This is a genomic window from Campylobacter concisus (genome assembly GCF_002912425.1).
GTDB classification, from domain to species: Bacteria; Campylobacterota; Campylobacteria; order Campylobacterales; family Campylobacteraceae; genus Campylobacter_A; species Campylobacter_A concisus_AH.
In genome coordinates, this window is sequence record NZ_POYR01000101.1 from 1 (window position 1) to 40,379 (window position 40,379).

General features: G+C 38.7%; 37 protein-coding genes and 3 tRNA genes. 18 read left to right on the forward strand and 22 right to left on the reverse strand.

Features of this window, described 5'->3' with window-relative positions; genetic code table 11:
- The first annotated feature begins 77 nt into the window (after window positions 1-77).
- On the forward strand, window positions 78-1,934 hold the full coding sequence (htpG, locus tag CYP84_RS05095; RefSeq protein ID WP_103567479.1) for a molecular chaperone HtpG: 1,857 nt from the start codon (window positions 78-80) through the stop codon (window positions 1,932-1,934).
- A 108-nt stretch (window positions 1,935-2,042) separates the two neighbouring features.
- On the opposite strand, the gene CYP84_RS05100 is transcribed toward htpG, so the two are convergent.
- From CYP84_RS05100 to rpmB, 3 genes are all read right to left on the reverse strand, one after another.
- Window positions 2,043-2,249, reverse strand: coding sequence for a DUF465 domain-containing protein (locus CYP84_RS05100; protein WP_103567480.1), 207 nt, complete (start codon window positions 2,247-2,249; stop codon window positions 2,043-2,045).
- 122 nt (window positions 2,250-2,371) lie between these two features.
- Window positions 2,372-3,502 (reverse strand): potassium channel family protein, encoded by a 1,131-nt coding sequence (locus tag CYP84_RS05105; RefSeq protein WP_103567481.1) that lies wholly within the window; start codon window positions 3,500-3,502, stop codon window positions 2,372-2,374.
- Between the two features lie 22 nt (window positions 3,503-3,524).
- Window positions 3,525-3,716, reverse strand: a complete 192-nt coding sequence (gene rpmB, locus CYP84_RS05110) for a 50S ribosomal protein L28 (protein ID WP_002942221.1) — start codon at window positions 3,714-3,716, stop codon at window positions 3,525-3,527.
- Window positions 3,717-3,867: 151 nt separating this feature from the next.
- On the opposite strand from rpmB, the gene CYP84_RS05115 reads away from it, so the two are divergent.
- Genes CYP84_RS05115 through CYP84_RS05130 form a run of 4 tightly spaced genes read left to right on the forward strand, consistent with a single transcriptional unit; the run spans window position 3,868 to window position 7,441 of the window.
- Entirely contained in the window at window positions 3,868-4,614 is a 747-nt protein-coding gene (locus CYP84_RS05115; protein WP_103567482.1) for a hypothetical protein, read from the forward strand.
- Window positions 4,611-5,984: a prephenate dehydrogenase gene (locus CYP84_RS05120; RefSeq protein WP_103567483.1), complete on the forward strand. Its 1,374-nt coding sequence runs from the start codon at window positions 4,611-4,613 to the stop codon at window positions 5,982-5,984. The genes CYP84_RS05115 and CYP84_RS05120 overlap by 4 nt, the downstream gene beginning before the upstream one ends.
- Window positions 5,985-5,993: 9 nt before the next feature.
- Window positions 5,994-6,641 carry a ribulose-phosphate 3-epimerase gene (gene rpe / locus CYP84_RS05125; protein ID WP_103567484.1) on the forward strand — a complete coding sequence of 216 codons (648 nt, stop codon included), beginning with the start codon at window positions 5,994-5,996 and terminating at the stop codon, window positions 6,639-6,641.
- Window positions 6,638-7,441, forward strand: coding sequence for a 3'-5' exonuclease (locus CYP84_RS05130; RefSeq protein ID WP_103636878.1), 804 nt, complete (start codon window positions 6,638-6,640; stop codon window positions 7,439-7,441). The genes rpe and CYP84_RS05130 overlap by 4 nt, the downstream gene beginning before the upstream one ends.
- A 434-nt stretch (window positions 7,442-7,875) precedes the next feature.
- Here the strand turns inward: CYP84_RS05130 and CYP84_RS05135 are convergent, their stop codons facing one another.
- From CYP84_RS05135 to CYP84_RS05150, 4 genes are all read right to left on the reverse strand, one after another.
- Window positions 7,876-9,993, reverse strand: a complete 2,118-nt coding sequence (locus CYP84_RS05135; protein ID WP_258032664.1) for an RNA degradosome polyphosphate kinase — start codon at window positions 9,991-9,993, stop codon at window positions 7,876-7,878.
- Window positions 9,994-10,156: 163 nt separating this feature from the next.
- Entirely contained in the window at window positions 10,157-10,741 is a 585-nt protein-coding gene (locus CYP84_RS05140; RefSeq protein WP_103636879.1) for an NUDIX domain-containing protein, read from the reverse strand.
- Window positions 10,726-12,093, reverse strand: a complete 1,368-nt coding sequence (mgtE, locus tag CYP84_RS05145) for a magnesium transporter (protein WP_103606976.1) — start codon at window positions 12,091-12,093, stop codon at window positions 10,726-10,728. Before mgtE ends, CYP84_RS05140 begins: the two co-directional genes overlap by 16 nt.
- Window positions 12,094-12,102: 9 nt before the next feature.
- Window positions 12,103-13,272: a peptidoglycan DD-metalloendopeptidase family protein gene (locus tag CYP84_RS05150; protein ID WP_087581705.1), complete on the reverse strand. Its 1,170-nt coding sequence runs from the start codon at window positions 13,270-13,272 to the stop codon at window positions 12,103-12,105.
- Between the two features lie 114 nt (window positions 13,273-13,386).
- Between CYP84_RS05150 and CYP84_RS05155 the strand changes: the two genes are divergently transcribed.
- Together CYP84_RS05155 and CYP84_RS05160 are read left to right on the forward strand one after the other, a co-directional pair.
- Entirely contained in the window at window positions 13,387-14,109 is a 723-nt protein-coding gene (locus tag CYP84_RS05155; protein WP_002942758.1) for a plasminogen-binding N-terminal domain-containing protein, read from the forward strand.
- Window positions 14,110-14,112: 3 nt separating this feature from the next.
- A complete protein-coding gene (locus CYP84_RS05160) occupies window positions 14,113-14,934 on the forward strand; it encodes a YihY family inner membrane protein (protein ID WP_103636880.1) in 822 nt (273 codons plus the stop codon).
- A gap of 74 nt (window positions 14,935-15,008) precedes the next feature.
- On the opposite strand, the gene CYP84_RS05165 is transcribed toward CYP84_RS05160, so the two are convergent.
- From CYP84_RS05165 to CYP84_RS05215, 11 genes are all read right to left on the reverse strand, one after another.
- Window positions 15,009-16,034: a hypothetical protein gene (locus CYP84_RS05165; protein ID WP_103636881.1), complete on the reverse strand. Its 1,026-nt coding sequence runs from the start codon at window positions 16,032-16,034 to the stop codon at window positions 15,009-15,011.
- Window positions 16,021-16,737 (reverse strand): metallophosphoesterase, encoded by a 717-nt coding sequence (locus CYP84_RS05170; RefSeq protein ID WP_103636882.1) that lies wholly within the window; start codon window positions 16,735-16,737, stop codon window positions 16,021-16,023. Before CYP84_RS05170 ends, CYP84_RS05165 begins: the two co-directional genes overlap by 14 nt.
- A gap of 127 nt (window positions 16,738-16,864) precedes the next feature.
- Window positions 16,865-18,340, reverse strand: coding sequence for an aldehyde dehydrogenase family protein (locus tag CYP84_RS05175; protein ID WP_103636883.1), 1,476 nt, complete (start codon window positions 18,338-18,340; stop codon window positions 16,865-16,867).
- A 126-nt stretch (window positions 18,341-18,466) separates the two neighbouring features.
- Window positions 18,467-19,636, reverse strand: coding sequence for a sensor histidine kinase (locus CYP84_RS05180; RefSeq protein WP_103636884.1), 1,170 nt, complete (start codon window positions 19,634-19,636; stop codon window positions 18,467-18,469).
- The gene (locus tag CYP84_RS05185) at window positions 19,629-20,291 is read right to left on the reverse strand and encodes a response regulator transcription factor (RefSeq protein ID WP_103636885.1); all 663 of its coding nucleotides are present in this window, start codon (window positions 20,289-20,291) and stop codon (window positions 19,629-19,631) included. Before CYP84_RS05185 ends, CYP84_RS05180 begins: the two co-directional genes overlap by 8 nt.
- Before the next feature lie 9 nt (window positions 20,292-20,300).
- Complete coding sequence (locus CYP84_RS05190; RefSeq protein ID WP_021085558.1) at window positions 20,301-20,627, reverse strand: hypothetical protein; 327 nt, start codon at window positions 20,625-20,627, stop codon at window positions 20,301-20,303.
- 63 nt (window positions 20,628-20,690) lie between these two features.
- Window positions 20,691-21,596 (reverse strand): AEC family transporter, encoded by a 906-nt coding sequence (locus CYP84_RS05195; RefSeq protein WP_103636886.1) that lies wholly within the window; start codon window positions 21,594-21,596, stop codon window positions 20,691-20,693.
- 94 nt (window positions 21,597-21,690) lie between these two features.
- Window positions 21,691-23,451: a response regulator gene (locus tag CYP84_RS05200; RefSeq protein ID WP_103636887.1), complete on the reverse strand. Its 1,761-nt coding sequence runs from the start codon at window positions 23,449-23,451 to the stop codon at window positions 21,691-21,693.
- A gap of 65 nt (window positions 23,452-23,516) precedes the next feature.
- A tRNA-Leu gene (locus tag CYP84_RS05205) sits at window positions 23,517-23,603 on the reverse strand.
- A gap of 71 nt (window positions 23,604-23,674) precedes the next feature.
- Window positions 23,675-23,977 (reverse strand): HU family DNA-binding protein, encoded by a 303-nt coding sequence (locus CYP84_RS05210; protein ID WP_012001719.1) that lies wholly within the window; start codon window positions 23,975-23,977, stop codon window positions 23,675-23,677.
- A gap of 124 nt (window positions 23,978-24,101) precedes the next feature.
- The gene (locus tag CYP84_RS05215) at window positions 24,102-24,848 is read right to left on the reverse strand and encodes a YaaA family protein (protein ID WP_103636888.1); all 747 of its coding nucleotides are present in this window, start codon (window positions 24,846-24,848) and stop codon (window positions 24,102-24,104) included.
- Between the two features lie 141 nt (window positions 24,849-24,989).
- Between CYP84_RS05215 and CYP84_RS05220 the strand changes: the two genes are divergently transcribed.
- From CYP84_RS05220 to CYP84_RS05230, 3 genes are all read left to right on the forward strand, one after another.
- Window positions 24,990-27,305: a flagellin gene (locus CYP84_RS05220; protein WP_103636889.1), complete on the forward strand. Its 2,316-nt coding sequence runs from the start codon at window positions 24,990-24,992 to the stop codon at window positions 27,303-27,305.
- Between the two features lie 143 nt (window positions 27,306-27,448).
- Window positions 27,449-29,542 carry a DNA translocase FtsK 4TM domain-containing protein gene (locus CYP84_RS05225; protein ID WP_430393509.1) on the forward strand — a complete coding sequence of 698 codons (2,094 nt, stop codon included), beginning with the start codon at window positions 27,449-27,451 and terminating at the stop codon, window positions 29,540-29,542.
- 254 nt (window positions 29,543-29,796) lie between these two features.
- Window positions 29,797-30,279, forward strand: a complete 483-nt coding sequence (locus CYP84_RS05230; RefSeq protein WP_223228648.1) for a tyrosine-type recombinase/integrase — start codon at window positions 29,797-29,799, stop codon at window positions 30,277-30,279.
- A 47-nt stretch (window positions 30,280-30,326) separates the two neighbouring features.
- On the opposite strand, the gene CYP84_RS05235 is transcribed toward CYP84_RS05230, so the two are convergent.
- The 4 genes from CYP84_RS05235 to CYP84_RS05250 all read right to left on the reverse strand — a co-directional run bounded on the left by CYP84_RS05235 (window position 30,327) and on the right by CYP84_RS05250 (window position 32,062).
- Window positions 30,327-30,401: transfer RNA gene (locus CYP84_RS05235), tRNA-Met, on the reverse strand.
- 27 nt (window positions 30,402-30,428) lie between these two features.
- Window positions 30,429-30,503 (reverse strand) — tRNA-Gln (locus tag CYP84_RS05240).
- Between the two features lie 194 nt (window positions 30,504-30,697).
- Complete coding sequence (locus tag CYP84_RS05245; protein WP_009293851.1) at window positions 30,698-31,129, reverse strand: GatB/YqeY domain-containing protein; 432 nt, start codon at window positions 31,127-31,129, stop codon at window positions 30,698-30,700.
- 30 nt (window positions 31,130-31,159) lie between these two features.
- Window positions 31,160-32,062, reverse strand: coding sequence for a disulfide bond formation protein DsbA (locus CYP84_RS05250; protein WP_103636891.1), 903 nt, complete (start codon window positions 32,060-32,062; stop codon window positions 31,160-31,162).
- A gap of 130 nt (window positions 32,063-32,192) precedes the next feature.
- Here CYP84_RS05250 and CYP84_RS05255 point away from each other — a divergent pair, with 130 nt between their 5' ends.
- The 8 genes from CYP84_RS05255 to CYP84_RS05290 all read left to right on the forward strand — a co-directional run.
- On the forward strand, window positions 32,193-33,731 hold the full coding sequence (locus CYP84_RS05255) for an inorganic phosphate transporter (RefSeq protein WP_103636892.1): 1,539 nt from the start codon (window positions 32,193-32,195) through the stop codon (window positions 33,729-33,731).
- 181 nt (window positions 33,732-33,912) lie between these two features.
- Window positions 33,913-35,136 carry an argininosuccinate synthase gene (locus CYP84_RS05260; protein WP_103636893.1) on the forward strand — a complete coding sequence of 408 codons (1,224 nt, stop codon included), beginning with the start codon at window positions 33,913-33,915 and terminating at the stop codon, window positions 35,134-35,136.
- 23 nt (window positions 35,137-35,159) lie between these two features.
- Window positions 35,160-35,606 (forward strand): 50S ribosomal protein L9, encoded by a 447-nt coding sequence (gene rplI, locus CYP84_RS05265; RefSeq protein WP_021086217.1) that lies wholly within the window; start codon window positions 35,160-35,162, stop codon window positions 35,604-35,606.
- Window positions 35,607-36,140: an ATP-dependent protease subunit HslV gene (gene hslV / locus CYP84_RS05270; RefSeq protein ID WP_002940451.1), complete on the forward strand. Its 534-nt coding sequence runs from the start codon at window positions 35,607-35,609 to the stop codon at window positions 36,138-36,140.
- Between the two features lie 8 nt (window positions 36,141-36,148).
- Window positions 36,149-37,471, forward strand: a complete 1,323-nt coding sequence (gene hslU / locus CYP84_RS05275) for an HslU--HslV peptidase ATPase subunit (RefSeq protein ID WP_103616611.1) — start codon at window positions 36,149-36,151, stop codon at window positions 37,469-37,471.
- On the forward strand, window positions 37,468-38,337 hold the full coding sequence (gene era, locus CYP84_RS05280; RefSeq protein WP_103636894.1) for a GTPase Era: 870 nt from the start codon (window positions 37,468-37,470) through the stop codon (window positions 38,335-38,337). The genes hslU and era overlap by 4 nt, the downstream gene beginning before the upstream one ends.
- A gap of 60 nt (window positions 38,338-38,397) precedes the next feature.
- Window positions 38,398-39,918 (forward strand): C4-dicarboxylate ABC transporter, encoded by a 1,521-nt coding sequence (locus CYP84_RS05285; RefSeq protein WP_103636895.1) that lies wholly within the window; start codon window positions 38,398-38,400, stop codon window positions 39,916-39,918.
- A partial coding sequence (locus CYP84_RS05290; RefSeq protein ID WP_103636896.1) for a pilus assembly protein PilO occupies window positions 39,915-40,379 on the forward strand: 465 nt, incomplete at its 3' end. The genes CYP84_RS05285 and CYP84_RS05290, both read left to right, overlap by 4 nt.

Genomic DNA, 40,379 nt, shown 5'->3' on the forward strand with positions numbered 1-40,379 from the left:
GCATTACTATCAATGTTAAGAGTATTTTTATCACTTTGTGTTATAATCTGCCAAAAATTTTAAAAAAGGAAAAGAAAATGGCAGATAAATTTGAATTTCAAACTGAGGTCAATGACCTTTTAAATTTGATGATCCACTCTCTTTACTCAAACAAAGAGATATTTTTAAGAGAGCTCATATCAAACTCGAACGACGCACTTGACAAGCTAAACTACCTATGCTTGACTGATGAAAAGTATAAAAGCTTAAGCTACACTCCAAGGATCGACATAAAGGTCGATGAAAAAGCCAAAATTTTAACCATCAGCGACAACGGTATCGGCATGGATAAAGACGAGCTCATCGCAAATTTAGGCACCATTGCAAGAAGTGGCACAAAGGGCTTTATGCAAAGCTTAAGCGGCGATGCAAAGAAAGATAGCTCGCTCATTGGCCAGTTTGGCGTGGGCTTTTACTCAGCATTTATGGTGGCAAGCAAGATCGAAGTCATAAGCAAACGAGCACTAAGTGACAAAGCCTATAAATGGATATCTGACGCAAAAAGCTACGAGATCGAAGAGGCTAGCAAAGATGGCTTTGGCACGGATATAATCCTGCATTTAAATGACGATGAGTTTGCAAATTCTTGGCGCATAGAAGAGATAGTCAAAAAGTACTCAAACCACATCCCTTATCCTATATTTATGGATAAAGAGAGCTATGTCGCACCAAAAGAAGGCGAAAAAGAAGGCACATACGAGAGCAAAAACGAGCAGATAAACAAGGCAAATGCGCTTTGGAGACTAAGCAAATCAAGCCTCAAAGAGCAAGACTACAACGACTTTTATAAGCAAATTTCACACGACAGCAGCGACCCGCTACTTTATATCCACACAAAGGCCGAGGGCAAGATCGAGTACTCGACGCTATTTTATGTGCCAAGCACTGAGCCGTTTGATCTCTTTAGGGTTGATTATCAAAGTGGCGTGAAGCTTTATGTAAAGAGGGTTTTTATAACTGACGATGCAAAAGAGCTTTTGCCGCCGTATTTAAGATTTATCAAAGGTGTGATCGACGTTGAGGATCTGCCGCTAAACGTTAGCCGCGAAATTTTACAAGAAAATGCGATCATGAGAAACGTCAAAGAGCAAAGCGTGAAGAAAATTTTAAGCGAACTTGCAAAAGTAAAAGATAATGACCGCGAAAAATACATAAAATTTTACAAACTATTTGGCAAGGTTTTAAAAGAGGGACTTTACGGTTTTAACGCTGAAAAAGAGCAAATTTTGGATCTTTGCCTATTTAAAAGTTCAAAAAGAGACGGACTTATCAGCCTAAAAGAGTACAAAGAGGCGATGAAGGAGGATCAAAAATCGATCTACTATATCAGCGGCAACAACGAAAATATGCTAAGAAATTCGCCGCTTCTTGAGAGCTTTAAGAAAAACGACATCGAAGTGTTAATAATGGATGAAGAGATCGATACGATCGTCATGCCAATGGTCAATGAATTTGATAAAACACCTCTAAAATCAGTCTCACACGCTGATATAAACGACGAGATCAAAAGTGATGAAAAGGTTGATGAGAGCAAGGTTGCAAACACACTTGTTAAGATGAAAGAGATCTTAAAAGACGAGGTAAAAGATGTTAGGCTAAGCTCAAGGCTCTCAAGCTCGGCTGCAGTGCTAATATATGATAAAAACGACCCTGATTACGCTATGCAAGAGATGCTAAAACAGATGGGACAAGGCGCAAATGCTCCAAAAGTTAAGCCGATCTTGGAGATAAATGCTGATCATGAAATTTTTGCAAAACTTGAGAAAAATGAGGCGATGATTTATGACATAGCGCCTTTGCTTCTTGATATGGCAAGGCTAAATGAGGGCATGAGCCTAGAAAATCCAGCTAAATTTTCAGAACTTCTAACAAAAGTGATGATAAAAGCTATATAAAATTTGTAAGCCCAAAGAAATTTGGGCTTTTTAAATTTGTAGTCTAGTAAAAGCTCAAAATAATGCAAGCTAAGCGAAATTTGGCTCCACTATTAGTTTGAATTTTACTTATTTTTGCTCTTTGTATTTTAAAACTTGAGCGTAAATTTCATCTTTTAGTTTTAATTTTTCTTTTTTCAAGGCATCAAGCTCAGAGGCTTGTGCAGCTTTGCTGTCTATTTTTTCATTTAGCTCGTCATGCTTTTTGCAAAGTGCGGCAAAATGAACATCTATTTTTTTCAACTCATTTATGAGATCAGTGTATTCGTGTAACATACGTAGCTCCTGTAAAAAATTTATAAATTCTAACAAGGCTTTGTAAATGTTTGGCTATCTAAATTTAGATCTATAACATATAGTGGTTGAGTCAAATTTATGCCACAAATCAAATGCAAGAACTAAACGTATTTTAGTTCTTCTGGCTTGTGTTTGCTCTTTACTAGGCGTTTGGTTAGGCGTATGCCATCAACTGTGCCGATGACCAAAAGCTTTGTGCCAGTGCCGATTAGAGTATCGCCATTTGGCATAGGGATAAATTTGTTATTTATGTCTCTAATGCCTACCACGTCAGCATTTGTGATATTTCTTAGGTGCGTCTCTTTTAGTCTTTTAAACCTGATCCAAGAGTAATCAGGCACAAGAATTTCTTCTATGTCGATAGGCGAGCTTTTTGTGTATAGAAATTGCTCGAGTAAATTTTCCATATCAGGTCTTACGCTCATGGCGCTTAGACGCTGTGCGACTAGGCGAGATGGGCTTACTACGCTATCAGCACCAAGTTTTTTTAGTCTTTGCGTATCATCTTCGCTATCTGAGTTTGTGATGATGTGGTAAGGTTTTTTGCGTCCTATCTCTTTTTCATAAAGTCTAACAGAAGCGATAAGTGCGATATTATCAGCGATATTTGGGCTAAGAGTGATTAGTCCTTTTGCGCTTGAAAGATGCGTTTTTAAAAAGGCGATTTGAGTATGAGGCTGAGCTTTTATGAAGTATGGATACTTGTAAATTTGAGCTAATTCTGCGATATCTTCTCTGTCATCAACCACTACAAATGGTATGTGATTTTCACGAAACTGAGCGCTAAGCTCGATCGTGTAGAGGTTGTGATAACAAATAACGAAGTGATTTTTTAGTCTTGCGATCTTGTAAAGCATACGCCTTTCCTTTAAAATGCTAATTAATGTGCCTCTTTTTAGAACTTCTACAACGATACCGATTGATAGCGTGAAAATGATGAAGCCAACAAGGATAAATGTTATAGTAAAAATTCGCCCCTTTGGAGTAATGGGCGCAACTTCGGTAAAACCGACCGTCGTGAAGGTCATACCTGCTTGGTAAAAGGCATCTATGAGAGAGAAGTTATCTATAAAGATATAACCAAGTGTTCCAAAAAGTAACAGTAGTACCACTGAAATTAGTGGAAATCTAAAAGGTTTTAGTTGTTCGTAAAGCTCAGTATCTAGGCTTATTTCTGGTTTTGCGGAGTTTGACCAGTTGAGGAATTTTAAAAGTCTTGAGAGAAAAGACATAAATTCCTCTTCATTTTATCTCTTAGTTTGACTGCTTTTTCATAGTTCTTAGAGTAGAAGCAGCAACTTTTATTCTTCTTGTTGTGCCATCTTCTAGAGTAACACGGATAGTTCTAAGATTTGGTAAAAATCTTCTTTTAGTTTTATTGTTGGCGTGGCTCACGTTGTTGCCTACCATTGGTCCTTTGCCAGTTATCGCACATCTTTTTGACATTTTTTTTCCTTATAAACAAAAATTTCTGCTGATTTTATCTAAACAAAACCAAAGTATTGCTTAAAATGAACATTTATATTTATAAGTTTTGTTGATTTTTTATTTAATTAAGGCTAAAATAGCCCCAAAATAAAAAATCGGTAAAACAAAAATGCTAACTAAAAATCAAATAGATGACATTTCAAATTTTATCTATACAATGCCCGATATTTTTTATGAGTGCCAAAAGCACTTAGATGAGGGCGACATCACTACTGCTATGGAGCTTTTTAGGGGGAGTGAGACTTTTAAAGCGTACTTTGCAACGATAGTAAATTTAGGCGATTTTGGCGTTCAAAACCACACTAGAGATATCTATGCGATGGCTTATCCGCTAGGCATAGACAACTTAAAAATGATAATTTGCTCTTATTTTGTTTTTATCAAATCTCCAAAAAGATATAAAAATTTTGGTGTAAATTTATACTCGATGATGGAGTTTAATGCCAAATTTCTATCTGACTGGAGCAAACTTCTAAACTACCTTGGACTAAAAAATCAAAAAAATTTATTTCTAGCTGCCTACGCGCTCATTCTTCTTATATTTTGCGAGCTGATCTTTTTAAAGTATCCGCACTCGCTTAAACATATCGTTGGTTTTTCTGATATGAGCTTTGATAGGATCTTGCAGCGAAGGTTTGACATTTCGCTATTTGGAGTGCTTTTAAAGCTTGCAGGATGGGAGAGTGATAGGCTCACTAGAGAAGAGGTTATAGTTTTAAAATACTTTAAAATTTTGCTCTCTTATGAGGCTAGCACTGCTAAATTTTTTGACTTTGGCATTGATAGGATCACCGATGTCAGCGTCCATGCTTCGGCTGATATGGTTATAAATTTAAAAAAGGCTCTTAGAAAATGAAAGTAACTTTTGAGGGCTCTTTGGCCATTGTTAGGCCATTTGGATTTTTGGAGGTTAATATCACTCCTTCAAGTATCAAAAAGGCCGATGTAGAGCAAATTTGCGCAAGGCAGATAAGTGCTATTTTGCTTTCATTAAAAAATGTCACCTTTTTTAGCCCGCTTTGGCTAAATAGCACGTGCGAGCATCTCTCAGGCATAGCTAAGCAGATAGGCGCTGAGTTTGCAGTTTGCGACTATGACGATACTTTTTACGAGCTTGTGGCAAAGACTTCAAAAAATATTTTGAGATTTTCACTCTTTGAAAATGAAAAAGTTGCGACGCTATTTTTAAACGATACGCTAGCAGATAGTAGCGAAGCCATCGTGATTTATAACAAAAATGAGCAGTATAAAGACTACATCAACTCGCTTTTGGAGCAAAAGTGCTACAAGTGTAAATTTGTAAAAAGCGTGGAAGAATTTAATGCCGCCAAGCAAGCTTACAAATACACCATCAGCACCCTAAATCACATCGTTTTAGGCAAAAAAGAGTTTAGCACTTTTGTAAGAGGCGACGTCGTTATTTACAAGACAGTAGGGCTCATGGATAGCTCTTTTGTGCAGAATTTTGACTATAAATTTCACGAAAGATTACAAAAGATAGGCTTTAAATTCTTTGTTTTTTGGTCTGATTCGGTTGGTGCTTTAAATACCATAGGTGCTAGTTTTTTGATAAAGCTATCTGAGCTGAGCCAAAAAAGTGGCGGTATATTGGCGATTAGCGGCTTAAATGAGGGCAACATCTCAGAGACACTTGCCTCAAATTTAAAAGCGGCAAAGATACTTTTATATAAAAAGATGGATGATTTTTTCAAAGATGACTCGACGCTCTATTTTAAAAAGCGCCTTATCGACATTGAGCCTACAAAGATGAATAAAAGCTTAGTTGAGTTTTTGCCACTTGTGATCTCAAGTGTCACAGACGTACTCTCACCTTTGATAGAGAGTGAAATTTTATGCCTTGATAAAAAGATTAGCAACTTTAACGTAGAGGGTGAAAATGACTATCTGCGGGCTTGCGTGCTCTTTTATGGCGACGTACAGATGAGAATTTTGCTTGGTGTTAAAAAGGACAAGCTTAGCAAAATTTGCTCCATTTTTTCAGATAATGGTGATCTGGAGTGCGGCTGTTTAAGCGGATTTTCTCAAATTTTTAGTATCATTGCAAGCAAAATTTTAGACATTTTCATCGAGAGAAATTTAAAGGTAAAACTTAGCAACTTTAAATTTTACGAAAATGAGATGTTTTTTGACAGAGCAAGCAGTGGAATTTTTGCCACGTTAAATGCAAAAGAGAGCCAAACTGGCGTGATTTTTATAAGTAAATAAGGATTTAAAATGTACGTTGCACCTAGTATTTTGTCGGCTGATTTCGGAAATTTGGCAGCTGAGATAAGAGCCATTTGCGAGGCTGGGTGCGATCTGGTGCATGTTGATGTTATGGATGGGCATTTTGTACCAAATTTAACCATCGGACCAGTCGTGGTAAGTGCCGTTGCGAAGGCTGCTACAAAGCCGCTCGATATTCATTTGATGGTTGAAAATAACTCATTTTTTGCTGATCTTTTTTTGCCACTAAAACCAAAATTTCTAACCTTTCACATCGAAGAAGAGAAGCATCCGATGAGACTAATAGACCACATCAGAAAAAACGGCGTTGGCCCTGGTATCGTGCTAAATCCACACACGCCAGTTAGCGCGATCGAGCATATCATCGATGAAGTTGATATGGTGCTATTAATGAGCGTAAATCCTGGCTTTGGTGGTCAGAAATTTATGCCAGTCGTGCTTGAGAAAACAAGGGCATTAAGGGAGCTAATAGAGCGCAAAAACGCAAAGTGTCTCATCGAAGTAGATGGCGGCGTAAATGGACTAAATGCGCCTGATCTTGAAGAGGCTGGAGCTGATGTCTTGGTGGCTGGCAGCTACATCTTCTCATCAAATTCATACGAACAAGCCATTCGCGCCATAAAGCTTGAGTTTTGAAGCCAAAAAAACAGCGTTTAGAAAATAGCATTGAAATTTTAGCTAGGCAAAATTTAGGCTATCACGAGTTTATTTTAAAATTTAGCGATATTGAGGAAATTTCATCGCTCATTGACGTGCGTGACCTTGATATGTGGCGAACTCTCGGACTTGACATCACTAGAAATGAAAGCAACGAGATCGAGCTTGGCACGAGATTTAGAGATATTAGCGAGCAGGAATTTTGCGTCGTGGATATCGAAACGACTGGTGGCACGACAAATGGCCAGATCATCGAAATAGGCGCTATAAAAATGAAAAATGGCACCGAAATAGGGCGCTTTGAAAGCTTCGTGGCAGCTAGTGCGGTGCCTGAAAATATCACAGAGCTAACTGGCATAAGAGCAAGTGATCTAGTTGGTGCGCCAAATTTACTAAATGTGCTGGAGCAGTTTAAAATTTTTCTTGGAACTAGCGTTTTTATCGCGCACAACGTAAATTTTGACTACGGATTTATCTCGCATAGTCTAAACGAGATCGGTCTTGGCATACTGCTAAACAGAAAGCTTTGCACCATCGATCTTAGCCGCCGCACCATCGCCTCGCAAAAATACGGCCTTGGCTCGCTAAAAGAGCTCCTTGGCATAAACAACACCCACCACAGAGCCCTAAATGACGCGATAGCAGCGGCTGAAATTTTCAAAGTCTGCTTAACTCGTCTGCCATTTAGCATACAAACGACAGAGGATCTCATAAGTTTTAGCAAAAATGCTCCAAGCGTGAAGCTAAAACCAGAGCCAGTTTTAAAAGCTTTGGAGTAGGGCTGGTTTAAATTTAAGCCACTTGGCTGGGAATTTAGAAATTTGATTTAGTTGAGGGCTTTTAAACTAGACTTTATGTCCTTGTGTAGTTTGTGGTCATTATGCTTTCAAACGGCGCGTTCAATCGCCCTGCAAGCGCCGATCTTTACAAAATCCCTAAAACAGCATTGCCATTGTGATAAATTTCTCGTGAAAGCCAGTTTCGTATGTATAAAATAGCTAAGCCGTCGCTACTGATGACGCAGTTTGTAGGCGGGTTGCTTTTGTGGCTAAATTTAGAGCTTGCATTAAATTGAATAAATTTCTTTTTGTTAAAGCTGCGTGGCAAATTTGGAGTTAAATTTAGCTAGAAACTAAAATTAGTCTTTGGATTTAAGATTTAGGATTTATAGTAAAAATGGCTTCTAAACTTAAATTTAAAAGCCATTTATCTTTTAGCTCTCTTTTAAAAGCTTGCTTGCAAGCATATCTGCTTTTGCTTTGTCGGTGTCTTTTTTGACTGATTTATAAATTTTAGAGATGTAGTTTTCTAAAACTTCGTGGCAAGAGATCACTTTTTCGCCCTCGCGTCTAGCTACTTTTGTGTATTCGCCGTTATTTTGTAGCTCAAATGCTAGGTCATTATCACTTAGCTGAAGCTCTAAAATTTCAAGCAGTCTCTCTTGTAGTCTTGGCTCAAAGATAGGCGTCATGAGCTCCAATCGGCGCTCTAAATTTCGTGGCATCCAGTCAGCGCTTGAGATGTAAATTTTTGGATTAGCGTGCTTGAAATATAAAATTCTAGCATGCTCCAAGTATTTACCGATGATCGAGCGAACTCTTATGTTTTCGCTTTTGCCTTTTACGCCAGGTCTTAGTCCGCACACACCACGAACGATTAAGTCGATTTTTACGCCTGCATTTGAGGCGCGGCTAAGCTCATTTATCACGTCTTCGTCTATTAGCGCGTTCATCTTGGCGATGATCCTGCCCTCGCTGCCTTTGCTGGCCTCCACTCTTATTTTTTCGATGATGCGCTCTTTTATCTGAAAGGGCGACATGCTAAGGGCGTTTAGACGGCGGTTTTTGTTATATCCTGAGAGGATGTGAAAAAACGAGGTCGTATCTTGGCTAAATTCCTCTTTGCTCGTAAATAGACTCACGTCGGTGTAGATTTTTGCCGAGCTGCCGTTGTAGTTGCCAGTGCCAAAGTGCATGTAAAATTTGAGTTTATCGCCGATCTGGCGGATCACTTGGCTAACTTTTGCATGCACCTTAAAGCCTGTGATGCCATATATCACATGTGCGCCAGCATCTTCAAGCGCCTTTGCCCAGTGGAGGTTGTTCTCTTCATCAAATCTCGCTTTTAGCTCTACCATCACGGTCACTTGCTTGCCGTCGCTTGCGGCGTCTATCAGGCTTTGGATGATCGGCGAGTTTTTATCGACCCTGTAAAGCGTCATGCGTATCGAGATCACCTTTGGATCTTTGCTAGCTTCTCTTATAAAGCTAACGACTGGATCAAAGCTCTCAAATGGATGAACTAGCAGCACATCCTCTTTATCTATGGCGTCAAAAATCGAGACGCCGTTGCCAAATGGAGGCAGTGTTTTTGGGGCGTAGGGCGGGTTTGCTAGGTGGCTGAAGTTCTTACTCCCAGCTATCTCCCAAAGAGAGCTAAGTGTGAGCGGGATGCTTGAAAAATAGATATCTTTGTGAAAAATTTTCATGTGAAAATTTAAAAACTCTAAGATATCAGCGTCTGCGTCTTTATCTATCTGCATACGCACAAAAGCCCCTTTTCTACGAAGCTTTAGCCCTTGCTCAAGTATCATCATAAAGTCATCCGCCTCTTCTTCTTCGATGACGATATCAGCGTTTCTTGTCACTCTAAAGGCAGCCGAGCTAATAAGCTTATATCCTGGGAAAATTTCTTCTGCGTGGCGGTGCACGATCGTCTCTATTGGCACAAAGACGTTGCTACTTGGCTGGGTAAATCTTGGCAAAACTCTTGAAATTCTTATCATGCCGTATTTTAAAATTTCAGGATGCTCGATGTCAGCAAGCTTAACGGCAAGGGAGAAGCTAAGGTTGTTTAGGTGCGGAAATGGATGTGTCGCATCAACAGCGATAGGCACGATGACTGGCAGGATGTTTGAGAAAAAGTATTCGTCGCATTTTTGCTTTAAACTATCATCAAGCTCGTCATAGTTTTTGATAAAAAGACCCTCTTTGCTAAGCGCATCGACGGTGTTTTTGTAGTGAGCCTCGACTAAATTTTGCTCATCTTGCAGGTACTTTCTGATCTCTCTTAGCTGATCAAGCGGACTCATGCCGTCGCTGCTACTTGTCGTCACGCCAGCTGCAAAAAGCTGCTTTAGACCAGCAACTCTGATCATATAAAATTCATCAAGATTTGTCATATAAATGGCTATAAATTTTAGCTTTTCAAGTAAAGGTATATCCTTTTCACACTGAGCGAGCACCCTTGAGTTGAAGCGTAGCCAGCTTAATTCGCGGTTGATAAAAAGAGTTTCATTTTCGCTCATCATTTTCTCCTTATAATTTTTGATTATTTTACGATATGTGCGGTTATAAAGTTCTTATTTTGTTAAAAATTTAGTTACAATAGTGCAAATTTTAAACGTAAAGGTTTCTTATGTCGGATTATATTATATTAGTTGGCATTTTTGTTGTGGCGGTTGTTGTCTTTGCGCTTATCAAAAAGGTCTCTTTTTAGCCTTTAAATTTCTCCCACCACAAGTAGGCAAAGATGAGCCCAAAGCCCTTGACCTTGCTCTCGTCAAAGGCAAATTTCATCATATCTTCTCGTTTTATAAAAACTAGCTCGATATCCTCGCCATCGATGCCACCGCCTGCATTTACTTTCATGCTCTCATCGATCTTTGCGTAAAACATCGTTTGCATGTTGCCGCCAAAGCCAAAAGCGCCGTACGTCATCGTGATGCGCTCCATCTCTTTTAGCTCGTATCCGACCTCTTCGACTGCCTCTTCTCTAGCTGTTTGCTCTTCGCTTAGCCCCTTATCCATAAGTCCTGCGCAAAGCTCATAAGTAAAGCCTTGCTCGCTTGTTTTGATGTCTTCTTTTTCTTGCGAGTACCAAACGGCTGGGCGAAACTGCTTTACAAACAAAAATGCATCTTTTTGCTCGTGATACAAAAATATACTAACGCTATTCATCACCTTGACGCAGTCCCAGTCCCTTTGCAGGCCATTTTGTTTAAATTTCATCTTAAATGGCTTTAGGTATTTTGACTCACCAAGAGGTAAAATTTCTAAATTTGTTATAGTAGTATCCATTTTGCAAGTCCTAAAAAGCTAAAAAATCCTATCGCATCAGTAAATGTAGTAAGAATGACCGCCGAGCCAACTGCAGGATCGATGTTAAAGCGCCTTAGCGTCAAAGGTATGATCGTGCCAAAAAAGCCAGCAAAGAATAAATTTGTAACCATGCTAAGGCCAATAACCACGCCAAGCATGCCTTTATCAAACCAAACAGCGGCGATGACGCCCATGATAGCGCCAAAGATGAGGCCATTTACGAGTGAGATAGTCACCTCACGCTTTAAAACGCTCTTTGCATCTTTAAATTCTATCTCGCCAAGTGCCAAACGGCGAACAGTAACAGCAAGTGCTTGCGTGCCGGTGTTACCACCCATTGAGGCGACTATTGGCATAAGCACGGCAAGTGCGACGTAAGCTGCGATCGTCTCGTCAAAAAGTCCGATGATAGATGAGCTAAAAAGGGCTGTTAGTAAATTTATGCCAAGCCAAACCGCACGGCCACGACCCGCTTTAAATAGTGTATCGTCCTCTTCTGACTCGTCATCAACGCCAGCTAGGTTATAAATTTGCTCTGTTGCGCTCTCTTGGATGTAGTCGTGGATATCATCATATGTGATACGACCAAGCAGTATGCCAGTACTACTTGTAACTGCGATAACGTTTAGATCGTACTCTTGAAACATATCAGCGACATCTTGCATGAGATCCATATCGTTTGCCATGTGAGGCTTGTAGTGGTCGATCTGAGTTGATTCGATATTTTGTTTTAGCGTCTTTGTGAAGTCAAAGAGGATGAGATCTTCAAGCGGGATGGCGTATTGCAAGACGCTATTTTTATCGATGATGAAAAGCTGTGAGACGTTTTCTAGTTTGCCTTCTTGCTTCTCTTGTCTTAGTCTTGCGACTGCGCTGCCAAGCTTCTCTTCAAGATGAGCTGAAAATAGCTCTGTTTGCATGTGCGCACCAGCTCTATCTTCGTCGTAGCTTCTAAGTCTTAAAATTTCGTTTTGATTTTCTTTATCTAACTCGTTAAAAAGTTCTCTAGCCTTGTCCTCATCGATATCTTCGATGTATTGAAGTAGGTCTGTCGCATCGTCACTTTCTAGCTCTTCAAGCGCTTCTACGATCTTTTCAGCTGGGAGCGTGTCGATCACGTCTTTTAGCATGTGATCAGGTAACTCTATCGCCACATCACCCAAAATTTCAGGATCTAGCTTTTCAAGGTACTGAGCAAAAAGCTCTTCATCGTGCTTTTTAAGTGTTTTTAGGTGCTGGGCTAGCTCGTAAGCAGAGAGCTCGCCGTCTTCTAAATTTTCATCTAAGTGCTGATCTATCAGCTCTTTTGCTTCTTCTAGTTCTTGGCTCAAGTTTTACCTTTAAAAATCTATTACGTTAGGGAAAAATTCCACCTTGTGATACTCTTTGTCGTTGCTTAGAGCTTGTCTTATCAGCTCATCATTTCTATTTATGACTGCTTTAAATTTAGCCGATTCTTTCTTGTCTTCTATATTTTTTACGACCTTGATAGCGCTTTCTGGATTGATCGGCTTGCCGCCTAGATAGAGGCCAAAGTGCAAGTGTGGGCCAGTGCTCATGCCGCTTGTGCCAACGTATGCTATTAGCGTGCCTTGTTTTACTTTAAGACCGCTTCTTATGCCCTTTGCAAAGCCATTTAGGTGGGCATAAAGTGTCTCGTAGCCGCCAGCGTGAGAGATGATGACGGTTCTGCCATAACCGCTCTTTTGACCGACAAATTTGACTGTGCCATCGCCTGCAGCCTTGATTGGTGTGCCTTTTGGAGCACCGTAATCAACTCCAAGGTGCGCTCTATATCTTTGAAGGATTGGATGCCATCTTTTTAGAGTGAAATTTGATGTGATCCTAGCGTTTGCAAGAGGGCGAACGAGCAAAAATTTGTCATTTTTCTTGCCGTTTTTATCATAAAATTTATCTTCAAATTTATACATCACGTAGCGTTTGTTTTTAGTCTCTATCATTGCTGCGTAAATTTCAGGCGTGCCAAAAGAGCGTCCCATGCGTAGTTTTTGGTTATATACAATAGCGATCGTATCGCCTTTGTTTATCTTTTTAAAATCGATCCCGCTGCCGCTAAAAACCTCTTTAAAACCAAGCGCTAGCGTGCCAGAGCCAGTGTAGTCAAAGATATCTTCAGAGACTGATTTATCGACTTTTAGTGCTAAAACTTTATCTTCGCTTTGGTATAAGATCGGGATAAACTCAAGCTGAAATTTACCCTTGTCATCTCTATAAATATGTATCTGAAGCTCGTCACTAACGGGGATGAGAGCTTGTTTAACCTCGCCGTTATCGTCTTTGTAAATTTGATATTTTGTGCCAGCGATGATCTCTTCTGTTAGCTCTTGATCTTCGCTTGCTAGGTTATAGTAAAGTGAAAGTGGGATTTTATTTGTTTCAAGAAAATTTAAAAAGCTGCTGCCATTTGGCCAACTAAGCTCATCAACAGTTGGTTTTATGGCATATAAATTTATACATAATATTGCAAAAATCACAAATATACGAGGCATCGATATCCTTTTAAAAAGCTGGAGGGGATTTTAACTAAAACTTGCTTTAATTTTGCAAAAGATAAAGCATTTTAGGCTATAATCGCTCTAAAAATTTAAACTTAGGAGATATTTTTGAAACGTATAATCGTGATTTTATCGCTGTTTTTTGGCTTTGCTTTTGGGGCTGATTTTTCTTTAAATGAGTATAGAACTCCTCTTATTAGCGTCGAGAGTGACGGCACAGCAACGATAGTTGATAGTCCTGAAATTTTGATCGGATCAAGCGGCGTCGTGCTTCACAAATTTGACACTGATAGCTCTATCATCGCAAGAGTGAGCGTTGTCTCTAAAAATGCCGGCTTTGCGAAGGTTAGATTTGAGGTGTTTGACCTGCTCGAGCAAAAGGCTCTCCCACTCCCTGGCATCGCACCTGCAAGTGGCGATATAGTCGTGCTAAACTACCTTTATAACCGCTCGCTAATCGTCGTGCCAAATAAAGAAATTTATGAAGAGGTTTTGGGCGCATTTCCTAATATGATTTTTATCCATCCAGACCTTGTCGGAGCATACTTAAGCTACGAATACAAGCCAAATCCAAGTAGAGATGACTTTAGAAAGATGTGCGCTCAAAGTGCAGCTGGTCTTATCTTTGTCGCAATGGATGGCAGGAGCGTTTTTGCTGATTGCCAAAGCTTTAAAGTACTAAAAGAGTTTAAAACTGGCGAAGTTGAGTATTATCAACTACCATTTTATACAAGAGTTAGCGATATAGATACTGTGTTTTGGAAGCTTAATAGCGAGCACATCAACAACTACGACGCTCACTACGAAAAACTTTTTGAAGAAGATAACTGATAAATGAGCCGTTTGTCCTTAAGCAAGAGCGATTTAAAGAGTGGTTTAAATTTGCTAGCTGCTCTTAAGGACAAAGAGCTCTTTCACTACGCAGCAAGCCTTAGTTTTCATACGATTTTATCGATCATACCTATACTTCTTATATCGTTTTCTATCTTTACAAAACTGCCTAGCTTTGAGGATTATTACGCCAAAATTCAAGACTTTGTCTTCTCAGCTCTTTTGCCAAGCAATCAAGAGATCATCTCAAACTACTTGCAAAATTTCCTCCAAAATAGCGGAAATTTAGGCATAGTTGGCTTTGTGGCGATGATATTTACTTCGGCTATGTTTTTTAGCGATTATGAATACGTAGTCTTAAAAGTGACAAGAGCTAGCAAAGCTAGGGGCTTTTGGTCGGCACTTAGCTCGTACTGGACGCTCATCACGCTTGCGCCACTCGGACTTGCTGGCAGTTTTTACCTCTCAAGCCTTGTGCAAGAGATGCTAAACTCGACTAAATTTACAAGCTGGATAAATTTCTTAAGCATAGTGCCATATCTCATCATCTGGGTGATATTTTGCGTCACATATCTCATCTCAGCAAATGACGAGATAAAATTTAAAAGTGCGTTTTTTAGCTCGTTTGCCGCCTCGCTTGTTTGGTATCTTGGCAAGTCAGCCTTTGTCTATTACGTCCTTTACAACAAGACCTACCTAAGCGTCTATGGCTCATTTTCAGCCGTACTTTTCTTCTTTGTGTGGATCTACATCTCGTGGATCATCTTTTTATATGGGCTTAAGTTTTGCGCCTATCTCTCAAACAGCTCTAAATTTAAAGGATAAATTTATTGCCAGCTGGCAATTTTAAATTTACCAGCTAGCAGGATATGTATTATTTTACGTAAAATTTTATGTATTTAGCGTTTAAATTCGCAAATTTCTATCTTTATATCAAGCTCTTTACTAAATTTGCTAACAGCCTTTTCAAGTTCGTCTTTGTCAAAGCATATAAGATCAACATAAGAGTGCTTAGTGCCAGTCGCTGCGCCCATGCTCTCGCAAAAGCTGCTCCCTTCAAGCTCATCTTCTATCTTAGTTTTGCTATCAATGCCAAACTGCACGTCGCCGCCGTGATACAATACTAAAAAGCAGAAATTTATGCCAAGCTCGTAGGCTTCATTATAGATATCACTTTTGCCGTCATAGTACTCATTTAGCAGCGTAGTCAGGCTCGTATATCCCATAAATACATCATCTCTTAGCGCATCTGAGCGAGGCTCTAGCTCGTAAAAGCTAAACTGCTTTAGCGGTTCGCTTGATGCCTCTTTGCCAAATTTGTCATCTATAAGATCGGCAAAGTCGGTAAGTGCGACACCTTTTTCTCTTGGCTCATCTACGATCTCAAAGTCGCCAAGCGTGTTTATCATCGCCGTCTCGCCAACAACGTTGTCGCAAAGTATAAAAGCTAGCGTATAGGCCTTGTTTTCATCTTCATTTTTTAGCTTACTCAAAGTCTCGTTGTATAGGCACATATCCACGCTTTTTTCTTCAAAATTTGCATAAACCATGACCTCGTTTGCATCAACACTCACGCCATACATCTGTATAGTTGCTACTTCGCGTGGTGCACGTGGTTTGCCAAGCGTGCAAGTAAGTTTTGCTTCATACTCTTTTGGCATGCGTGATTTGATAAATTTAAGCCAAAAAAGCCTATATTTCATCCCTTCTGGTGTTAGCACTAGATCAATCTTGTCATTAACAAGACCTATCATAAAGGTTGGATCTACTAAACATAAATTTAGTGCCTCTTCAGTCATTTTGCTCGCTGTTTCGTAGTTTTTATCCTCTAAATTACGCTTGATGACGTCTAAATTTTTACCAAGTTCGCTCCAAAATTTATCAACCCTACTAGCAAAGCTAGAACTCTTTTTAGAAAACCACATCTTTATCCTTTTTATTAAAATTTTCTACATTTCTTTGCGTATAAATTTTCATCGATGGAAACTCTAACGCGCTTAGTTTATCAAAACCAACTTCATTAAAAACACAGCCTGTGTCGATATCTGCGCTATTTTTATAAAGCTTTACCTCTCTTACTGGCGTGTGGCCATAGACATTAAATATACCACTAACTTGCATCTCGTCGCCTCTGCCTGAGAGCAGGTGCCTTCTAAACTCTTCGCTAGCATATTTATCGTTTCTTAGCTCCCACATATTGCCAACGGCTGAGTGAGAGACTACCAGATGCTCGCCATTTTGGGTTTTATGGTCTTTAAATTCCAGATAAACTGGCCTGCTTTCTAAAAAATCCACATGCCTTTGCTTAAACTCTGTGCTTTGTCCAAGATATGATCTATATGTCGCTTCGCCACCATTTCCAAAGAACCAGCTCCTGTCAAATGGCACTTTGTTGTTTAGAAATTCAAATTTATTGCTAAGTAGCCTTCGCTCGTGATTTCCCATTACCATTTTATAGTCATTTTGCATGATAAGCTCGACCACGTCGCAGCTAAAAAGCCCCCGATCTATCACGTCGCCAACAAAGCAAATTTGAGATTTTTCTTTGTTTGGAAACTGCTTGATAAGCTCTAAAAGCGTGTTAAAACAGCCGTGAACGTCGCCGATAATGTAAATTTGCTCGCTCAAATTTTATCCTTTGTGCCAAATTTTAGTCTATTAAACTTAAAAATAAAGATTGTTATTTTGCTGATAAATTTAGAAAGAAAAATTTATTTATGAAATTTAAAGAAGTAGGGGGCAAAACCCCCTAAAATCATTGTGCGTAAAAGCCGCTAACCTTGCCGGTGAGGTCTATCATGATGTTTTTCATCTGAGTGTAGTGCTCAAGGATGATCTTGTGCGTCTCACGGCCGATACCTGAGTTTTTATATCCGCCAAATGGGCTGCCTGCTGGGATTTGGTTGTAAGTGTTGATCCAGACCCTGCCAGTCTCCATAGACCTTGCAACGCGAAGTGCTTTTGTGATGTCTTGTGTGAAAATTCCGCCACCTAGGCCATACTCGCTGTCATTTACCATTTTTATAAGTTCGGCTTCATCTTTAAATTTGATGACAACGCCAACTGGTCCAAAAATTTCTTCTTGAGCCACTCTCATATCGTTTGTCACATCAACTAGCAGTGTTGGCTCGACAAATGCGCCCTTGTCGCAACCATTTGCAGTGTAGGCTTTGCCACCGACTGCCACTTTTGCACCTTCTTTTTTGCCGATCTCGACGTAGTTTAAAATTTGCTCAGCTTGTTTTTTATTGATTTGAGAGCCCATTTGAGTGTTAGGATCTAGTGGATCGCCAACTTTTATAGTGCTAAATTTCTTAACCGCAGCCTCTATAAATTTGTCATAAAAGCTCTCTTCTACAAAAATTCTAGATCCCGCGCAGCAAACTTGACCTTGGTTAAATAAAATTCCAAGCTGTAGGCCGTCAAGCGCCTTGTCTAAATTTGCATCGCTAAAGAAGATGTTTGCGCTCTTGCCGCCAAGCTCAAGTGTGGCTGGGATGATACGGCGAGCTGCAGCTATGGCGATATCACGGCCGATCTCGGTTGAGCCAGTAAATGCTAGCTTATCAAGGCCTGGGTGGTTTTTGATCCACTCGCCGCTCTTGCTGCCTCTGCCAGTTACTATGTTTATAAGCCCTTTTGGCAAAATTTTATCTATCAGCCTAAATAGCTCAAGCACGCTTAGACTTGTTTCGCTTGAAGGTTTAAACACGCTTGCATCGCCTGCTGCGATCACTGGGGCTAGCTTCCAAGCTGCCATTAAAAATGGAAAATTCCAAGGCACGATCTGACCCACGACGCCTATTGGCTCGCGCAAAACGATAGAGAGTTGCTTCTCGTCAAGCACATTTGCGCTGCCTTCTTCGCCCATGATAACGCCAGCAAAATACCTAAAATGCTCGGCTGCAAAAGGGATATCGACATTTAGCGTCTCACGGATTGGCTTGCCGTTGTCCATACTTTCAACTTTTGCGAGGTGCTCTTTGTGCTCATCGATGATATCAGCGATCTTGTTTAGCAGCTTTGCGCGCTCGCTAACTGTGGTGTGTTTAAATTTATTAAAAGCCTCACGTGCAGCACGAACTGCGTCATTTACATCTTCTTCGCTAGCATCAGCGATCTTTGCAAGGTGCTCGCCGTTTGCTGGATTTTTGGCATCAAGTGTAGCGCCGTCTTTTGCGTCACGCCACTCACCATTTATGAAAAGTCCGTATTTTTCAAGTAGTTTCATACTTTTCTCCTTGATTAAGATTTTGTAAAAGGATTATAATATTAATAAAATTTATCAAAAATAAATTTTGGATATAAATTCTCTTTTTTAATAAATTTTATTATTTAGAGTAGGGTGATTTTAAATTTAACTCTGCCAAGAGAGCAAAAACGTAGTCTCGCCATCAAGCTCGCTTGTGCATTTTACGGTGATGCCATTTTTCTTGCAGCACTCTTTGACTAAATTTAGCCCTATACCAAAGCCGCCTTGATCGTCGTTAAATCTCGTGTATCGATCAAAAATTTTCATCTGATCCTCTTTGCTGATGCCGCGTCCAGTGTTGCTTATGCTAAAGAAATTTGGCTCTAAAACGATGCTAACCTTTGAATTTGGTGCTGCATATTTTGAAGCGTTGCTAAGAAGGTTGTCTAAAATTTTACTCATATCTTCAAGGTCTGCGTTTATGAAGCTTGGCTTTAAACTAGCCTCTATCTTAAGTCCGCGTTTGGCAAAAAATGGCGAGAAGTAGCTAAGTCTTTGCGTGGTTAGTAAATTTAGATCGATTAGCTCTTTTTTGCTTGGTTTATCTAGGTTAAAGCTTAGATGAACGAGCGCGTCATAGATGCTACCTAGGCTCTTTGCAGCAAGGCTGATGTTGTTAAAGCGCTTTAAATTTCGCTCATTTAGGTTTTCAAGATCAGCCGTTTCTATACTCATCGAGATGACGCTTAGAGGCGTGTTTATCTCGTGAGTTGAGTCTTTTATGAAGTGATTTAGTGTATCTATCTTTTCATAAAGTGGCTTTAGGCTTAGTTTTGCTAGGTAAAAGGCGACAAAGAGCAGGGCAAAAAGGAAAAAGAGTGCCTTTAGTGTGGTCGAAATTTGCAAGGATAAAATTTCGCCGTTGATATTTTTGCCAACTAGAAAGATGTCTGCGCGTGCGAGCTCGTCTGTGGCGTTGTCCTCCATATACTGGATCTTTTCAAAGATCGCTACCTTGCCGTCTATCAAATTTACATTTTTGCCTTTGTTAATATTTTTGCACTCAAAATCTTTATAAATTTTCTCGTCATTTTCCAGCACGATACAAGCATGTACGCCCTTTTCGTTTGTGAGGCTTTTGACTGAGTCTAGACCACTCATCCTGGCTTTCATATATATGCCCATCTTGATCTCTTTTAGGCTTTTTACCTCATTTAAGATGAGTGCTTCTTTTTTATTTTGGTAGTCGTGTATAAAAAAATAGCTCAAAAATAGCACAGAGCTAACAAGATAAAGGGATAAAATTTTAAATAAAATTTGCGTCTTTTCAGACATAGATGTAGCCGTCTCCACGCTTGTTTAAAATGGCCTCTTTGCCTAAAATTTGGCGTAAATTTTTAATATATACACGAAGGCTAAGCTCGCTTGGCTCCTCGTCAAATTTCCAAATTTTATTAAAAATTTCATCTTTAGTTAAAATTTTGCCCTTGTTTTGCAAAAATAGGGCGAGCAGGTCGCTCTCTTTGCTCGAGATATTTACATTTTCGCCGTTTTTACTTAGAGTTTTGCTCTGTGGGTGAAAGCAAAGATCATCTAAAATTTTGATATCTTCGCCGTTTTGGTGTGAGAAATTTCTTTTTATGAGAGCTTGCATGCGGATAAGTAGCTCTTTTAGCTCAAATGGCTTTTTTAGATAGTCATCGCAGCCGCTTTTGTAGCCTTTTTCAAGGTCGTCTATGGTGTTTAGCGAGGTGGTAAATATGCTAGGTGTTGTGACGCCAAGCTCACGTAGCGATGAAAGTAGGGAGAAGCCGTCGCCTTGCGGGAGTTTGACGTCTAGTATAAGTAGGTCAAAATTTCGCTCGTATGCAAGATCTAGTGCGTCTTTGGCATTGTTTGTAGTGGTGACATCGTAACCATTTTCGCCCAGATACTCGCTTATTAGATCAAGTAATGTTTCATCATCTTCAACGAGCAAAATTCTGACCATCAAGTGCCTTTACATGCCTTTTTTCATTTCGTCTTTCATGCCCATGTCGTCTTTTTTCATACCCATGTCATCTTTTTTCATTTCGTCTTTCATGCCCATGTCGTCTTTTTTCATACCCATGTCGTCTTTTTTCATTTCGTCTTTCATGCCCATGTCTTCTTTTTTAGCTTCGTGTTTTTTGACAGGATGTTTTTTAGACATATCATCTTTCATCATCTGCTCTTTCTTCATCATCTCATCTTTGCCCATCTTGTCCTTTTGCATCATTTCAGTAGCATTTGCAAGACCGCCAAACATAAACATAGCACCAAGTGCAACTAAGATTAACTTTTTCATAAAGTCTCCTTTAAATTAAATTATGTTGCAATTGTAGTCACTTAGTGTGAAATAAGTGTGAATTTACGCAAATACAAAATAGATAACTGGAAGCGTGATAAATGAAAAAAGCACGCCAATAGCAACTGATGAGATGGCTAGTGAGCTATCAAGTCCAGCTTTTATGACCATCGCACTTGCAAGAGCTGATGTTGGCATCGCACATTGAAAGAGACCAACGACCCAAGTTTTGCTCATCTGGATACCTGAGACTTTTAATATGATGAAAAATACGATAGCTGGCAAGATCATCTTGCACAAAAGCACGACACTAACGCCTTTATATGAGCTTGTGATACTACTAAAGTTAAGACCAACGCCGATCGCAAAAAGTGCGACTGGAGTGACGCTACCTTCAAACATCCTAAGTGGCGCAAAGATAAAATCTGGAAGCGGGACTTCTTTTAAGATAAGACCCATAATGAGCGCTATAAATGGTGGAAATTTTAAAATTTTCATTGTATTTTGAAATAGCGAAACCTTCTCAGGCGCGGCAAAAGATAGGATAAGTGGTCCAAGGATCGAAAGCGGGATACCGGTGGCTATTTGATCGTAAAAGATGACCTCATTTACCATCTCGTCGCCAAAGAAGCCCTGAATGACAGGCATACCGACAAATAGGGTGTTACCAAAAAGGCTTAGCATGACCATACTGACGGTTGTTATTTTGGTAAATTTAAAAACCCTACCTATGACAAATGCCAAAGCGGCGCTAATGGCGGTTGAAGCAAAGCCAATAAGGATTGTGTTTATAAGCGAGGCATCGACATTTACGTGGTAAATTTTATCAAAGATTAGCGCAGGCATTGCAAAACAAAGGACAAAATCCACAAATGGGATCGAGTGCTTTTGCTCAACAATGCCGACTTTTTTAGCAAAAAAACCAGTTGCGATTATGAAAAATATTGCAAAAAGTGGTGTGAAATTCATAGCAGTCTCTTTTAAGTTTGGAATTTACAAAGAATTGATTATATGCCCCAAAAGATTAAATTACAATAAACTTTTTTGGATTTTACTCTTAAATTTAAACCCTAGTATCAACCTTTTTGTAAAATTTATCCCTCTCATCTATCTTTTCTTTATTTTTTAGATCGTTTTCAAGATAGCTGATATTATAAATTTCTCTTGCAGATATACTTTTGCCGCTATTTAGGCTGATTAAAAATTTGCTCTCAAATTTATTTGATATGTTGATGATAGCTATCGCTCCAGCATCTTTTAGGCTTGTGATCTTGCCACTTTGCATGACGCCGATATCATTGAAATTTAGCCCATTTAGTTGCGCATTATCCATCTTTTTTGCATCTAAATTTACGCTAGTTTTTAGCTCGCTTGGCGTATTTAGTTTGCCAGTGTCATTGTAAAGCTCATTTACGTCTAGCTCTCTGCCGCTATCAAATTTTAGTCTTATCGTGCCATCTTGATTTAGCTTCATAGCTATGACGCTATCGCCATCTCGTAGTGCAGTGGCGGCTGTGGCTTCATTTGCGCTAAAAGCCTTTTTTACCTTTTTTAAATTTGAGATGCTAAAATCAAGCCCAGTTGCTTGCTTAAATTCATTTTCCATTGCGATCATTTTGGCGGATTTTGTATCTTCAAGCTTTGATATGTAAGCGTCCGCATTTTCGTCAAATTTCTCTAAATTAGCACTAAGATTTTCTATCATCTTATTGTGTGCATCAAGCTCAGCGTTGTAGTCATTATAAAATTTCATAAAACTATCTTTTTGAAATTTTGTGTATGAGAAATTTTCATCTTTTTTGTGATCTTTGCTTGGCTCGATGATCGGGTTAAACTCGCTTAGTCTTGCGCTCTCATCAAAACCTATTTTTGTGTAAGCGAAATTTTTAAAAGAGCTATCCTTGCCAAAGATATTATTGTGCCTTAGATCGACCCAGCCGTCATTTTGAGCATATTTTTTAAAGAAATTATTTATATCATTTTTGCCTATCTTTTCATATCTATTTTCTGCAGCAAACAAGGTATTTGGGTCTGAGGCATAGTAGGAGTGTCTGTGATCGATCTCTTTTGTATCTACGTAAAGATCGGGGCTATTTGTGATTATTGCTTTATGGTTTAGCTCTTCTCTTGTTATTTGGTTGTGATTTATGACATTTGTGCTGATCAACTGCCTAAGATCAACTCTAGCCGTGACGTCACTTAACTTTGCTATTTTTTCATTTCCGTCTTTGTCGTATCCTCTTACTTTTAGCTTGTCAAAGAGTATATCTTTTTGGTCTAGTGTGCCGTCATTATTACTATCAAAGCTAAAAAGTGCGCTGTTGTTTTCTAGCTTTCCAATGCCTAGTTCATCATTATCGCCATAAATGTCTAAAAAGACTTCCACTTCGCCATAATTTGTTTTTAGAGTGTTTGAGTAGGCGTAGTCGTTTAAATTTTTAAATTTTGTATTTTCTAAGTAGCCACTTTTTAAGACAGGTAGCATGGTGGCGTCATCTGTGGCATTTATATTTTTAAAGTAGGCGTTTTTGCTAAAGCCATTAGAAGGTTCGTCTGAGTAAATTTTATTGTTGCTAGTTATTAAATTTTGCGAGTAATCTTTTAAAATTTCTTCTGCTTTTTGCGTTACTAGATGTTTGTTGTATTCTTTTATATCAGCCTCAGTTATGTAGATGGTATCTGTTTTATTTGCTTCATAAAGCTCGTTAAACTGGCTTAAATTTACTTTTGAACTATTTTGATCGCCATGATTTAAAAATCTTTTGGAGAGATTTTGCAAATCATCTAAATTTATAAAATCATACTTTTGCGGTGCAACATTCATCTAAAATCCTTTTAAAAATGTTGCAAATAATATCGGCTAAATTTATAAAATGTTTAAACTTATAATGGTGCCCGAGGTCGGACTCGAACCGACACAAGGTTGCCCTTATCAGATTTTGAGTCTGACGCGTCTACCAGTTTCACCACTCGGGCTAAGTTATGATTGAAATTTTAGATTTGTGAGAAGAAAGAAAAAGGGGAGACTTGCTCCCCGAAAAAGAAAATTATTTCTTTTTACCTTTTTTAGCAGCACCAGCAGCAACTGCTTCTTTAAGTTTTTTGCCAACTTTGAATTTGACTGCTTTGCTAGCAGGAACGTCGATTACCTTCTTAGTTCCAGGAACTCTAGCTTTCCTTGCAGCTCTGTCAGCAGTACCGAAAGTACCAAAGCCTATAAAGCTAATTGTATCGCCTTTTTCAAGAACCGCTTGGATTGTCTCCAAAGTAGCATCAACAACTTTTAGAGTATCTTTTTTTGAAAGACCAGCCTTGTCGGCAACCGCTTGAATAAATTCAGCTTTTTTCATGAACCATCCTTTTAAGAAGTTATGCGGCAATTCTACACTCTTTTAAAAAAAAATACAATACTTTTTCCCTAAATTTAGCTCTTTTTTTGCATTTTTTTAGTAAAAAAGACCAAATTTTGAACTTTCACTCGCAAATTTCAAACGTAAGCTCGTTTTTTAGCCCTATCTTTTTTATATCTACAAGCTTTAAATTTTCAAAATTTAAAGTCATTAGCTCATCTTTGTTTGTCACTTTAGCATTTGCGATCTGGCGCAAAACCTCACCTCTATAAGCTTTTGCGTGGTGGCTTAGTATCTTTTTGTTTTTTAAAAAACAAAATGTCGTAAATTCTTTCTTTATCACATAAAATTTCTCATAAAATTTAGCTCTAAGATCTAAAATTTCATCATTTTCTAAAAAATGATCGACTGCCTTGCTAAAATTTTGCTCATAAAATTTACAAATATCAAAGCCAGCTAGCTTTTCGCCTTGCTTTAGTTTATACTCAGCTATCTCATCTTTTGCTAAAATCGGCCCAAATAAATTTGAAAATATCAAAACATTATTATCTATATATTTTTGAGCCTCAACGCTTAGTCCGCGGTAGTTTAGGTGCTTATAGGCAACACCGTCATATCTTAAGATAGCTTTTATACTACCTTTTTTAGATAGACTCTCTCGCAGCTGCTCGCTATCTTCAAGCTCTTTTAATCCAAAAAGCTTTTTTATCTCGTCTAAATTTGCACTTTTTAAAAACTCATCATATCTTTTTAAAATTTCAGCCCTTTTGTCAAAAAGCTGAGAAAATATCAAATTTTTACCATCAAATTTATCATTTGTATTTAGAGAAATTTTGCTTTCGCTTGGTGGGAAGAGGATTTTTAACGCCATTTTCTTTCCTATTTTATATATGTAAATTTTTGCAGATTATACAATAAAACTTTTTTGCACTAAAAAAAATCAAATTTTCACCGATATATCACAAAGCGGAATTATTCTTGCTTAGAGTGAATAAAAATTTAGGGAAAAATTATGAGAATTACAAATCAACTACGTTTTAGTCAGACTTTGCACGACTATCAAAAAAATATGGTTGGCGTAAATAAAAGCTACCAGCAGCTCTCAAATGGACTTAAAATCCAAGATCCATACGACGGTGCTGCGGTTTATAACGATGCGATGAGGCTTGATTATGAAGCGACCACTCTCACTCAAGTGGCTGATGCTACCGGTAAGTCAGTAAATTTTGCAAAAAACACGGACAATGCGCTGAAAGAATTTGAAAAACAGCTTGAAAATTTTAAAACAAAAGTCGTTCAAGCAGCCAGCGACGTGCATAGCACAACGTCTCTTGAAGCTTTAGCAAACGACCTTCAGGGCATCAAAAACCACCTTGTAAATATCGCAAATACCTCTATAAATGGGCAGTTTTTATTCTCAGGTAGCGCCGTAGATACCAAGCCGATCGATGGCTCAGGCAAATATCAAGGCAACCGCGACTATATGAAAACTTCAGCTGGCGCGCAGGTTGAGCTTCCTTACAATATCCCGGGATTTGATCTATTTTTAGGAAAAGATGGTGACTACAACAAAATTTTAACAACAAACGTGATGCTAGCTGATCAAACTAGAACCGACATCTCCTATGCGCCAAAATATCTTGACGAAAATAGTAAGATAAAAAATATGATCGGTCTAAACTACGCTAGCGACTCAGTTGTTGGCAGTGACGGCTCTTATAAAGGCACGATCGAGCCAGATTTCGACTTTTTGGATACTTCAAATGTAAATTTCCCTGACACATACTTTTTCATGCAGGGCAAAAAGCCAGACGGCACGACATTTACAAGTAAATTTAAGATGAGTGCCGATACGTCAATGGCTGGTTTGATGGAGAAGATCGGTATGGAATTTGGCAACACAAAGACGACAAAAGTTGTCGATGTGAGCATAAATAACGACGGACAATTTAATATAAAAGACCTTACTAAAGGCAATCAAACGATAGACTTTCACATGGTTGCAGCAACTTCTGTGGCGGCAAATCGTGGTGCGATAGCTCCAAACAATACACTTGATACGATAAATTCGCTACAAAGTCTTGAAAATATGGCAAATGCTGTGCCAAAAACGGTTCATATAACTGAATTTACAAAGAGCAAATATCTTGATAAAGATGGAAATTTAACAAACGCCTTTGACTATGACAAGGTTAGATTTGAGCGAAAAGATAACGAGCTGGTAGCAAATTTACCACAAGTTGCTAGAAGAACGGGCGAGTTTGCAACCGATCAGACAAAGCTAAGCGAGGTCTCTGGCACAAAAGAGAGTTACAATAGAAATTTATACCCAAAAGATGTTGATGCAAGAAAGAGAGAGCTTTACAATATAGATAATCAAGAGATAGGTCTTCAAGTAAAATCAATCACTGGTACAATGTATGACATCAAAGTCAAAATGGGTGAAGCAGGTGGAGTAAATACCCCAGTGCAGTTTCAGATAACTTCAACAACTGCTGCTGGAGTGGTATCTCCAACTAGAAATTTGACCGTCTATAACTCAGATGAATTTGGTAGTTACAGAACCTATGCAAGTGACTTTACATACCGCCAGCTAATGGATATCGTAGCAATGGCTGCAAGCGATAATATCCCTGATCCTCAAAACGTAGAAAATGCAAACTTTGATACAGATATCGAAAAGGTAAGAAGAGATCAAAACTACAACGCCTATAAAGACGCTTTGTCAAAGACTAAAGGCGCAGTAGAGGTAAATTTAGATGATAAAGGCAGGATGGTGCTAACTGACAAAACAAAATCTGTCACAAATATAGAGCTAACCATGCATGATGCGAAAAATGGAGATATATTTGACGGAGATAGCACTGGCATGAACACCGCTGGTGCTGCAAGCCATCCTCAAGGCAAGGGCTCAGTATTTAGCTTTAACGAAAATAATGCTTTAACTATCGATGAGCCAAGCACAAGTGTCTTTCAAGACCTTGATGATATGATATTTGCCGTTAGAAATGGCTACTATAGAGCAGACGCTAACAATCACGACCCACGAAATACAGGCATGCAAGGCGCTTTAAAAAGGCTAGATCACTTGGTGGATCATGCAAATAAAGAGCTTACAAAGATAGGCTCTCAAACAAAGCTTCTAACTGCGACAAATCAGCGTGCAGAGGTCATGAAAGTAAATGTACTAACTGTTAAAAATGACGTCATAGACGCAGACTATGCAGAGTCATACCTTAAATTTACACAGCTTTCACTCTCATATCAAGCGACACTTCAAGCAAGCGCTAAGATAAATCAACTAAGCTTGCTAAACTACCTAAACTAAAATGATAAATCAGCAGGCCAAGCTTGCTGATTTTTTAAAAATTAAACTCAAGCGTGCTATAATAAGCCTTTTTAACAAAAGGATCTAAAATTTTAAGACATATATTATTTACTATTTTTGTTTGTTTTTTTATATATTTTGGTATCGCTACGGCTGCTCCGACTGCTGACTTTGTAGGCTTGCTTGGACAAAGTCTTGGCGTTTTTAACATTAAATATTTTGGACTTATCGCCTATGTTTATCCATTTTTACTTATCGCTTTAGGATATTTTGTATATAAAAATTTTAAGAAATTTGACTTTGATTTTGCCCAGTTTGTGGTTGGGATTTTTCTATTTTTTATCGCATTTTTGATGTTTCAAGCACTAACCACATCTGGGACAAATAGCGGCGTGATAGGTGGCTTTATAGTCTCAGCGCTAAAAGAAGTCATCGGCGCTATCGGCACTGCGGTTGCTATACTTATGATATTTATCATCTCTCTTGGGCTTGCTTTTAGAGAAAATTTTATCATCGTTTTAAGAAAGGCTTTTGTAGATAAAGAGCCAAATAGCTATGAAGAAAAAAGCAGAGGCGTAAAAGAGGTAAGGGCAAGGCAGATACCAAAGATAGAGCGCAAAAAGCCAAAAACCGACGAGATAAAAGAAGAAGAGCTTATAGACGCTCAGGTGCTAAATGATGATGAGCCAAATTTAGAGAGCGAGCCAGAGCCAGAGATGGAGCCGGCACAAGAGAGCAGACCTGCAACTATAAGTGGGGTTGAAATTTTAAATGAAGTGGCTGAAAACAAAAAACTTCTTGATCAGATAGAGCGCGGCAAGGTCGAAAAGCCAAAAGACTTTGTCTTGCCACCGCTTAAATTTCTAAACGACCCTCCAAAGCGCTCGCACAATATAAATGAAGCCGAGATCGACCAGCAAATTTCAAATTTACTCGATAAACTGCGTAAATTTAAGATAGATGGTGACGTGGTGCGAACTTATACTGGCCCTATTGTCACGACATTTGAGTTTCGCCCAGCCCCACACATCAAAGTGAGTAAAATTCTCACTTTACAAGATGACCTAGCGATGGCGCTAAAGGCTCAAACTATCCGTATCCAAGCGCCTATCCCTGGCAAAGACGTCGTTGGCATCGAGGTGCCAAATCAAAATTTAGAGACGATCTATCTAAAAGAAATTTTAGAAAGCGAAGTCTTTAAAAATGCGAGCAGTCCGCTAACCATGGCTCTTGGTAAAGATATCGTGGGTGCTCCTTTTGTAACTGACCTTAAAAAATTACCGCATTTGCTGATCGCAGGCACAACGGGATCAGGCAAGAGTGTGGGCATAAATGCGATGCTTCTAAGTTTGCTTTATAGAAATAGCCCACAAACTTTGCGTCTCATGATGATAGATCCAAAGATGCTTGAGTTTAGCATATATAACGACATCCCACACCTTTTGACACCGGTTATCACGGAGGCCAAAAAGGCGATCACAGCGCTTGCAAATATGGTCGCTGAGATGGAGCGAAGATACAAGATAATGAGCCAAACTCGCACAAAAAATATAGAGAGCTACAACGAAAAGATGAAGAGTGAAGGTGGCGAGCAGTTTCCATACATCGTCGTGATCATCGATGAGCTGGCTGATCTTATGATGACTAGTGGCAAGGATGTGGAGCTTTATATAGGCCGTCTAGCGCAGATGGCAAGGGCTAGCGGTATACACTTGATAGTGGCGACCCAGCGCCCAAGTGTCGATGTCGTGACTGGCCTTATAAAGGCAAATTTACCAAGCAGGATAAGCTACAGAGTAGGGCAGAGGATCGATAGTAAGGTCATTCTTGATCAAATGGGAGCTGAGAGCTTGCTAGGACGCGGGGACATGCTATTTACACCTCCTGGAAGCCCTGGAGTGATCAGGCTGCATGCGCCATTTGCTAGTGAAAAAGAGATCGAGACGATAGTAAATTTCTTAAAAGAGCAACAAGATGTGATCTATGACGAAAAATTTCTAGCAGAAGAGGGCTCTAGCGCAGGCTCGGCTGCTGGAGTATTAGGCGAAGATGAGCTTGATGAGCTATACGAAGAGGCAAAAGAGATCATCTTAAGCGAGCAAAAAACATCGATCAGCTACCTACAAAGACGCTTAAAAATAGGCTACAACAAAGCTGCAAATATAATCGAGCAAATGGAAAAAATGGGCGTTTTAAGTCCTGTAAACGCAAAGGGCCAAAGGGATATTTTAGTTTAAAAATGGCTTGGCTACTGAAAGGTATTCAAATTTATGAATAAATTTGAATACTGCGCTGCTTAGCAATGACTCTATAATATTGTTAGCTATAAAATATCTTTAAACTAGGCATCAAGCTGGAGCTAATAAATAAAAATCCTTGTGATTTTATCGAGCTTCCAAAATTTGACAATAAAAGATATTTTGATTACTCAATAGCCATTCAAAAACGCTTTATTAAAGCTATTTGTGAAAATACCGACCCAAGCTCTGATATATTTTTTTTCTTACTTCACGGCAGGCGTAAAAATGAAGTATTAAGCCTTAAATTTAGTGATATAAATTTTAAAACAAGAACTTATACTATCCCCTTTAAAATCAATAAGGCTAAAAGAGATATGATCTATAAGATGAGCGATGAGCTATATTCTAGGCTATATAAAAGGTATATAGTAGCCAAAGAGCAAAAACGTCTAAATGATTATGTATTTATCAATCCTATGACTGATGATAAATTTAAAGATTTACGTAAAAGCTGGGCTTCGCTTCTTAAAAGAAATAATCTTCCAAAGATAAGATTACATGATATTAGGTATTTAATAGGCACATACTCAATTAATTATCTTAAAATTCCTATTGAGCAAGTATCATTTACATTAGGGCATACAAATATAATTACTACTCAAAAATATATTACTGCAAACATCAAAAAATCTCAAGAAACTATCGAAATTTTACTAAATTCAATTTCAGATTAATTTAAGCGTTTTAAAAAGTGGCTCGGAGTGCCGATAAAATCGGTGTTTGGTTGCGGAGGACGGATTTGAACCGCCGACCTTCGGGTTATGAGCCCGACGAGCTACCACTGCTCTACTCCGCGATAAGAGTTGTTTGGGATTTTTAAAAGTGGATGGGGTAAGAGGATTCGAACCTCTGAATGACTGGACCAAAACCAGTTGCCTTACCGCTTGGCGATACCCCAATGTTTTTAAGAGTTGTAATTATATAGACTTTAATGCCATTTGTCAAGGTTTTTTAAAAAAAATATGTAAATTTATTTTATTTTTCAAAGTAGCTTTTTAAAAATTTAAAAATAAATAAAATACTTTTGTAGCATGTAAAATTTAACTATAGCTTTTAAAACCCATGCGAAAATTTACATGGGTTTATCTAGTTTTATGCCAAAAGTTCTTTTGCGATCATACTTATGCGTTTTGCTTCAGCACTCGCTCCGATCTCATCTTTTGCCATCTTCATCACAGCGCCTAAATTTTTACCAACCTTTTCAATTATGCTTTTTATCTTCTCTTTTAGCTCATCATCACTTAGCTGAGCTGGTAGATATGCCTTGATTAGCTCGATCTCGCTCTGCTCTTTTTTAGCTAGATCCTCTCTTGCTCCCTTTAGATAAAGCTCAACCGAGTCAGCTCTCTTTTTGATCTCTTTTTGAAGTAGCGGAAGCACGACCTCGTCAGTCATCTCGATCCTTTGATCAACTTCGACCTGCTTAAGTGCTGCATTTAGCGTCCTTAAGGTATCTCTTTTAAACTCATCTTTTGCTTTCATAGCCTCTTTTATGTCAGCCAAAATTTGCTCTCTTATGCTCATTTTCTCTCCTTTAAATTTTTGAAATCATAACTAAAATTTTGTGATAATTTCTTGAAAAATGCCTTGCAGATAAGCTGCTCCAACGCCCTCTCTAAGCCCATCGTCTATCACTATAAATTTCGCTTTTTGCCCGCTTAAAAGCTCTTTTAAAAGCAGCGTTCCAGCGATGAGCGGATACTTTCTGCTTCTTCCAACCGCCACGTCAGCGCTTTTGTCATCCATCTTTAAAAGCTCATTTACAAACCAAGCAAGATCGTCATTTTTAAGCTCATATCCACTCACTTTTTTTGGATCGTAGCTTTCATAGTTTAGCCCAAGCTTTAGTGCTGCGATAGTGGTTGGCACGCCAGAAGTTAGCACGATGAGCTTGTTATCAAGACTTGTTAAAAATTCCCTTGCCTCTTTTGTATAAATTTTTGCATTTTTTTTCATCAGATCAAGCGTTTTGAACCTCTCGTAAAAGGTGATGATGCCAAATTTAAAGCTTATAAATTTTCCCTCTTCGCCTATCTCGGAGCTTGCACCGCCGATGTCGATGATGCTAAATTTATCATTTATGCCAAGCTTTCTTAAGGCATTTTGCACGCCTAAAAATGTAAGTTTTGCTTCAGCTTGCCCGTCAATGATATGAAAATTTATGCCAAATTTCTCTCTTATCTCGCTAAAAATTTCTTCACTATTTGATGCTACTCTAAAAGCCTCAGTTGCGACTGCCACGCATTTAAATTTAGCAAAGTCAAATTTGCTTTTAGCCTCCGCTATCGCTTCAAAAAGCCTATTTTTAGCCTCCAAACCTATCTTGCCACTTTCGTTTAAGCCCCTTGCAGCTCCAACTATTTTTTCATAAATTTGCTCGTTACTAAAGCCATTTTGTACCTTTTTTATAAGCGCCACGCGAAAGGTGTTTGAGCCAAGATCGATCGCTATAACCAAAATTTATCCTTAATATTTTTGTCAAATTCTAACATATAATAATTTAGTATCATTTAAAGTGAGAAAATTCTAAAAACTTTAATAATTTTCAAGATATAATTTTGCCAAAAACTCTTACAAGGGGGCTTGATTGCTTCGAGATAACTTCTTGGCGTTAGTTATTTTTGCGATTTGCAGCGTTGGATTTTTCGTTTGGGGCTATCAATACATCCCGGCAAATAACTACTTTTTATTCTTGATCGCTGGTATGTTTGGTCTTTTTATGGCGTTTAATATCGGCGGAAATGACGTTGCAAACAGCTTTGGCACAAGCGTTGGCGCAAAAACACTCACACTAAAACAAGCTCTTGTAATCGCAGCCATTTTTGAGCTTAGCGGTGCGATATTTGCAGGATCTGAGGTTACAAACACGATTAGAAACGAGATCGTAAAATTTCCAAGCGATATAAATCCGATGAAATTTGTCATCATTATGATCTCAGCTCTTCTTAGCTCAGGTCTTTGGCTATTTTACGCCTCTAAAAAAGGTCTGCCAGTCTCGACCACTCACTCGATAGTTGGTGGCATCGTTGGTGCAGGACTTGCTATGGGATTTATGATAAAAGACCCTGAGCCATTTAATATGGTCTCTTGGGGTGAGATCGGCAGGATCGCCGTTAGCTGGGTCATCTCACCATTGCTTGGCGGCGTGATGTCTTACATTATATTTGGCTATGTAAAAAGCAAAATAATCGAGCCAACGCACGAACTAAAGACAAATTTAAAAGCACTAAAAGCTGAGAGAAAAGCCTATAAAGAAAGCTTCATAAAAGCGCTTAAAACAAAGCCAGCTGAGGAGCAGATAGCCACTCTTTCAAAGATCGCAGTTATCGATGAGGACGAGATCGAAACCACTGAATACAGCGAGTACCGCTCAAAAATTCGCATCATGAAAGATAGCGAAAAAGAGATAGATACCTTTAAAGCGATGAAAAAGCACATCCCGATCATCGCTGGATTTGCTGCAATGGTCATCTCGTCAATGATGCTTTTTAAAGGGCTTGAGCATATAAATTTAGCCTTTAGCATCATCCAAACAGTCTGGATCATCTTTGTTATCGGAGCTCTGGCGTATCTTGCAAGTCTTGCTATCATAAACGTCATGAGTAAAAATGATAGCGAAAAGAGCATCAATAGAATTTTCTCATGGTTTCAAATTTTTACCGCTTCATCTTTTGCGTTTTCACACGGCGCAAACGACATTGCAAACGCAGTTGGACCATTTGCTGCTGTGCTTGATGTGCTAAAGACTGGCTCTATAAACGAAAGCTCACCCATACCTAGCATCGCAATGGTAACCTTTGGCATCTCGCTTGTCGTTGGACTTTGGTTTTTAGGCAAAGAGGTGATCACTACTATCGGCTCAAAACTAGCTGAAATTTTACCTACGACTGGCTTTAGCGCGGAGCTTGCCTCAAGTATCGTCATACTTCTAGCTACAAAGCTTGGCATACCAGTTAGCTCGACGCATATCCTAATAGGTGCGGTTTTGGGCATTGGTATCGTAAATAAAAATGCAAACTGGAAAATGGTAAGACCTATCATCCTAGCTTGGCTCATAACGCTTCCAGCAGCTGCGATATCATCGGCTATATTTTATTTTGCCCTTGCTAAATTACTAGCTGTTTAGGAAAACACTTTGCTTGTAAATTTAAAATTTGCAAGCAAATTTCATTTAAACTAAAATTTGTAATTTTTACAGATAAAAACTATCAGAAAAATAAAATTTTACTTACATTATTTAATAGATTAATTTATTAAAGATTAATCAATTTAGGCTAAAATACGACCATTTCAACAAAAGGACAGCTATGAAAAAAGATGTAAAAAAAGTTGTTTTAGCATACTCAGGCGGACTTGACACAAGTATTATTCTAAAGTGGCTTCAAGACGAATACAAATGCGAAGTAGTCACATTTACAGCTGACATCGGACAAGGCGAAGAGCTAGAGCCTGCACGCAAAAAAGCCCTAGCGCTTGGCGTAAAACCTGAAAATATTTTTATAGAAGATCTAAGAGAAGAATTTGTACGTGATTATGTATTTCCAATGTTTAGAGCAAATGCAATCTATGAGGGCGAATATCTGCTTGGCACATCAATCGCACGCCCACTAATAGCAAAACGCCAAAGCGAGATCGCAAGACTTGTTGGCGCTGATGGCGTGAGCCACGGAGCAACAGGCAAAGGCAACGACCAAGTTCGCTTTGAGCTTGGCTACTACGCGCTTGGCGATAATCTAACTATCATCGCTCCATGGCGTGAGTGGGATCTAAACAGCCGTGAAAAACTCTTAGCATACGCTGAGAAAAATGGCATAGATATCACCAAAAAACCAGGCAAAAGCCCATACTCAATGGACGCAAATTTACTTCACATAAGCTACGAAGGCCTAGTGCTTGAAGATCCGAGCCACGCACCAGAAGATGATATGTGGAGATGGTGTGTTGATCCTAAAAATGCTCCAGATAAGAGCGAGATCATCGAGATCGGCTATGAAAAAGGCGATCCAGTGAGCATAAATGGCAAAAAAATGAGCCCAGCTGAAATTTTAACCGAGCTAAACCGCCTTGGCGCAAAACACGGCATCGGCAGACTTGACATCGTAGAAAACCGCTCAGTTGGTATGAAGAGCCGCGGCTGCTACGAAACTCCTGGTGGCACGATAATGCTAAAAGCTCACAGAGCGATAGAGAGCATCACACTTGACCGCGGTGCAGCTCACTTAAAAGATGAGATCATGCCAAAATATGCCGAGCTAATTTACAACGGCTACTGGTGGTCACCTGAGCGAAATATGCTCCAAGCTCTCATCGACAAGAGCCAAGAGCACGTAAATGGCTCTGTTAAAGTTGAGCTTTATAAAGGCAATGTGACTATCCTTGGCAGAAGTAGCAAAAATGATAACCTATTTAGCGAGGCATACTGCACATTTGAAGAAGATAGCGTTTATGATCAAAAAGATGCAGCTGGATTTATCAAATTAAACGCACTTCGCTTTATAATCGCACGCAAAAATGGGCGAAAATTTGACTAAAAATAAAATTTAAAAGGATAAAAATGAAAGTACTACTAATAAAAGATGTAAAGGCGCTTGGCAAAGCTGGCGAGATAAAAGAGGTAAAAGACGGCTATGGCAACAACTTCTTAATCGGCAAAGGCTTTGCAAAAGCAGCCACTCCAGATGTCCTTCGTCAATACGAAGCAGCTCAAAAGAGAAAGGCTGAAGAGCTAAAATATGAGATCGCAAATTTAGAAAAACTAAAAGAAGAGCTTGCAAAAGTGACAGTCGTCGTCAAGAAAACTCTTGGTGCAAATGGCTCGCTCTTTGGCTCAGTTTCAAAAGAGGAGATCGCAGCAGAGCTTGAAAAGACACATCATTTGGTAGTTGAGAAAAAGGCTATCGACCTGGACACTCACCTAAAAGCAGTTGGTCTTTATGATGTTTCTATAAAGCTTGGTCACTCGATAAATGCGACCTTAAAGGTTGATGTGCAAGGAGAGTAGATGTTTCATGCGACAACCATCTTAGCCTACAAAGGCAAAAATAAAGCGGTCATCGGCGGCGATGGACAGGTAAGCTTTGGCAACACCGTCTTAAAGGGCAACGCCGTAAAAATCCGCAAAATTCACAACGGCAAAGTCCTAGCTGGATTTGCTGGCAGCACTGCTGATGCGTTTAATCTCTTTGATATGTTTGAGAAAAATTTAGAGCATACAAAGGGCGATTTGCTAAAGGCGGTGATAGAATTTAGCAAAGAGTGGCGCAAAGACAAGTATCTAAGAAAGCTTGAGGCGATGATGCTTGTGCTTGATAGGGATAAAATTTTCTTACTTAGTGGCACTGGAGATGTTGTTGAGCCAGAAGATGGCAAGATAGCAGCTATCGGAAGCGGCGGAAACTACGCACTTTCAGCGGCTCGTGCCCTAGATAAATTTGCTGATATCGACGAAGAGGAGCTAGTCAAAGAGAGCCTCAAGATCGCTGGCGAAATTTGCATCTATACAAATACAAACATCAAAACTTATGTTTTAGAATAAGAGAGAAAATGAACTTAACACCAAGAGAAATTGTTAAATTTTTAGATGACTATGTAATCGGTCAAAAGGACGCCAAAAAGATCATAGCGATCGCACTTCGCAACCGCTATCGCCGCATGAAGCTTGAAAAGAGCTTGCAAGATGACATCATGCCAAAAAATATATTGATGATCGGCTCAACTGGCGTTGGTAAAACTGAGATCGCAAGGCGTCTTTCAAAGATGATGGGGCTGCCTTTTATCAAGGTCGAGGCTAGCAAATATACCGAGGTTGGTTTTGTTGGTCGTGACGTTGAAAGCATGGTAAGAGACCTTGCCATGGCATCATATAATCTCGTAAAAAACGAGCAAAGCGAGAAAAACCAAGACAAGATAAATGCCTACATCGAAGAAAAGATCGTCTCAAAGCTACTTCCGCCACTTCCAAAAGGTGCAAGTGAAGAGAAGCAAGCAGAGTATGCTAAGAGCTATGACAAGATGCTAAATAGGCTAAGAAACGGCGAGCTTGACGAGCTAAGTATCGAGATCGAGGTGCAGCAAAACCCACTTGAAGCTGGCTCAAACGTGCCACCTGATATGGCGCAGATGCAAGAGAGTTTTATAAAGATAATTGGCATCGGTGGCAAGAACATCAAAAAAGAGATGAAGGTAAAAGACGCCAAAAAAGCCCTTCAAAGCGAAGCAAATGATAAAATTTTAGACCTTGAGAGCGTAAAAACAGAGGCTTTAAGAAGAGCTGAAAACGAGGGCATCATCTTTATAGACGAGATCGATAAGGTAGCCGTTGGCTCAGGTAGCTCAAACAGGCAAGATCCTAGCAAAGAAGGTGTGCAAAGAGACTTGCTACCTATCGTTGAGGGATCAAATGTAAATACTAAATTTGGAAATTTAAAGACAGATCATATTTTATTTATCGCAGCTGGCGCCTTTCATATAAGCAAGCCAAGTGATCTCATCCCAGAGCTTCAAGGCCGCTTCCCACTAAGAGTTGAGCTTGATAGCCTTGATGAGGACGCGCTTTATCAAATTTTAACTCAGCCAAAAAATTCGCTTTTAAAGCAATACATCGCACTTCTTTCAACTGAAAATGTCGAGCTAGAATTTGACGATGAAGCGATAAAAGAGATAGCAAGGATCGCTCATGCGGCAAATGAAAAGATGGAGGATATCGGTGCTAGACGCCTTCACACTGTGATCGAGCGCGTGATAGAAGATATCAGCTTTGAGGCTAGCGAAAAGAGCGGCGAGAAGATAAATGTGACACAAGAGCTTGTAAAAGAGCGCTTAAAAGATGTGGTTGAGGATCAAGATCTAGCGAGGTACATACTTTGAAATCAGGCTTTGTTAGCATCATAGGACGCACAAATGCTGGCAAAAGCTCGTTTTTAAATGCCTTATTAAACGAAAAGATCGCCATTGTCTCGCACAAGCAAAACGCAACTCGCAGAAAGATAAATGGCATCGTAATGAACGGTGAAGATCAGATCATCTTCACCGACACGCCAGGGCTTCACGAGAGCAACAAGGCGATAAATCAACTACTAATTGGCCAAGCTATAAAATCGATGGGAGACTGCGATCTCATCGTATTTTTAGCGCCTATCCATGATGACACAAGTGACTACGAGAAATTTCTAGCTCTAAATCCTGAAAAACCACACATCTTAGTGCTAACAAAAGTCGATGAGAGCTCAAATGCAAAAGTACTTGAAAAGATCACTCAGTATCAAAAATTTCAAGATAAATTTGCAGCGCTTCTTACTTTTAGCACCAAACAGCCTACCTATAAAAAGCCACTTCTTGATGAAATTTGCAAGCTTTTGCCAGAGCATGAGTACTTTTATGATCCAGAATTTCTCACACCGACAAATGAAAAAGAAATTTTTAGAGAATTTATACTTGAAGCGATCTATGAAAATTTAAGCGATGAGATCCCATATCTTAGCGATGCGATCATAAAAAGCGTAAAAGAAAAAACAGGCATAACTGAAATTTATGCTAGTATCATCACAGAGCGTGACATTCATAAAAGCATGATCATCGGGAAAAATGGCGAAACCATTAAAAGAATAGGAATTTTTGCAAGAAAGTTAATACAAAATTTAACCAACACAAAGGTCTTTCTAAAGCTCGATGTAGTCGTTAAAAAAGGCTGGAGTAAAGAAGAAAAGAGCCTAAATCAGATAATCGGCTATTGATTTTTTATTTTAAAGATATTAAAATACCCAATATAAGCGTTTAGGAAGGTTTTTTGATTCATGATGAATATTAAAAAAAATAGTGAAATTTCTATAGTTGCACTAGACCCGTATGACTATAAAGGATTTCGTTATCATAACAGCAATGTAGAAGCTTTTAACTTTTCAAAAACAGTCAATAAACGCGACTTTTTCATCTCATACATAAAATTTAAAGACTTAAAAACAACAACATTTTTTATCCCTAGAAGCGTTGATAACGACACCCTCTATGAGGAGCTTTATTCAAAAGCCTATGCGGAGCTCTCACTTGATCCTGCGCTTGATAATAAGATATTTTTCTCAGAAGGCACTACAAAAGCTCAAGAGAGAATTTTTACTGTTTTTGCTATCACAAATGAAGATATAAATTCGACCTTTAAAGCAGTTGCAAAAAAAGTCCCATATATCGACTACCTCGCGCCTGAGCCTTTGATATACTCTGCTATTTATAAAAAAGGCTTGCTTCCTAGCACACAAGCAGACTGCTTTATAGCGCTTAGAAAAGATGAATCATTTTTAAGTATATATTTAGATGGTGATTTTTTTACTGCTAGAGAAATTCGCTATAACCTAAACTATCTTAAAGATAAATTCTTAGAGCAAAGTGGCGATCGCTTGAGTGATGAAAAATTTATTGAAGTTTTGTCTCAAAGAGGACTTGTAAATAAAGACGATGATGGCTTTAACTACGATCTAAACACTGTTTTTGAAGATTATATCTTTTACTTTAACGATATTTTAAACATTATAAATAGCCAAAATGGCATATCTATAAAGAAAATTTACATAGATTGCGACTATGAGATCAAAAATTTTGCAAATTTCATCTCAACCAAACTTGGTTTGGATGCAGAGTATATAAACATAAAAGTTGCGATAAACAACAAAAACTATACTATAAACGAGCGTTATAACGTTATGGCTTTATTTGGTAGATTTTATACCAAAGAGCCATTTTATGAGAATTTTAACCTCTCAAATATGCTTCGCCCAGATCCGTTTGTCAAAAGAAAAAGTGGCAAATTCTTGCTCACTTGCGCTGCGGCATTTGCGCTAAGTATGTTATATCCAGCTTACAACTACATAGCTGGTCTTGTTTTAGAAAAAGACAGCGCAAGACTAAATGACGAATATAGCGTCCTAAACGCACAAGAGATGCAGATAAAAGAGACACTAGCTAAAATTTCAAGAGAACAAGAGGCAGTAAAAGAGCAGACTCAAAAAGAGAATGAAAAGCTAAATTTTAGAAAAGGTCTGCTTGCTGAGATCGAAAATAAAAAAGATAATTACGCTATGAAGGGTTTAAATCTTTTTAAAATTACCGATATTTTAAATCTAAACGCAGTTCATATCACAAACATCGTAAATAACGATAGAAATTTGACCATAACTGCAGTTAGCGATAATGAAAAAAGGATAACCCAGTTGATCAAAGATATCAGCAAAGATGAAAAATACTTGGTAAATACTAAAAAAATTCGCTCTGATGACGCTAAACACGAGTATGAAAGTAATATAAGCATAGAGATTAGACAATGAGACAAGATATTTTAAGCAAAATAGATCAATACTTTGATAGCAAAAAGCCAAACGAAACAAACCTCATTTTTCTTGGCTCAGCGCTTATTATAGCTTACCTTGTCTATATGCTATGCTTTGATCCTGCACAAAATTTCTTTGATGAAAAGCTTGATAAACATACGAGAATTTCTACAAAGCTAGAAAACACAAGAAACTATCTATCCTCAGTGAGCTCTCCTGATGGCGATAGAAATTTTAAGATAAATGAAGAAAATAGAAATTTAAGCAATCTAAAACTTCGCTACACGAATATTTTGAAATTTAATACCTATTTTGATTCAAAGCTTAAAGAGCTTTCTTTTTTGCTTTTTGACAATCAAAACTGGGCAAACTATATAGATAGTATCGTGCTTTTAGCAAAGCAAAATAATATAAAAATTTTAGAGCTTAAAAGTGGAGCTAAAAAACAAGTTTTAAGA

Excerpts from the sequence above, each read along its gene's own strand:
- htpG (WP_103567479.1), top strand. The coding sequence starts at position 78 with ATGGCAGATAAATTTGAATTTCAAACTGAGGTCAATGACCTTTTAAAT.
- CYP84_RS05100 (WP_103567480.1), bottom strand. The coding sequence starts at position 2,249 with ATGTTACACGAATACACTGATCTCATAAATGAGTTGAAAAAAATAGAT.
- CYP84_RS05105 (WP_103567481.1), bottom strand. The coding sequence starts at position 3,502 with ATGTCTTTTCTCTCAAGACTTTTAAAATTCCTCAACTGGTCAAACTCC.
- rpmB (WP_002942221.1), bottom strand. The coding sequence starts at position 3,716 with ATGTCAAAAAGATGTGCGATAACTGGCAAAGGACCAATGGTAGGCAAC.
- CYP84_RS05115 (WP_103567482.1), top strand. The coding sequence starts at position 3,868 with ATGCTAACTAAAAATCAAATAGATGACATTTCAAATTTTATCTATACA.
- CYP84_RS05120 (WP_103567483.1), top strand. The coding sequence starts at position 4,611 with ATGAAAGTAACTTTTGAGGGCTCTTTGGCCATTGTTAGGCCATTTGGA.
- rpe (WP_103567484.1), top strand. The coding sequence starts at position 5,994 with ATGTACGTTGCACCTAGTATTTTGTCGGCTGATTTCGGAAATTTGGCA.
- CYP84_RS05140 (WP_103636879.1), bottom strand. The coding sequence starts at position 10,741 with ATGGATACTACTATAACAAATTTAGAAATTTTACCTCTTGGTGAGTCA.
- CYP84_RS05150 (WP_087581705.1), bottom strand. The coding sequence starts at position 13,272 with ATGCCTCGTATATTTGTGATTTTTGCAATATTATGTATAAATTTATAT.
- CYP84_RS05160 (WP_103636880.1), top strand. The coding sequence starts at position 14,113 with ATGAGCCGTTTGTCCTTAAGCAAGAGCGATTTAAAGAGTGGTTTAAAT.
- CYP84_RS05165 (WP_103636881.1), bottom strand. The coding sequence starts at position 16,034 with ATGTGGTTTTCTAAAAAGAGTTCTAGCTTTGCTAGTAGGGTTGATAAA.
- CYP84_RS05175 (WP_103636883.1), bottom strand. The coding sequence starts at position 18,340 with ATGAAACTACTTGAAAAATACGGACTTTTCATAAATGGTGAGTGGCGT.
- CYP84_RS05180 (WP_103636884.1), bottom strand. The coding sequence starts at position 19,636 with ATGTCTGAAAAGACGCAAATTTTATTTAAAATTTTATCCCTTTATCTT.
- CYP84_RS05185 (WP_103636885.1), bottom strand. The coding sequence starts at position 20,291 with ATGGTCAGAATTTTGCTCGTTGAAGATGATGAAACATTACTTGATCTA.
- CYP84_RS05190 (WP_021085558.1), bottom strand. The coding sequence starts at position 20,627 with ATGAAAAAGTTAATCTTAGTTGCACTTGGTGCTATGTTTATGTTTGGC.
- CYP84_RS05195 (WP_103636886.1), bottom strand. The coding sequence starts at position 21,596 with ATGAATTTCACACCACTTTTTGCAATATTTTTCATAATCGCAACTGGT.
- CYP84_RS05200 (WP_103636887.1), bottom strand. The coding sequence starts at position 23,451 with ATGAATGTTGCACCGCAAAAGTATGATTTTATAAATTTAGATGATTTG.
- CYP84_RS05210 (WP_012001719.1), bottom strand. The coding sequence starts at position 23,977 with ATGAAAAAAGCTGAATTTATTCAAGCGGTTGCCGACAAGGCTGGTCTT.
- CYP84_RS05215 (WP_103636888.1), bottom strand. The coding sequence starts at position 24,848 with ATGGCGTTAAAAATCCTCTTCCCACCAAGCGAAAGCAAAATTTCTCTA.
- CYP84_RS05220 (WP_103636889.1), top strand. The coding sequence starts at position 24,990 with ATGAGAATTACAAATCAACTACGTTTTAGTCAGACTTTGCACGACTAT.
- CYP84_RS05245 (WP_009293851.1), bottom strand. The coding sequence starts at position 31,129 with ATGAGCATAAGAGAGCAAATTTTGGCTGACATAAAAGAGGCTATGAAA.
- CYP84_RS05260 (WP_103636893.1), top strand. The coding sequence starts at position 33,913 with ATGAAAAAAGATGTAAAAAAAGTTGTTTTAGCATACTCAGGCGGACTT.
- rplI (WP_021086217.1), top strand. The coding sequence starts at position 35,160 with ATGAAAGTACTACTAATAAAAGATGTAAAGGCGCTTGGCAAAGCTGGC.
- hslV (WP_002940451.1), top strand. The coding sequence starts at position 35,607 with ATGTTTCATGCGACAACCATCTTAGCCTACAAAGGCAAAAATAAAGCG.
- hslU (WP_103616611.1), top strand. The coding sequence starts at position 36,149 with ATGAACTTAACACCAAGAGAAATTGTTAAATTTTTAGATGACTATGTA.
- CYP84_RS05285 (WP_103636895.1), top strand. The coding sequence starts at position 38,398 with ATGATGAATATTAAAAAAAATAGTGAAATTTCTATAGTTGCACTAGAC.